General features: G+C 72.4%; 51 protein-coding genes (2 of these 51 only partly in view). 22 read left to right on the top strand and 29 right to left on the bottom strand.

The annotated features are described in order from the left end of the window. Positions 1 to 1,013 carry the 3' portion of a carboxylate-amine ligase gene (locus ACZ5GP_RS02500; protein WP_468748995.1) on the top strand. It extends 151 nt beyond the left edge of the window, so only the last 1,013 of its 1,164 coding nucleotides appear in the window; the start codon falls outside the window, past its left edge; it ends in the stop codon at positions 1,011 to 1,013. Here the strand turns inward: ACZ5GP_RS02500 and ACZ5GP_RS02505 are convergent. From ACZ5GP_RS02505 to ACZ5GP_RS02535, 7 genes are all read right to left on the bottom strand, one after another. After that, on the bottom strand, positions 1,006 to 1,935 hold the full coding sequence (locus ACZ5GP_RS02505; RefSeq protein WP_468748996.1) for a nitroreductase/quinone reductase family protein: 930 nt from the start codon (positions 1,933 to 1,935) through the stop codon (positions 1,006 to 1,008). The two genes, ACZ5GP_RS02500 and ACZ5GP_RS02505, sit on opposite strands and share 8 nt — an antisense overlap. Before the next feature lie 324 nt (positions 1,936 to 2,259). Continuing rightward, entirely contained in the window at positions 2,260 to 4,998 is a 2,739-nt protein-coding gene (locus tag ACZ5GP_RS02510) for an ATP-binding protein (protein ID WP_468748997.1), read from the bottom strand. Positions 4,999 to 5,324: 326 nt separating this feature from the next. Continuing rightward, on the bottom strand, positions 5,325 to 5,498 hold the full coding sequence (locus ACZ5GP_RS02515) for a hypothetical protein (protein WP_358585063.1): 174 nt from the start codon (positions 5,496 to 5,498) through the stop codon (positions 5,325 to 5,327). Positions 5,499 to 5,755: 257 nt separating this feature from the next. Next, the gene (locus ACZ5GP_RS02520; protein ID WP_358908831.1) at positions 5,756 to 7,234 is read right to left on the bottom strand and encodes an SDR family NAD(P)-dependent oxidoreductase; all 1,479 of its coding nucleotides are present in this window, start codon (positions 7,232 to 7,234) and stop codon (positions 5,756 to 5,758) included. Positions 7,235 to 7,393: 159 nt separating this feature from the next. Then, on the bottom strand, positions 7,394 to 8,611 hold the full coding sequence (glgC, locus tag ACZ5GP_RS02525) for a glucose-1-phosphate adenylyltransferase (protein WP_468748998.1): 1,218 nt from the start codon (positions 8,609 to 8,611) through the stop codon (positions 7,394 to 7,396). Between the two features lie 9 nt (positions 8,612 to 8,620). Continuing rightward, positions 8,621 to 9,835, bottom strand: coding sequence for a glycogen synthase (glgA, locus tag ACZ5GP_RS02530; protein WP_468748999.1), 1,215 nt, complete (start codon positions 9,833 to 9,835; stop codon positions 8,621 to 8,623). Between the two features lie 62 nt (positions 9,836 to 9,897). Then, the gene (locus ACZ5GP_RS02535) at positions 9,898 to 10,629 is read right to left on the bottom strand and encodes an IucA/IucC family C-terminal-domain containing protein (RefSeq protein WP_468749000.1); all 732 of its coding nucleotides are present in this window, start codon (positions 10,627 to 10,629) and stop codon (positions 9,898 to 9,900) included. 259 nt (positions 10,630 to 10,888) lie between these two features. On the opposite strand from ACZ5GP_RS02535, the gene ACZ5GP_RS02540 reads away from it, so the two are divergent. After that, the gene (locus ACZ5GP_RS02540) at positions 10,889 to 11,986 is read left to right on the top strand and encodes a DMT family transporter (protein WP_468749001.1); all 1,098 of its coding nucleotides are present in this window, start codon (positions 10,889 to 10,891) and stop codon (positions 11,984 to 11,986) included. A gap of 69 nt (positions 11,987 to 12,055) precedes the next feature. On the opposite strand, the gene ACZ5GP_RS02545 is transcribed toward ACZ5GP_RS02540, so the two are convergent. The 4 genes from ACZ5GP_RS02545 to panD form a co-directional block, all read right to left on the bottom strand. Next, the gene (locus ACZ5GP_RS02545; protein WP_468749002.1) at positions 12,056 to 13,351 is read right to left on the bottom strand and encodes a transglycosylase family protein; all 1,296 of its coding nucleotides are present in this window, start codon (positions 13,349 to 13,351) and stop codon (positions 12,056 to 12,058) included. 121 nt (positions 13,352 to 13,472) lie between these two features. Then, on the bottom strand, positions 13,473 to 14,447 hold the full coding sequence (locus tag ACZ5GP_RS02550) for an acetylxylan esterase (protein WP_468749003.1): 975 nt from the start codon (positions 14,445 to 14,447) through the stop codon (positions 13,473 to 13,475). A gap of 132 nt (positions 14,448 to 14,579) precedes the next feature. Beyond that, a complete protein-coding gene (locus ACZ5GP_RS02555; protein WP_468749004.1) occupies positions 14,580 to 14,771 on the bottom strand; it encodes a hypothetical protein in 192 nt (63 codons plus the stop codon). A gap of 210 nt (positions 14,772 to 14,981) precedes the next feature. Further along, positions 14,982 to 15,398: an aspartate 1-decarboxylase gene (gene panD, locus ACZ5GP_RS02560; RefSeq protein WP_468749074.1), complete on the bottom strand. Its 417-nt coding sequence runs from the start codon at positions 15,396 to 15,398 to the stop codon at positions 14,982 to 14,984. A gap of 407 nt (positions 15,399 to 15,805) precedes the next feature. On the opposite strand from panD, the gene ACZ5GP_RS02565 reads away from it, so the two are divergent. Next, complete coding sequence (locus ACZ5GP_RS02565) at positions 15,806 to 17,659, top strand: ATP-binding cassette domain-containing protein (protein WP_468749075.1); 1,854 nt, start codon at positions 15,806 to 15,808, stop codon at positions 17,657 to 17,659. On the opposite strand, the gene ACZ5GP_RS02570 is transcribed toward ACZ5GP_RS02565, so the two are convergent. From ACZ5GP_RS02570 to ACZ5GP_RS02585, 4 genes are all read right to left on the bottom strand, one after another. Next, positions 17,593 to 18,972 (bottom strand): phosphatase PAP2 family protein, encoded by a 1,380-nt coding sequence (locus ACZ5GP_RS02570; RefSeq protein WP_468749076.1) that lies wholly within the window; start codon positions 18,970 to 18,972, stop codon positions 17,593 to 17,595. The two genes, ACZ5GP_RS02565 and ACZ5GP_RS02570, sit on opposite strands and share 67 nt — an antisense overlap. A 235-nt stretch (positions 18,973 to 19,207) precedes the next feature. Next, the gene (xdhC, locus tag ACZ5GP_RS02575) at positions 19,208 to 20,026 is read right to left on the bottom strand and encodes a xanthine dehydrogenase accessory protein XdhC (protein ID WP_468749005.1); all 819 of its coding nucleotides are present in this window, start codon (positions 20,024 to 20,026) and stop codon (positions 19,208 to 19,210) included. A 1-nt stretch (position 20,027) separates the two neighbouring features. Beyond that, on the bottom strand, positions 20,028 to 22,475 hold the full coding sequence (gene xdhB / locus ACZ5GP_RS02580; RefSeq protein WP_468749006.1) for a xanthine dehydrogenase molybdopterin binding subunit: 2,448 nt from the start codon (positions 22,473 to 22,475) through the stop codon (positions 20,028 to 20,030). Then, on the bottom strand, positions 22,472 to 23,947 hold the full coding sequence (locus ACZ5GP_RS02585) for a xanthine dehydrogenase small subunit (RefSeq protein WP_468749007.1): 1,476 nt from the start codon (positions 23,945 to 23,947) through the stop codon (positions 22,472 to 22,474). Before ACZ5GP_RS02585 ends, xdhB begins: the two co-directional genes overlap by 4 nt. 806 nt (positions 23,948 to 24,753) lie before the next feature. Between ACZ5GP_RS02585 and ACZ5GP_RS02590 the strand changes: the two genes are divergently transcribed. From ACZ5GP_RS02590 to ACZ5GP_RS02605, 4 genes are all read left to right on the top strand, one after another. Further along, entirely contained in the window at positions 24,754 to 25,938 is a 1,185-nt protein-coding gene (locus ACZ5GP_RS02590; protein ID WP_468749008.1) for an alcohol dehydrogenase catalytic domain-containing protein, read from the top strand. A 29-nt stretch (positions 25,939 to 25,967) separates the two neighbouring features. Then, positions 25,968 to 26,975 (top strand): SDR family NAD(P)-dependent oxidoreductase, encoded by a 1,008-nt coding sequence (locus tag ACZ5GP_RS02595; protein WP_468749077.1) that lies wholly within the window; start codon positions 25,968 to 25,970, stop codon positions 26,973 to 26,975. 105 nt (positions 26,976 to 27,080) lie between these two features. Continuing rightward, positions 27,081 to 27,407: a plasmid stabilization protein gene (locus ACZ5GP_RS02600; RefSeq protein ID WP_468749009.1), complete on the top strand. Its 327-nt coding sequence runs from the start codon at positions 27,081 to 27,083 to the stop codon at positions 27,405 to 27,407. 184 nt (positions 27,408 to 27,591) lie between these two features. After that, complete coding sequence (locus ACZ5GP_RS02605) at positions 27,592 to 28,641, top strand: glucose 1-dehydrogenase (RefSeq protein WP_468749010.1); 1,050 nt, start codon at positions 27,592 to 27,594, stop codon at positions 28,639 to 28,641. Between the two features lie 4 nt (positions 28,642 to 28,645). Here the strand turns inward: ACZ5GP_RS02605 and ACZ5GP_RS02610 are convergent, their stop codons facing one another. Further along, positions 28,646 to 29,866 carry a metallophosphoesterase gene (locus tag ACZ5GP_RS02610; RefSeq protein ID WP_468749011.1) on the bottom strand — a complete coding sequence of 407 codons (1,221 nt, stop codon included), beginning with the start codon at positions 29,864 to 29,866 and terminating at the stop codon, positions 28,646 to 28,648. A gap of 80 nt (positions 29,867 to 29,946) precedes the next feature. Continuing rightward, positions 29,947 to 31,851: an ABC transporter ATP-binding protein gene (locus ACZ5GP_RS02615; RefSeq protein ID WP_468749012.1), complete on the bottom strand. Its 1,905-nt coding sequence runs from the start codon at positions 31,849 to 31,851 to the stop codon at positions 29,947 to 29,949. 189 nt (positions 31,852 to 32,040) lie between these two features. Between ACZ5GP_RS02615 and ACZ5GP_RS02620 the strand changes: the two genes are divergently transcribed. Both ACZ5GP_RS02620 and ACZ5GP_RS02625 read left to right on the top strand, forming a co-directional pair. Further along, the gene (locus ACZ5GP_RS02620; protein ID WP_468749013.1) at positions 32,041 to 34,374 is read left to right on the top strand and encodes a glycoside hydrolase family 3 N-terminal domain-containing protein; all 2,334 of its coding nucleotides are present in this window, start codon (positions 32,041 to 32,043) and stop codon (positions 34,372 to 34,374) included. A gap of 82 nt (positions 34,375 to 34,456) precedes the next feature. Beyond that, entirely contained in the window at positions 34,457 to 34,648 is a 192-nt protein-coding gene (locus tag ACZ5GP_RS02625; RefSeq protein WP_468749014.1) for an antitoxin, read from the top strand. A gap of 130 nt (positions 34,649 to 34,778) precedes the next feature. Here the strand turns inward: ACZ5GP_RS02625 and ACZ5GP_RS02630 are convergent, their stop codons facing one another. Next, positions 34,779 to 35,252, bottom strand: a complete 474-nt coding sequence (locus ACZ5GP_RS02630) for an ATP-binding protein (RefSeq protein ID WP_468749015.1) — start codon at positions 35,250 to 35,252, stop codon at positions 34,779 to 34,781. Between the two features lie 181 nt (positions 35,253 to 35,433). Between ACZ5GP_RS02630 and ACZ5GP_RS02635 the strand changes: the two genes are divergently transcribed. After that, positions 35,434 to 36,585 (top strand): PP2C family protein-serine/threonine phosphatase, encoded by a 1,152-nt coding sequence (locus ACZ5GP_RS02635; protein ID WP_468749016.1) that lies wholly within the window; start codon positions 35,434 to 35,436, stop codon positions 36,583 to 36,585. A gap of 98 nt (positions 36,586 to 36,683) precedes the next feature. On the opposite strand, the gene ACZ5GP_RS02640 is transcribed toward ACZ5GP_RS02635, so the two are convergent. Next, a complete protein-coding gene (locus tag ACZ5GP_RS02640; protein ID WP_468749017.1) occupies positions 36,684 to 37,541 on the bottom strand; it encodes a GNAT family N-acetyltransferase in 858 nt (285 codons plus the stop codon). Positions 37,542 to 37,731: 190 nt separating this feature from the next. On the opposite strand from ACZ5GP_RS02640, the gene ACZ5GP_RS02645 reads away from it, so the two are divergent. Continuing rightward, positions 37,732 to 38,622, top strand: a complete 891-nt coding sequence (locus ACZ5GP_RS02645) for a glycoside hydrolase family 19 protein (RefSeq protein WP_468749018.1) — start codon at positions 37,732 to 37,734, stop codon at positions 38,620 to 38,622. A gap of 70 nt (positions 38,623 to 38,692) precedes the next feature. On the opposite strand, the gene ACZ5GP_RS02650 is transcribed toward ACZ5GP_RS02645, so the two are convergent. Continuing rightward, complete coding sequence (locus ACZ5GP_RS02650) at positions 38,693 to 39,130, bottom strand: nitroreductase/quinone reductase family protein (RefSeq protein WP_468749019.1); 438 nt, start codon at positions 39,128 to 39,130, stop codon at positions 38,693 to 38,695. A gap of 32 nt (positions 39,131 to 39,162) precedes the next feature. Next, the gene (locus ACZ5GP_RS02655; RefSeq protein ID WP_468749020.1) at positions 39,163 to 39,714 is read right to left on the bottom strand and encodes a TetR/AcrR family transcriptional regulator; all 552 of its coding nucleotides are present in this window, start codon (positions 39,712 to 39,714) and stop codon (positions 39,163 to 39,165) included. Positions 39,715 to 39,876: 162 nt separating this feature from the next. Here ACZ5GP_RS02655 and ACZ5GP_RS02660 point away from each other — a divergent pair, with 162 nt between their 5' ends. From ACZ5GP_RS02660 to ACZ5GP_RS02670, 3 genes are all read left to right on the top strand, one after another. After that, positions 39,877 to 40,350 carry a nuclear transport factor 2 family protein gene (locus ACZ5GP_RS02660; protein WP_468749021.1) on the top strand — a complete coding sequence of 158 codons (474 nt, stop codon included), beginning with the start codon at positions 39,877 to 39,879 and terminating at the stop codon, positions 40,348 to 40,350. A gap of 99 nt (positions 40,351 to 40,449) precedes the next feature. After that, complete coding sequence (locus ACZ5GP_RS02665; RefSeq protein ID WP_468749022.1) at positions 40,450 to 40,866, top strand: CBS domain-containing protein; 417 nt, start codon at positions 40,450 to 40,452, stop codon at positions 40,864 to 40,866. A gap of 174 nt (positions 40,867 to 41,040) precedes the next feature. Continuing rightward, on the top strand, positions 41,041 to 42,438 hold the full coding sequence (locus ACZ5GP_RS02670; protein ID WP_468749023.1) for an NADP-dependent succinic semialdehyde dehydrogenase: 1,398 nt from the start codon (positions 41,041 to 41,043) through the stop codon (positions 42,436 to 42,438). 18 nt (positions 42,439 to 42,456) lie between these two features. Here ACZ5GP_RS02670 and ACZ5GP_RS02675 read toward each other — a convergent pair whose 3' ends face one another. Further along, positions 42,457 to 42,684 carry a DUF5133 domain-containing protein gene (locus ACZ5GP_RS02675; RefSeq protein ID WP_468749024.1) on the bottom strand — a complete coding sequence of 76 codons (228 nt, stop codon included), beginning with the start codon at positions 42,682 to 42,684 and terminating at the stop codon, positions 42,457 to 42,459. Positions 42,685 to 42,834: 150 nt separating this feature from the next. On the opposite strand from ACZ5GP_RS02675, the gene ACZ5GP_RS02680 reads away from it, so the two are divergent. The 4 genes from ACZ5GP_RS02680 (at position 42,835) to ACZ5GP_RS02695 (ending at position 45,519) form a co-directional block, all read left to right on the top strand. Then, positions 42,835 to 43,353, top strand: a complete 519-nt coding sequence (locus tag ACZ5GP_RS02680; protein ID WP_468749025.1) for a DUF6328 family protein — start codon at positions 42,835 to 42,837, stop codon at positions 43,351 to 43,353. 216 nt (positions 43,354 to 43,569) lie between these two features. Then, positions 43,570 to 44,265, top strand: a complete 696-nt coding sequence (locus ACZ5GP_RS02685) for a HemK2/MTQ2 family protein methyltransferase (RefSeq protein WP_468749026.1) — start codon at positions 43,570 to 43,572, stop codon at positions 44,263 to 44,265. Further along, positions 44,249 to 44,500, top strand: coding sequence for a CDGSH iron-sulfur domain-containing protein (locus ACZ5GP_RS02690; RefSeq protein WP_468749027.1), 252 nt, complete (start codon positions 44,249 to 44,251; stop codon positions 44,498 to 44,500). The genes ACZ5GP_RS02685 and ACZ5GP_RS02690 overlap by 17 nt, the downstream gene beginning before the upstream one ends. After that, positions 44,497 to 45,519 carry an iron-containing redox enzyme family protein gene (locus ACZ5GP_RS02695; RefSeq protein ID WP_468749028.1) on the top strand — a complete coding sequence of 341 codons (1,023 nt, stop codon included), beginning with the start codon at positions 44,497 to 44,499 and terminating at the stop codon, positions 45,517 to 45,519. The genes ACZ5GP_RS02690 and ACZ5GP_RS02695 overlap by 4 nt, the downstream gene beginning before the upstream one ends. Positions 45,520 to 45,580: 61 nt before the next feature. On the opposite strand, the gene ACZ5GP_RS02700 is transcribed toward ACZ5GP_RS02695, so the two are convergent. From ACZ5GP_RS02700 to ACZ5GP_RS02710, 3 genes are all read right to left on the bottom strand, one after another. Next, positions 45,581 to 45,982 carry a hypothetical protein gene (locus ACZ5GP_RS02700; protein WP_468749029.1) on the bottom strand — a complete coding sequence of 134 codons (402 nt, stop codon included), beginning with the start codon at positions 45,980 to 45,982 and terminating at the stop codon, positions 45,581 to 45,583. Positions 45,983 to 46,228: 246 nt separating this feature from the next. Next, positions 46,229 to 46,648 (bottom strand): hypothetical protein, encoded by a 420-nt coding sequence (locus ACZ5GP_RS02705; protein ID WP_468749030.1) that lies wholly within the window; start codon positions 46,646 to 46,648, stop codon positions 46,229 to 46,231. A 76-nt stretch (positions 46,649 to 46,724) separates the two neighbouring features. After that, on the bottom strand, positions 46,725 to 47,690 hold the full coding sequence (locus ACZ5GP_RS02710) for an LLM class F420-dependent oxidoreductase (RefSeq protein WP_468749031.1): 966 nt from the start codon (positions 47,688 to 47,690) through the stop codon (positions 46,725 to 46,727). Positions 47,691 to 47,845: 155 nt separating this feature from the next. Here ACZ5GP_RS02710 and ACZ5GP_RS02715 point away from each other — a divergent pair, with 155 nt between their 5' ends. Continuing rightward, positions 47,846 to 48,979, top strand: a complete 1,134-nt coding sequence (locus ACZ5GP_RS02715; RefSeq protein ID WP_468749032.1) for a glutamate--cysteine ligase — start codon at positions 47,846 to 47,848, stop codon at positions 48,977 to 48,979. Positions 48,980 to 49,094: 115 nt separating this feature from the next. Here the strand turns inward: ACZ5GP_RS02715 and ACZ5GP_RS02720 are convergent, their stop codons facing one another. After that, positions 49,095 to 49,574: a MarR family winged helix-turn-helix transcriptional regulator gene (locus ACZ5GP_RS02720; RefSeq protein WP_468749033.1), complete on the bottom strand. Its 480-nt coding sequence runs from the start codon at positions 49,572 to 49,574 to the stop codon at positions 49,095 to 49,097. Between the two features lie 168 nt (positions 49,575 to 49,742). On the opposite strand from ACZ5GP_RS02720, the gene ACZ5GP_RS02725 reads away from it, so the two are divergent. Further along, a complete protein-coding gene (locus tag ACZ5GP_RS02725; protein WP_468749034.1) occupies positions 49,743 to 51,266 on the top strand; it encodes an MFS transporter in 1,524 nt (507 codons plus the stop codon). Positions 51,267 to 51,293: 27 nt separating this feature from the next. Here the strand turns inward: ACZ5GP_RS02725 and ACZ5GP_RS02730 are convergent, their stop codons facing one another. Next, positions 51,294 to 52,499 carry a right-handed parallel beta-helix repeat-containing protein gene (locus tag ACZ5GP_RS02730; protein WP_468749035.1) on the bottom strand — a complete coding sequence of 402 codons (1,206 nt, stop codon included), beginning with the start codon at positions 52,497 to 52,499 and terminating at the stop codon, positions 51,294 to 51,296. Positions 52,500 to 52,763: 264 nt separating this feature from the next. Here ACZ5GP_RS02730 and ACZ5GP_RS02735 point away from each other — a divergent pair, with 264 nt between their 5' ends. Together ACZ5GP_RS02735 and ACZ5GP_RS02740 are read left to right on the top strand one after the other, a co-directional pair. Beyond that, on the top strand, positions 52,764 to 53,357 hold the full coding sequence (locus ACZ5GP_RS02735; RefSeq protein WP_468749036.1) for a TetR/AcrR family transcriptional regulator: 594 nt from the start codon (positions 52,764 to 52,766) through the stop codon (positions 53,355 to 53,357). After that, positions 53,354 to 54,214 (top strand): alpha/beta fold hydrolase, encoded by an 861-nt coding sequence (locus ACZ5GP_RS02740; protein ID WP_468749037.1) that lies wholly within the window; start codon positions 53,354 to 53,356, stop codon positions 54,212 to 54,214. Before ACZ5GP_RS02735 ends, ACZ5GP_RS02740 begins: the two co-directional genes overlap by 4 nt. Positions 54,215 to 54,221: 7 nt before the next feature. On the opposite strand, the gene ACZ5GP_RS02745 is transcribed toward ACZ5GP_RS02740, so the two are convergent. Then, positions 54,222 to 54,662 carry an OsmC family protein gene (locus ACZ5GP_RS02745; protein ID WP_468749038.1) on the bottom strand — a complete coding sequence of 147 codons (441 nt, stop codon included), beginning with the start codon at positions 54,660 to 54,662 and terminating at the stop codon, positions 54,222 to 54,224. Between the two features lie 49 nt (positions 54,663 to 54,711). After that, positions 54,712 to 55,456, bottom strand: partial view of a DUF6777 domain-containing protein gene (locus tag ACZ5GP_RS02750; RefSeq protein ID WP_468749039.1) — the 3' portion only. 545 nt of this gene lie beyond the right edge of the window; the window shows 745 of its 1,290 coding nt (coding positions 546-1,290); its start codon lies beyond the right edge, outside the window; its stop codon occupies positions 54,712 to 54,714.

Consider the following 55,456-nt stretch of genomic DNA (forward strand, 5'->3'; position numbering starts at 1 on the left):
AGGTGGAGGGCAAGACACCCCCCTGCGGGACCCTGGACGGGCTCCGCGACGAGCTGCGACGGGTGCGCGGTGCCCTGGTCGCCGCGGCGGCGCGGGAGGGCCTGCGTCCCGTCGCCTCGGGCACCCCGCTGCTGGGCATGCGCACGCCGGTACCGCTCAACGGTGACCCGCACTACCTCCCCCAGTTCGAGATGTACCGCTCCCTGTACGACACCTTCGCCTTCTGCGGGCTGCACGTGCACGTCCAGGTCCCCGACCGGGAGCACGCCGTCCTGGTCGGCAATCACCTGCGGCCCTGGCTGCCCGTCCTGGTGGCGCTCTCGGCGAACTCGCCCTTCTGGGAGGAACGGGACAGCGGCTACTGCAGCTGGCGCACGCTCGGCTCCGCGCGCTGGCCCGTGGCCGGTCCCCCGCCGTACTTCTCCTCGGCCGCGCATTACGACGCGCTCGCCGTCACGCTCCAGGAGGCCGGCGCGACCCGTGGGGAACGCTCTCTGTACTGGGACGTGCGGCCGTGCGCGCATCTGCCCACCGTGGAGATCAGGGCGATGGACGTGCCCGCGACCGTCGAGGAGGCGGCGGTTTTCGCGGTGCTGGTGCGGGCGCTGGTCGTCCGGGCCCTGGAGCGGGTGCGGGGCGGCGACCCCGGGCCCGCCATGGAGGAGGCGCTGCTGCGGGCCGCGTACTGGCGCTGTGCCCGCGACGGTCTGAGCGGCCAGGGCCTCGACCCTCGGACCAACCGGCTCGTGCCGGTCGCTCACCAGGTCAGACGGCTTGTGGAGCACGTCAGGCCGGTTCTGGAGGAGCATCACGAACTGCCCCGGGTCCGGGCAGTGCTGCGCCACCTCCTCGCGCACGGCGGTGGCGCCGAACGCCAGCGCGCCGTACACGCCCGCGGGGGCAGCCTGCACGACGTCGTCGACGACCTCGCCGCCCGCACCGCCGCGGGCCGGACGCCGGGCGCCTCGCACCGGCCGAGGCTGCCCGGCACCGAACGGACGGCGGCTAGCTGACGTCCCCCGGCGGGCCGGAGGAAGCGGGCGGGCCGGGCGGCCACGGCAGGTGCGCCAGGATCGGCAGGAGCGCCTCCTCCTCGTGGTCGAGATGGCGGTTCAACTCGTCCGACATGCGGGCCAGTTGGGCGCGGAACAGCTCCGGGTCCGCGCCGCCGACGCGGGCGAGGAGCGCCGCCAGTTCACCCTGGAGACGGGCGATCGCACGGTGTTGTGCCGCCAGCCGGTCGAAGGTCTCGCGCAGCTCGGGGTGGTAACCGGCCATGGTCGGGAAGAGGTGTGCGTCCTCGCCGGTGTGGTGGAACTCCAGCGCGTCGCAGAACGCCAGGCAGTGCTGGCGGATCTGGAGTCCGAGCCCCGGTCGCGGCGGAGCTCCCGGCCCCTGGTGGGCGGCGAGCGCCGCGAAGTGGGCCTCGGTCTCCTCGCGTACGTGGCGCAGCTGACCGCGCAGCCAGAGGTGGACCTGCGTCATCTTCTCCGCGAAGTTCCCGGCCCGGTCGGGGATGCCGGCCGCGTGTGCGGGCCGTTCGAGGACGACGACCGGCGGGATCCGGTCCGTCCGCTGGTGGTCGCCGTATCCGGGCGCGGCGGCGAGCACCCGCTCGAAGAGGCGCTCGCGCCGCTCTCCCTCGGCGGGGACGGCGACCGCCTCGAATTCCTCGGTGCCCAGCTCGACGGTCACCATGGGGTGGGCGAGGATGTCGTGGTACCAGTCGGGGTGGCGCGGACCGCCGAGGTGTGAGGCGACGATCAGCAGGAGGCCGTCGGCGCGGACGTGACCGAGCGGGGTCGTGTGCCGCCTGCCGGACTTCGCGCCGGTGGTGGTGAGCAGGAGGAGGTCGCCGCCCGCGAAGGGGCCGCCGACCTTGCCGCCGCCGGCGCGGAACTCCGCGATGACGGACTGGTCGAAGGGTGTGGGCATGACGGTGTCAGGTCTCCGTACAGGGTGTTCGGTGCCGCGTCGTGCGCGGTGCGGGATGAGGGAACGCCACGCATGCGAGGCGTGGCCGGGGTGCTCGGGGAAGGCGTGACCCGGGCGCGCGAGGGCGCGTCGGTCAGGCGAAGGCCCCGGGGTGTGAACTCACGACGTGTCCATCGGCGTCGTCCTTGAGTGAAGGTGCTCGCCCGATCGCCGGCCTGCCCACTGCTCTTTGGTCGGCGCCACGCGGCACGGGCACCATTACAGTCACCCGCTCCCGCCCGTGTCAATGCGTGATCTTCGCTCCCGCCCGACGACCAGGGGGACTCACCCCCCGTCGGGCCGCTCCGCCTCAAGGGCGGCCAGGCGGGTGGCCGCGGCGTCGGCTTCGGCGGCGCCGATCCGCGTATAGATGGTCACCGCGTGCCGCAGATCGGCGAGGGCGGCCTGTCGTCGTCCGTCGAGTTCCCGGCAGTGGGCCGCTCCTTCGAGTGCGTGCGCCTCGTCCAAGGGGCTGCGCACCAGGCGCGCCAGGCGCAACGCCGCCAGGTGTGCATCCAGGGCGGGGCGCGGCCCCGCGGTCTCGGCGAGAAGGGCTCCCCTGCTGTTCATCACCTCCGCCTCGCCCTGCGGATCTCCCATGTCCTTGAACAGGCCGAGAGACAGGTCCAGCAGGTCGAGGGCTTCGCAGAGGCTTCCCATGCGGTGGCGGGCCACACCGATGCCGTGCAGGGTGTGGGCTTCGCCGGGGCGGGCTCCCAACGCGCGGTACAGGGCGAGGGCCTCGGTCAAGTAGGCGGCCGCTTCCTCGTGGTGCCCTGTCCGCAGCCGGACCCGGCCGAGGCTGCGCAGGGTATTGGCCTGACCGTGCCGGGCGCCGAGGGAGCGGAAGAGCCGCAGCGCCTCGTGCAGCACGGCGGAGGCGGACGCGTACTCCCCTGTCAGCAGCCGCACCTGGCCGAGGTTGCGCAGGGCGTGGGCCTCGCCGATGGGAGCGCTCAACTCCCGGTACAGAGCGAGCGCTTCCTCCAGGAGTCCGGCCGCTGAGGCGTAGTCACCGGTCATTTCCCGTACGCGGCTGAGGGCCCACAGCGTATTGGTCTCGCCCAAACGGGTGCCCAGCGCGCGGAAGACGGCGAGGGCCTCTTCCAGCGACTCGGCGGCGGCTTCGTAGTCTCCGGTGGCTCGTCGCAACCGCCCGAGGTCGTGCAGGGTGTTGGCCTCGCCGTTGCGATCACCCAGTGCCCGGTAGAGGCGCAGCGCTCGTGCCAGGACGGCCGTGGCGGTGGCGTAGTCGCCGGTGAGCTGGCCGACCCAGCCCTGCGTCCGCAGCGTGTTCGCCTCGCCGAGGCGGTTGTTCTGCGTGCGGTACAACCGCAGCGCCTGGTCCAACAGGGGCTGTGCGCCCGCGTAGTCCCCGGTGACCTGTCTGACCCACCCGAGGTCGCGCAGCGTGTTGGCTTCGCCCAGAGGGTCGCGCGCGGTGCGGAAGAGTTCCAACGCCTGTGCCAGCGCGGGTTCCGCGGCCGCGTAGTCGCCGGCCAGTTGCAGGGCGCGCCCGAGGTCGCGCAGGGCGTTCGCCTCGTCATGGGGGTCGTGGTCCCGTGCGGCGGCGGCCGCGGCCCGGTGCAGTTCGACTGCTTGCGGCCAAGGGCCTTCGCGGTGCAGAAAGGCAGCCATGAGATGGGTGAGCGACACGGCGTCCGAGGGCAGCGGACCGGTGAGCCCTTTCTTGACGCAGGCCAGCAGGTTGGGGCGTTCGGTGCGCATCCAGGCCAGGGCCTGTTCCCGGCTTTCGAAGGCCGGCGTCTGCGCGCCCGCGTCGGAAGGGCCGCCGTCGCCGGGATGCGGCGTGGTCGTGAGCTTCTGGTCCGCTCGGTGGGCGGCACGCCGGTAGTGGCCGAAGAGGCGCTCCAGCGCCTGGGCCCGGTCGGCGCGGGGCTCGCCCGCGGCCAGCGTCGCGGCGTACGCGCGCAGGAGGTCATGGGTGCGATAGCGGTACGGCGCGGGGGACTCGACCAGGTGATCGACGTAGAGGGCTTCCATCTGCCGGCGTACGACGGTCAGGGGGCGCTCGCCGAGAGCGGCGGCGGCGTACAGGTCCAGGTCGGGCCCCGGGTGCAGGCCCAGGCGGCGGAACAGGTGCTGTCTCTCGGCGGGCAGCACGAGGTAGGACAGGTCGAAGGCGGCGCGCACCGCGCGGTCCCCCGCCTCCAGTTCCCCCAGCCTGTCCTGGGCGGCCGCGAACTCTTCGAGGAAGGCCGTGAGAGCCCAGGCGGGGTGGTGGGCGAGCCGTGCTCCCAGCAGGGTGATGGCCAGGGGAAGGAACCCGCACAGACGCACCGCCTCCGCGACCCCGCCGGCGTTCGTCGCATCGAGTGCGCGGCGGGCCACCCGGGTGAACAGGGCGGCGGCGGTGTCGGGCGGCAGCGGTTCGACGGAGAGCGGCCTGGCCCCGTCCAGAGCCAGTAACCGACGGCGGCTGGTGACCAGGACGAGACAGCCGTCGGACGCCGGCAGGAGCGGTTCGACCTGCGCGACGCCCACGGCGTTGTCCAGCACGAGCAGGACCCGTTTGCCGGCCAGCCGGTCACGCCACAGGGCGGAGCGCGCCTGGAGGCCGTCGGGGAGGTACTGGGGAGCGACACCGACGCTGTACAGCAGCGTCGCGAGGACGTCGGCCGACTCGGCGGCGGGCTGCCCAGGAGTGTGACCGTACAGGTCGACGAAGAGCCGGCCGTCGGGAAAGCGGTCGGCCAGCAGGTGTGCCGCCCGCGTCACCAGGGCGGTCTTGCCGACCCCCGGCATCCCGTCCACCGTGTGAACGGTCACCACTCTCGCCTCGCCCGTGTCCGCGACCCGCAGCAACGAACGCAGTTCCTGATCCCGGCCGGTGAAGGCCGCGACATCCCGGGGCAGGGTGTGGAGCGCGGTCACCGGTGCGGGAGCGGCATACGTGATGTGGTGCAGGTCCCGTCCCGCCATGTACACACGGGACTGGTCGTGGGCGCTCGCTTCGACGCGGACCCGCCGCTCCTCGCCCTCCTCGGCGGCGGACGCGTTCACGAACCCGTGACGTGCTGATCTCTGCCGGCCATGGCGCCCCTGTCGTCTCCGTGGGCGAGCGTTCCCGCACCGTCCGGGACGTCCCATCATCCCCGGCGGGAAGCGGCGGCAACAAGGGGACGTCCGCGGACGAAGGTGGCGTTCGCATGAATCACCCGGTGGCCGCTGGGTACTGACGGGAGATGGCGGCGGGCAGCGGACGGCCGTGGAGGGGACGGCCGTCCGGGCCGGCCGCCGGCCCCGCAGACAGGACCCGCACGCGCCATCGCCCCTCGCCGTGGGGGCGGGGGGCGCAGGGCGAAGCAGACGGACCGGAGCGGTACCGGTCAGTCGATACCAGGGAGGATGTGGGGCTCGGCGAGGTCGTCCTCGTAGCCCGCGAGGCGAATGGGGGCCGCCTTGGACCACGCCTCCAGGTTGCGGAGCTTGTGGGGTCTCACGGCCCGCTCGCCGCCGCGTTCCGCCGGTCGTTTTTCGTGCTTCGTCAGTTCTGGTGTCACCGCGCACTCCTTTGTGTCGCGTAACGGAAGGACAAGGGCAGTACGGTCGCGGTGGCGCCGATGTGTGGCGGGACCGCAGCCGTGGTCGCCGGCCTGTCCCCGGGGCGGCCGAGGGATGCTTGTGGATCCCTCGTGGCCACCCGTTCGACCCAGGTTAACCAAATGAGCGCGCCTGTGCTCGATGGAAGCTCAAGACCAGGCAAATTCCGGACAGCGGAAGGGGCCCGGACCAGGGGTGTCGCGACCTGCTGTGACGGCTACCACTTGCCGGGCGCGTAGTCCTTGAGAAACACCCCGTACAGGTCCTCGCCGGCCTGGCCGCGCACGATCGGGTCGTAGACCCGGGCCGCGCCGTCGATCAGGTCCAGCGGGGCGTGGAAGCCCTCCTCCGCGAGGCGCATCTTGTCGGGGTGCGGGCGCTCGTCGGTGATCCAGCCGGTGTCGACCGCCGTCATCAGGATGCGGTCCTTCTCGAACATCTCCTGCGCGCTGGTGCGCGTCAGCATGTTCAGGGCTGCCTTGGCCATGTTGGTGTGCGGGTGGCCCGCGCCCTTGTAGCCGCGGCCGAAGACGCCCTCCATGGCGGAGACGTTCACGATGTAGGCGCGGCCCTCGTCGTTCGCCGCGGCGGCCGCCGCCATGGCGGGCCGCAGGTGGCTGATGAGGATGAACGGCGCCGTGGAGTTGCACAGCTGGACTTCGAGCAGTTCGACCGGGCCGACCTCGTCGACGGTCTGGACCCAGCTGTTGGTGTCGTGCAGGTCCGGTACCAGGCCGCCCGCGTCGATCGCCGTACCGGCCGCGATGCGCTCCAGGGACGCCGACCCCGTGACCAGGGCGAGTCCGGTGACGTCGTCGGCGGTCAGCGCGCCACCCCCGACGACCGGCAGCGCGGCCACGGCGCCGGAGCCGAAGGTGCCGATCACCTCGGAGGCCGGCAGCTCACCGGCGGGCAGCGGCGCGGACTCGGCGGCGACCAGCTCGCTGTAGGCCTGCGGGGAACGGCGTACGGTCTGCGCGGCGTTGTTGATCAGTACGTCGAGGGGCCCCTCGGCGGCGACCGACTCGGCGAGCGCGACGACCTGGGCCGGGTCGCGCAGGTCGATGCCGACGATCTTCAGCCGGTGGATCCACTCGTCGCTGTCGGGCATCGCCTTGAAGCGGCGGATCGCGTCGCTCGGGAAGCGGGTGGTGATCGTGGTGTGCGCGCCGTCCCGCAGCAGACGCAGCGCGATGTACATGCCGATCTTGGCGCGGCCGCCGGTGAGCAGGGCGCGCTTGCCGCTCAGGTCGGTGCGGGCGTCGCGGCGCGCGCGGTTCTCGGCGGCGCACGCCTGGCAGAGCTGGTGGTAGAACGCGTCGACCTCGACGTACCGCGTCTTGCAGGTGTAGCAGGAACGCGGGCGCTGGAGTATCCCCGCGATCTCGCCCTGCGCCGAGGAGGAGGGCAGCACGCCGGCCGTCTCGTCGTCGATGCGGTCGGCGGAGCCGGTCGCGGTGGCCTCGGTGACCGCCCGGTCGTGGGCGGTCTTGGCGGCACGGCGCTCCTGGCGGCGGCGCTGCTTGACCGTGCGGTAGATCCCGGCCGTCGCCCGGCGCACCGCGATGGCGTCGGGGTGGTCGACGTCCAGCTTGTCCAGCTCGTCGAGCACGCTCAGGCAGACGGCGAGACGGTCCGGGTCGATGCCGGGACCGTACGCGACGGTCTCCTCCTGGCTTTCGTCTGTCACCGTCATCGCCGTTGCCCTCGTGTCATTCCGTGCCGCGGCGCGCCTGGTCGTCCGCGGAAGCTCCAAAAGCGGAACTTTACGTAGCTCCGGGCCCGGTCACCAAACCCGTGCCGCCACGCATGCCGCACACGGCCACCGGAGGCGCTACCGAGGGTCAGCGGACGCTCACTCGACGCGCTGCCCCTTGCCCAGCGCGATCACCCCGGCCTTCGACACCGTGTACAGCTCCTCGTCGCGTTCCGGGTTGACGCCGATGGTCGCGCCCGGCGGCACGTCGATGTTCTTGTCCAGGACGGCGCCGCGGACCACCGCGCCCCGCCCCACCCGTACGTTGTGGTGCAGCACCGAGCCCTGCACGACCGCCCCTTCCTCGATGGTCACACCGGGCGAGAGCACGGAGCGGGTGACCTGGCCGCGGATGACGCACCCCGGGCTGACGATCGACTCCCCGGCGATGCCGCCCGCGCAGAACCTGGCGGGGGGCAGGCCGCTGGAGTGGGTGTAGATGGGCCAGTTCCGGTTGTCGAGGTTGAAGACGGGCTGGTCGGAGATCAGGTCCATGTGGGCGTCGTAGTACGAGTCCAGGGTGCCGACGTCACGCCAGTAACCGTGGTCGCGCAGGGTCTCGCCGGGGACGTGGTTGGCGTCGAAGTCGTACACCTGGGCGAGGCCGCGTTCGGTGAGCAGGGGCAGGATGGAGCCGCCCATGTCGTGGGCCGACTCCTCGTCCTCGGCGTCCTGCTGGAGCGTGTCGACGAGTGTCTTCGTGGTGAACAGGTAGTTGCCCATGGAGGCGAAGACCTGGTGCGGGGCGTCCGGCAGGCCCGGCGGGTCGGCGGGCTTCTCCAGGAAGCGTTCGACGCGTGTCCCGTCGCGCGCGGGCGTGATGATGCCGAAGGAGGGCGCCTCGGCGCGCGGCACCCTGATGCCGGCGACGGTGACCGCCGCGCCGTTGTCGATGTGCTGCTGGAGCATCTGCCGCGGGTCCATGCGGTAGACGTGGTCGGCGCCGAACACCGCTATGTAGTCGGGCTGTTCGTCGTGGACGAGGTTGAGCGACTGCAGGATCGCGTCCGCGCTGCCCAAGTACCAGCGTGGGCCGAGGCGTTGCTGGGCGGGCACGGGGGTGACGTAGTTGCCGAGCAGGCTCGACATGCGCCACGTCGTCGTCACATGCCGGTCCAGGGAGTGCGACTTGTACTGCGTCAGGACGCAGACGCGCAGGATGTCGGCGTTGACGAGATTGGACAGGACGAAGTCCACGAGGCGGTACGTCCCGCCGAACGTGACCGCCGGTTTGGCCCGGTCGACGGTGAGCGGCATCAGCCGCTTCCCCTCCCCGCCCGCGAGCACGATGCCGAGCACCGAAGGACCACCGCGCATCCCAGTCTCCTACCTGTCGACCTGATGGGTCTCGCCGATGATCCGTCGGCCGTCGGGCCGCCCGCCGGCGCGCAGGACCTCCTCGTACACCTCCACCGTGCGCCGGGCCACGGCGCCCCAGCCGAACTCCCCCTCGGCGCGGCGGCGTCCGGCCGCTCCCATCGCCGCGGCCCGCCCTGGGTCACCGGCCAGTTCGTTCAGCAGCGCCCCGAGATCACGTTCGAAGCCTTCGGGGCACTTCGGCTCGTACGGGACGAGCAGCCCTGTCGCCCCGTCCTGCACGACCTCGGGGATGCCGCCGACCCGGGAGGCGACGACGGCTGTGCCGCACGCCATCGCCTCCAGGTTGACGATGCCCAGCGGTTCGTACACCGAGGGGCAGACGAACACGGCGGCGTGCGTGAGGAGTTGGATCACCTGGGGGCGGGGCAGCATCTCGGGGATCCATCGGACGCCGACGCGGGCACGGCTCAACTCCTCGAAGAGGAGCCGGAATTCGGCGTCCGTCTCGGGGGTGTCGGGCGCTCCGGCACACAGGACGAGCTGGATGCCGTCGTCCAGGGCGCGGGCGGCGCGCAGCAGGTGGGGTACGCCCTTCTGCCGGGTGATGCGCCCGACGAACAGCACATAGGGACGCCCGGGGTCGATGCCGAGCCGCTCCAGGACGTCCGTGCGCGGGTCGGGGCGGTACAGCTCGGTGTCGATGCCGTTGTGCACGACGTGGACCTTCGCCGGGTCGAGTGCGGGGTAGCAGGCGAGAATGTCCTCGCGCATGGCACCGGACACCGCGATCACCGCGTCGGCGGACTCGGCGGCGGTCTGCTCGGCCCAGCGGGAAAGGGCGTATCCGCCGCCCAGTTGCTCGGCCTTCCAGGGGCGCAGGGGCTCCAGGGAGTGGGCGGTCAGCACATGCGGGATGTCGTGCAGGAGCTTGCCGACATGGCCCGCGAGGTTGGCGTACCAGGTGTGGGAGTGGACCAGTTCGCGGCCGTCCAGCGCGGCGGCCATCGCGAGGTCCACGGAGAAGGTGCGCAGCGCCTCGTTGGCGTCGCCGAGGGCGGGCCAGGCCCGGTGCCGCAGCACACCGTCGCCCGCGCCGTCGCCCCAGCAGTGCACGTCGAGGTCGACGAGGGAGCGTAACTCCCTTGCCAGGAACTCGACATGGACGCCCGCGCCGCCGTACACATCGGGCGGGTACTCCCGGGTGAGCAGTCCCACTTTCACGGAGAACCCTCCGTCGTCCGCCTGAGGTCGGCCACGCCCCCTCATGGTCACCCAGACACGGCTCAGGGGGAAGACCGCGTCGGCGGCCGTTCGAAGCAGCAGTCGCCGCACACGCCGCCGCCGGGGCAGCGGTAGTAGAGGCAGCAGCTGCGGCGCCGGAAGGCGGCGGGGTCCAGGGTGCCGGTGGTGCGCAGGTCGGGGTGGTCGAACAGCGCCTCGGCGAGGCCGAGGGCCCGCTTGCCCACGCCCTCGTGCCGCTCCCGCACCGCCCAGCCGCGCAGTTCGCGCGCGGCGCCCGCGAGCGCGGAGCCCGCGTTGCCCCACAGCAGCCCCGCGGAGATCCGGTACCGGGCGCGCAACGCCTCGGCGAGCGGCGCGAGATGGGTGTGCTGCACGACGTCCCGTACGGTCGCGGCGGCCGCGTGCGTGTCCGCGCCGACGGGCAGGGCGCGTACGTCACCGAGCCACAGGTCGTCCGGCGAGGTGCCCTGCGCGTCCCAGTGCAGCCGGGCGGGGTCGAGGTCAGGCACCGCGCCGTACAGCGCCGCGCAGCCGAGCCCGATCGACCAGAGCCGGGCGGCGAGCCCCAGGTGCGCCACGGAGACCGCGACGCGCTCCTCGCGGGCGCCGAGGCGCCGCGCGACCTCGGCGACGCGCAGGGACAGCGGGTCCGGGCCCGTCGGCGGCGCGTACACCTGCGAGAGCGCGACGGCGCCCTCGGGCGCGGGCCCTTGCCGCAGGGCGAAGAAGCCGCCGACGGAGCGGAGTTCTGCCAGGTCGATACGGGTGGTCATGACAGCAGTACAGCAAGTCGCGCGCCGCTCGTGGCCGCCGGGGTGGCCGTCCGCGCCGCCCGGCGCCTCCCCCTCGACCCTGAGACGGCTCCCCGCCCTGGGGAGGACGCGGCCGCGGGCGTACTCCATCGGCAGTAGGACCCAGTGCCTGCTCAGGGACGACGACGCGGGCTGATTCACGCGGCATCGTAGTAACCATGGAAGCCGACCGTTCGCCTCGCCGGGACCACCGGACGCACCGCGCGCCGCGGAGCACCTCATGAGTGCCCTCGCGCTGTCCGTGCTGCTCTCCCTCGTCTCCGCCGTGGCGTACGCCGGCGGGGCGATCCTGCAGGAGCGGGTCGCGGCGACGACCCCGGACCAGCGGTACGCGCCGCTGCGCCGCGGCGCCTGGTGGACCGCGATCGCCCTGAACGGCCTGGGCGCGTTGCTGCACGTCGTGGCGCTCGCCTACGGCCCGCTCAGCCTCGTGCAGCCGCTGGGCGCCCTGACCATCGTCTTCGCGCTGCCCATGGCGGCCGTGTTCGTGCGCCGCCGGGCCGGGGCCACCGCGTGGCGCGGCGCGGTCATGGCGACGGTGGGGCTCGCCGGGCTCCTCTCCCTCACCTCGGCGGCGGACTCGCGGTCACTGGGCGGTGCCGACCGCCTGCTGCTGGCCCTGATCACGGGCGGCGGCGTGCTGGCCCTCGCGGTGGCGGCGCACGCCGCCCACCGCCACCCCGTGGTGCGCAGCGTGCTCCTGGCCTGTGCGGCGGGCGCGGCCTTCGGCATCGCCTCGGTCTTCACCAAGACCGTGGCGGTGGACTGGGGCCAGGACGCAGCGCTCGTCCGGCAGCTGCCGAGTCTCGGCGTGATCGCGGTGCTGGCGGCGGCCGGGGTGCTGCTCTCGCAGGCCTCGTACCGGGGTGCGGGCCTCGCGGCGCCGCTGGCGACGGTGACGGTCGTGAACCCGGTGGTCGCGGCGGCGGTCGGCCTGACCCTCTTCGAGGAGACCTTCCGCTACGGCACCCTGGGCGCCGTCCTGGCACTCGGCTGCGGCATCGTCGCCGGGGGCGGCCTGCTCCTGCTGACCACCGAGCGGATCGCCCGGGAGGCCTCGACCGCCTCCGGGACCGTGCCCGAGGGCGAGACCGTGTCCGAGGGCGCGGGACTGCCTGCGGCGCGGGACGAGTCGGCCGCGCCGCGACCGGTGCCCGGGCCCGTGCAGGCCGGACCGCGCCTCGCGTACGAGGCGCTCCCGGCCGTGCCGTCCCAGCCCGCCCCGTCGTCCCGGGCCGCGCAGGTGGCTCGGGTGGAGCGGACGCGTCGCCGGGCCGCGCACCGGCACCCCAGGCACCGCGAACGCATGGTGTCCTGAGGGGCCTGGACCCGGATACGTACGCCCGCGGTCAGCTGCGTACGTCCGTCTCGGGTGCGTACGCCCGCTTCAGATGCGTACGCCGCGGGCCCGCAGGTAGGCCAGCGGGTCGATGTCGGAACCGAAGCCGGGACCCGTCCGCACCTCGAAGTGCAGGTGCGGGCCGGTGCTGTTGCCGGTGGAGCCGGACCGGGCGATGCGCTGCCCCGCGCCGACCTGCTGCCCGGCCCTCACGGAGAGCGCCGACAGATGCCCGTACTGGCTGTACTTCCCGTCGGCGTGCCGGATGACCACCTGGTAGCCGTAGCTGCCGCCCCAGCCCGCCGAGACGACCCGCCCGGCGGCGATCGCCTTCACGGAGGTCCCGGTGGGCACCGGGAAGTCGACGCCGGTGTGGTAGCCCTTCGACCAGGAACCGCCGGCGGCGCGGTACGGCGTGCTGGGCGACGCGGCGACCGGCGCGGAGGCGGCGGACGGCGGGGCGGGCCTGGCCTTCTCGGTGCGGGGCGCGGGGCGGGAGGCCCGCGGCTTCTCCCGCGTCTTCTCGGCGGCCCTCTTCTCGGCGGCCTTCTTCTCCGCCGCTTGCCTCTCGGCGGCCTTCCTGTCGGCGGCCTTCCTGTCGGCGGCCCGCTGCCGGGCCCGGTCGTCGGTGTGCCGCTCGGCCTTGTCCGTCCGCTGGGGCGCGCGAGAACCCTGGACGTGCACGGAGAGCCGCTGTCCCGGCGTGATGAGATCGGGGTCGTCCCCGATGACGCGCCGGTTGGTTTCGTACAGGCGCTGCCAGCCGCCCCGCACCCGGCGTTCGTCGGCGATCCCGGAGAGGGTGTCGCCGCGCACGACGGTGTACATCCGCGCGCTGCCGGCGGTGGACTGCGGGGTCACCTCCGGCTTGACGTCCCTGACGTCGCGCTTGGCCGGTTCGGTCGCCCGCTCGGCCGGTCGCGGCTTGCTCGCGGCGCGGGCCTCGGCGACCTCGGGCGTACCGCCGCCCCTGGTGAGGCCGGCCTTCGCGGAGCACACCGGCCAGGCGCCGGGCCCCTGCGCGTCGAGGACCTTCTCGGCGACGGCGATCTGCTGGCTCTTGGTGGCCCGGTCGGCGCGCGGCGCGTGGACCGTGCCGCCGTACGCCTCCCAGGTGGACTGCTTGAACTGGAGGCCGCCGTAGAAGCCGTTGCCGGTGTTGACGCTCCAGTTGCTGCTGGACTCGCAGGCCGCCACCTTGTCCCAGGTGTCGACGCCGGCGGCGCCGGCCCCGCCCGCGACGGTCAGCGGGAGCGCCATGCCGGCGCCGCCCGCGGTGACCGTGAGGGACGCGCGGTTGATGCGGTTCGGTTGATACCGGCGATGCCGGCCCCGTACGGCCATGGCGAGCCCCCTCGGACACACGTCATCACGGATTGCGCACAGCGGACACACGACAAGCCCGCAAGCTAGCCGGTCGGACCAATCCATGACAAGAGCCGGTCATCGAAAGGGAGTTGCGGGTTCAGGGCCTCAAATGCCCCGCGAGCCACCGGAGTTGGACTTGCTGCTGGTAGGGGCCGCCACCCTCGTGGTCGTTGAAGCCGTAGACCTCCATCGAACGCTCGCTGCCCGCATAGGCGTTGTGGGCGGCGAACACCGTGGAGGGCGGGCAGGTCTGGTCCTCCAGGGCCGTGGAGAACAGGGCGGGCGCCCGGCCCCGCGCGGCGAAGTGCACGCCGTCGAAGTAGGAGAGCGTCCGCAGGACGCGCTCCTCCCCGCCCCGCCGGGCCTTCAGGTACAGGCCGATCTCCCGGTAGGGCATCCGGTCGGTGAGCGTCGTCGCCCGCGGGAAGTCGCACAGGAACGGCACGTCGGAGGCGATGGCGGCCAGGTCGGGCACGAGACCGCCGGCCGCGAGGGCGAGGCCGCCGCCCTGGCTGACGCCGAGAGCGGCGACCCGCGAGGCGTCCACGAGCGGATGGGCGCGCGCCGCCTCGACTGCGCGTACCGCGTCGACGTACAGGCGCCGGTAGTAGTACTCGTGCGGGTCCTCGATGCCGCGCGTCATGTACCCGGGGTGGGCGGGCCCGCTGCCCACCGGGTCCGGCGTGTCGCCCTGCGCCCAGCCTCCGCTGCCCTGGCCCCGGGTGTCCATGACGAAGTGCGCGTAGCCGGCCGCGGCCCACAGCAGGTGCATGTGCGGCAGACCGCGTCCGCCGCCGTATCCGATGTACTCGACGACGGCGGGCAGCGGCTCCTCGGCGCCGGCCGGCAGGACCAGCCAGCCCTTCACGGGGTGCCCGCCGAATCCGGCGTATGTGACGTCGAGGACCCGCACGCCCTTCAACGGCAGCTCCACCGCGTCGAACCGTACGCCGAGATCGTGCTGCCGGGCCTCCAACAGCGTCTTCTCCCAAAAGGCGTCGAAGTCCTCGGGCTCGGGCAACTCCGGTCGGTAACGGCGCAGTTCGTCGAGGGGCAGGTCGAACTGGGGCACGGGCGGCTCCTCCTCAGGACAAGGTGTCGGAGCCTCACGCTATGCCAGTCGTACGGTGTCCGGCAGTGCCATATCCCTGCCGCACGGGGAGGGGCGGGGCCCGGTGGCCCCGCCCCTGGACACGCGGAGGTGTCAGGACAGCGGCCCCGGCTGGGGTTGGGGCTCGGGCACCGGGTCGGGGCCGGGCGGCGTGGGGACCGGCGAGGGCGAGGGCTGCGGGGTGGGCCGCGGCTCGGGGTGCGGGACGGGGTCCGGGTCCGGGAAGGGCCTCTCCGGTTCGGGGAGCGGTCCCGGCGGAACGGGGTCAGGGAACGGATGGGTCATGTGCGATCCTCCAGCCAGTGGTTCGTCGGCTTCTCCCCCGCCTACCCGGGTCCCCCGGCCCCAAGCCTGACATCATTCGGCCCCAGGCGCCCCGGCGACATCGCCCCACGGGCCACGGCGGCGGACGAACGGGTGACTCCACGGCTGCCGCGCCGCACCACCGCCGGGCCCGTCGGGCGTGGAGCAGCCGACGCGTCCTACCGCGTCCGATCAGAGGCTCAACGGGCTGCGTGTCATCCCCGGGTCCCCCGGCACCGCCTCGGCCGGATCGTCGCCGAGGGCCACCATGCGGTTGGCCTCGTCGACGTGCACGACGCGCGGCCGCAGCGCCCGCGCCTCGGCGTCCTCGACCTGGGCGTAGCTGATGATGATCACCTTGTCACCGGGGTGGACGAGGTGCGCGGCCGCGCCGTTGATGCCGATGACACCGCTGCCGCGCTCGCCCTCGATCGTGTAGGTCTCCAACCGGGCGCCATTGGTGACGTCGACGATGTGGACGAGCTCGCCGGGCAGCAGATCGGCGGCATCGAGAAGGTCCGCGTCGATGGTGACCGAACCCACGTAGTGCAGGTCGGCCTGGGTCACTGTGGCGCGATGGATCTTGGACTTGAACATGGTGCGCAGCATCGAGGTACTCCTCGTCATCAGGCTCCCTGCCTACGTTCTTGCAGGTCAAGGGCGGTTTGACCACTTTACAACGTGCCGCGTGCCCCAGTCAGCCCTTTCCGGCTGCGCGAAAACTCACCCGGCTCCGGTGAAGCGCACGACACGGTGCTCCGCCGTGGAACCCACCCGCCCCACCCGTATCAACCCCGGCGTTTCAGCCAGCCCCCGCGCCTGCGTGAGGCCCGCGTAGGCGGTGTTCGCGGGTTCACGGGCCCGGGGTTGCAAGGGCCGAGGGACGTCCGGAATCGAGCGCGTTCGATTCGGTGGGGGCGTCGTTGGTCCGGTCAGCGCCGAGCCGTCCCGGTCGGCACCGTCCTTCAGGAGGGATACGGGTGACTGTGACCGACACGTCGAACGCCAACGCGGAGATGCCACCCCCGCCACCGCCCGCCGTCATCACCTTCGAGGGCAAGGCCGGCCAGAACCCCCTGGCCGAGGCCGGTTTCGGCGCCCTGTGCCGGCGTCTTCCGTCCGTCCTCGGCCACACCGCGCGCATGGCGTGGGCCGTCGACCGGCCGAGCGTCGTACTGCTCCTGGTGTGCCAGGCCCTGACCGGCATCGCGGCCGCCGTCGTCCTCACGTTCACCGCCGGGGCGATGACGCACGTCCTGGGGACCGGCACGGTGTCCGAACGCCTGCACGCCGCCCTGCCCGCCCTGATCGTCGTGGCCGTCGCCTCGGGCGTCGGCCGCACCAGTGGCGCCCTGGCCTCCTACGCCGACGGCCGGATCACTCCCCTGCTGACGACGGAGGCCGACGTCGCCCTCGTCGCGGCCGTGTGCCGGGTGGAGTCCTCCGCGTACGGCGAGGACGGGTTCGCCGACCGGCAGGAGGCCGCCGAGGTCGGCGTCACCCGGACCCGGCTGATGGTGCAGGACGCCCAGCGGTTCATGTCCGCGCTGATCCGCATGGTCGCCGCGGGCGGGGTGATCACGGCGCTGCATCCCCTGATGCTGCCCCTGCTCCTGCTGGCCGTGCTCCCGGCCGGCGCCGGGGCCGTGCTGTCCGCCCGCGTCGACTACGAGACCCACTATCTCAACGTGGGCGACCGCAACGTCCGCTCCATGATGCGCTGGTGGGCCACCTACTCCCGCTTCGGCGACGAGGTCCGCGCGAACGGCATGACCGGCTACCTCCTGTACTGGTACAGCGCCCTGTCCGACCGGATCGACCGCCGCACCCTGACCGCGGCGCCCCGCATGCTGCGCATCGTCCTCGCCACCAGCGCCCTCGGCGGGCTCTTCCTGCTGGCCACCTGGGCCACCCTCGCGTGGCTGGCCGCGACCGGCAAGGTGGCCCTGCCCGTCGCCGCGACGGCCGTCGTCGCCGTCCAGACGACCCTGGCCGCGCTCTCCCAGTTCGTCATCCACGGCGCCGCCATGTTCCACACCTCGCTGTACCTGGCGGACATGCGGTCCTTCCTCGACATGGCGGGCGAGCGCGCCCCCAAGCGCGGGGACGCCACCATCCCCGAGCACGTGGACGAGATCCGGCTCGACGAGGTCGTCTACCGCTACCCCGACAAGGAGGAACCGGCCGTCGCCGGCGTCTCGCTCACCCTGCGCCGCGGCGAGATCCTGGCCGTCGTCGGGGAGAACGGCTCGGGCAAGTCGACGCTGGCCAAACTGATCACCGGCATCCTCCTCGCCGACAAGGGCCGCGTCCTGTGGGACGGCGTCGACCTCGCCGAGGCCTCGCCGGACGCCGTGTGGAAGCGCACCGCGCTCGTCCCGCAGAACTTCGCGTGCTGGCCGCTGCGCGCCCGCGAGAACATCACCCTGGGTCAGCCGAAGACGTACGACGACGGGCCCGTGTGGGAGGTGATCGACGCCGTCGGCATGCGGGAGGCGATCGAGAAGCTGCCCAAGCAGCTCGACACCCTGCTCGCCAAGGAGCTGTGGGGCGGCGCCGAGCTGTCCGGCGGGCAATGGCAGCGCCTCGTGTGCGGCCGGGCGCTGTACCGGCGGACGCCGCTGCTCATCCTGGACGAGCCGACCTCGCAGATGGACGCCCGCGGCGAACACGCCATCTTCCTGGAGATCAAGCGCATCGCCGCCGAACGCATGACGATCGTGGTCACCCACCAACTGGAGAACACCCGCCTCGCCGACCGCATCCTCGTCATGGACCAGGGCCGCGTCATCGAGGACGGCGACTACGAGACCCTGGTCGGCGCCGGAGGCCTGTTCGCCGAACTCGTCGCCCTGGCCAAGGACCGCTGACGTCCCGGCCGGCCGGGCGGCACGTCCTTCCGTTCCCACCGGCCGGTGGTACGGACGTAGGCGTGGATCACGGAGAGCATCGCCAGCACGAGGAGGGGCCCGGCCACCCAGGGGTGCCGGGCCATGTCCGTCGGCAGCCAGCGGTAGGAGACCAGGAGCGCGGCGAAGACCGCCGTGCCGTGGGCGACCAGCCGCAGCCCCGACCGGTCCCAGCCGTGGTCGAACGTGCGCAGCGCCGCCTCGATCGTGAGCGCGAACACCACGCCCGCGATGAGGTCCACTCCGTAGTGGTAGCCGAAGCCCAGCGTCGCGCTGAGCGTGGCGATCAGCCAGAACGTGCCCGCGTGGCGCAGCAGCCTCGGTCCCTTGCGGGAGTGGATGAAGATCGCCGTCGCCCACGCCGTGTGCAGGCTGGGCACGCAGTTGCGGGGAGTGAGCCCGTCGTACGGGACCGGGTGCGGGGAAGTGAACGGCGGCGGCGTGTTCGGCCACAGGTCGGCCACCGCCCACTGCACGCCGCCGGTGCCCGAGGTGCCCGGGCCGTAGGCGAAGATCGGCCCGACCACCGGGAAGATCATGTAGATGGCGGGGCCGACGAGCCCGATGACCAGGAAGGTGCGTACGAGGTGATGCCTCGGGAACCGGCGCTCGACCGCCACATTGCGCAGCTGGTGGAAGGCGACCACGATCGCGGCCACCGCGAGTTGGGCGTAGACCAGGTCGAGGAGGTGAGTGGGGACGGGACCGGAGGCCCTCAGGAGCCGGCCGGCCAGCCAGGAGGGGTTGCCGAGCGCGTGATCGGCGGCGGCCACGTACGGGTCGAGCACCGTCGGGCGGGTCTTCGCCGTGATGAGCAGCCAGGTGTCGCCGGTCTTGCGGCCGGCCACCAGGAGGAGGCCGAGGCCGACGCCCTTCAGCAGCAGGGCGCGTTCGCCTCCGGTGCGGCGGGTGAGGGCGATGACGCCGCAGCCGAGCATCACCCACAGCGCGCCGTTGCCGAAGAACTGGTCCTCGGGTGTCTCGGCGCCGACCGCCCAGCGCACCAGGACGAAGACGACGTCGATGCCGATCGCGGCACCGGCCGCGATGAACCGCTCCCGCCAGGTGAGCACCACCATCATCAGGACCAGGCCGCCGTACAGCGGTCCCGGCTTGGGCGGGAACACCACCTCGCGCACCTGGTTGGTGAGCGGCCCCGGCTCGCCGCCGTAGCGACGCGCGGCGATCTCCAGCGCGACGAGGAACCCGAGGGCCACCGCGCCTGCCGCGGCCCACAGGACCACCCGTGGCTGGCGGCACGCGGCGAGGAGGATTCTGCGGTCTATTCGGGGCAACACGGTACGGCTTCCTGGCGGTGGCGGGGAGGGCGATGAGGGTGCTCATCAGCACCGATCATGCCACCGGCCCGATGCGGCGATTCGGGCGGCTTCGCACCGATCGCGGCGGGGCGGGAATCGGGCGGGACAGCGCCCCGGGCGGGATGCCGTCGCGGGACGCCGTGGAGCCCCCGCTGCCAGGGCATCGGAGGCACCACGAGGGGGCGCGCCGTCAGGCGGCGGTCGCCGCCTCCGTCTCGAAGGCGCGCAGCAGATCCGCGGCGACGCTCACGGCGATGGTCGCCGGCTCCTTGCCGGTGATGTCGGCGATCCCGATCGGGGTCTTGATCCGGTCGATGGTGGCGTCGTCGTGCCCTCCCTCGGTGGCGAGGCGCTTGCGGAACCTCGCCCACTTGGCCGCCGACCCGATCAGCCCGATGGAGCCGAGGTGGTCCGTGCGCAGGGCCGCGTCGCACAGAGCGGCGTCCTCGGCGTGGTCGTGGGTCATGATCAGGACGTGGGTGCCGGGCGGCAGCCGCTCCAGCACCTCCTCGGGCAGCAGCGGCGTGTGGTGCGTGTACACCTGCGCCACCGCGTCCGCCAGGACGTCGAGCCGTTCCTCGGTGAGCATGTCGGAGCGGGAGTCGATCAGGTGCAGGTCGAGGTCCTGGCGCGCGAGGATACGCGCCAGTTCCAGGCCGACGTGCCCGACCCCGAAGATCGCCACGGCCCGTACCACCGGCAGCGGTTCGAGCAGCACCGAGACCGCGCCACCGCAGCACTGCACACCGTGCTGGTTGGTGACCTTGTCGTTCAGCGCGACATCGATCAGCTCCGGCTCCCGCACGGACGCGGCGATCATCTCCCGGGCCCGGTCGATGGCGACGGCCTCGACGTTGCCTCCCCCGATCGAGCCCCAGGTCCGGGTGTGCCCCACGACGAGTTTGGCGCCGGCGTCGCGCGGGGCGTGGCCGCGCACGGTCGCGACGGTCACGAGCACGCCGGACTCGCGGCGTGCCCGCAACCGCGCGACCGCGGCGACCCAGGTCATGTCAGGCACCGCTCAGCGCTTCCGCGTCGGCACGGACATCCGCCACGACCCGGTCGCTCCCGGCCTGTCCGGTGCCGTCCCCCGCCTCGGCGCCGACCTGCTCCTTCGGCCGGGCCCCGCCCTGACGCGCCTCCTGGATCGCCCAGTACACCGCCTCCGGCGTCGCGGGCGAGGCCAGCTCGACGCTGACGCCGCTCGGCCCGAACGCGGCGGCGGCCTGCCGCAGCGCCTCGCGCACCGAGAACGCCAGCATCAGCGGCGGCTCACCGACCGCCTTGGAGCCGTAGACCGCGCCCTCCTCGGTGGCGTTCTCCAGCAGCCGGACGTTGAACTCCTCGGGCATCTCCGAGAAGCTCGGCAGCTTGTACGTGCTGGCCGCCTGGGTCTGGAGCCGGCCGCGGTTCGGGCCGTCGCTGGTGTCCCAACGCAGGTCCTCCAGCGTCAGCCAGCCCGCGCCCTGCACGAACCCGCCCTCGACCTGACCGATGTCGATCAGCGGGGAGAGGCTGTCGCCGACGTCGTGCACGATGTCCACGCGCCGGATGCGGTACGCGCCGGTGAAGCCGTCCACCTCCACCTCGGTCGCGGCGGCGCCGAGGGCGAAGTACTTGAACGGCGAGCCCCGGAACGTCGTGACGTCCCAGTGCAGGCCCTCGGTCCGGTAGAAGCCCGCCGCCGAGAGCTGGACCCGCTGGATGTACGCGGTGCGCACCAGGTCGTCCCAGGCCAGCTCCTTGTCGCTGCCGAGGCTGCGGGCGATGCCCTCGACGATGCGTACGTCCGAGGCGTTCGCGCCGAGCTGGGAGCCGGCGACCTGGAGCAGCCTGTCGCGCAGCTGCTCGCAGGCGTTCTTGATCGCGCCGCCGTTCAGGTCGGCGCCGGAACTGGCCGCGGTGGCCGAGGTGTTGGGCACCTTGTCGGTCCGCGTCGGGGCGAGCCGGACCTTGTGCAGCGGGATGCCCAGCGTGGTCGCGGCGACCTGCATCATCTTGGTGTGCAGGCCCTGGCCCATCTCGGTGCCGCCGTGGTTGATCAGGACCGAGCCGTCCTTGTAGATCAGCACCAGCGCGCCGCCCTGGTTGAAGGCGGTGAGGTTGAAGGAGATGCCGAACTTGATGCCGGTGACGGCGAGCGCCCGCTTGGTGTGCGGGTGCGCGGCGTTGAAGGCGGCGATCTCGCGCTTGCGTGCGGCGACGCCGCCGTCCTCCTGCACCTGCCGCCAGACGGTGGAGATCCGTTCGGCCTGCGTGACCGGCTGGCCGTACGGCGTGGTCTGGCCCTGGCCCGGCCGGTAGAAGTTGCGCTCGCGCAGCTCCATGGGGTCGAGGCCCAGCAGCGGTGCGACGCGGCCGAGGATGTCCTCGATCACCAGCATGCCCTGGGGGCCGCCGAAGCCGCGGAAGGCGGTGTTGGAGACCGTGTTGGTCTTGGCGATGCGGCCGGCGACGCGGGCGTTGGGGATCCAGTACGTGTTGTCGATGTGGCACAGCGCGCGGGCGAGGACCGGCTCGGACAGGTCCAGGCTCCAGCCACCGTCGGCGGTCAGGGTGGCGTCCAGGGCCTGGATGCGGCCCTCGGCGTCGAAGCCGACCTTCCACGTGGAGTGGAAGCCGTGCCGCTTGCCGGACATCGTCAGGTCCTGGGTGCGGTTGAGCCGGAACCGCACCGGGCGGCCGGTCAGCTTGGCGCCGAGCGCGGCGACGGCCGCGAAGCCGTGCGGCTGCATCTCCTTGCCGCCGAAGCCGCCGCCCATCCGCAGGCACTGCACGGTCACCTCGTGCGAGGGCACGCCGAGCACGTGCGAGACGATCTCCTGCGTCTCGGAGGGGTGCTGGGTGCTGCTCTGGATGAACAGCTGCCCGTTCTCGTCGACCTGGGCGAGCGCGGCGTGCGTCTCCAGGTAGAAGTGCTCCTGCCCGGCGAACTGGAACTCGCCGGTGAACACGTGCGCGGACTCGGCGAAGCCCGCGTCGATGTCGCCGCTCTCCATCAGGGGCGTGGCCCCGTGGAAGCTGCCGGCCTCGATGGCCTCCTGGAGCGTGACCAGGGAGGGCAGCTCCTCCAGCTCCACCTCGACGGCCGCCGCGCCGAGCCGGGCCGCCTCCAGGCTCTCGCCGAGCACCCAGGCGACCGCGTGGCCGTGGAACATGACCTCGTCGGGGAAGAGCGGCTCGTCGTGCTTCATGCCGGCGTCGTTGACGCCGGGCACGTCGGCGCCGGTCAGGACGCGGACCACGCCGGGCACGGCCAGCGCGGGCTCGGTGCGCAGCGCGGTGATGCGGCCGCGGGCCTTCATGACCTGCACCGGGTAGGCGTGCAGGACGTCCTTGGTCCGCTGGACCAGGTCGTCGGTGTACAGCGCGGTGCCGGTGACGTGCTGGAAGGCGCTTTCGTGCGGCAGGGAGACGCCGACCAGGGGCTTCTCGGGACGCTCGGACAAATGGCTCATGACTTCGCCGCCTCGGGGGTCTGTGCGTGCAGCTTCAGCAGGCTCTGGCCGAGCATCGCGGAACGGTAGAGGGAGCTGGCCCGGTGGTCGTCCATCGGCGTTCCCTCACCCCGCAGTACGCGCGCGGCGGCCTCGACGGTCGACGGCGACCACGGCTCGCCCTCCAGGGCCGCCTCGGTGGCGAGCGCGCGGATCGGGGTGGCGGCCACGCCGCCCAGGCCGATGCGGGCCTTGCGGACGACGCCGTCCTCGATGTCGAGCGCGAAGGCGACCGCCACGCTGGAGATGTCGTCGAAGCGCCGCTTGGCGATCTTGTGGAAGGCCGTGACGGGTGCCAGCGGCCGGGGGACGCGCACCGCGCGGATCAGCTCGCCGGGGCGGCGCACGCTCTGCCGGTAGCCGGTGAAGTAGTCCGCCAGCGGCACCTCGCGCTCGCCGTCGGCGTCGGTGAGGACCACCGACGCCTCCAGCGCGAGCAGCACCGGCGGGCTGTCGCCGATGGGCGAGCCGGTGCCGAGGTTGCCGCCGAGGGTCGCTCCGTTGCGGATGAGGCGGGAGGCGAACTGCGGGAACAGGTCGGCGAGGAGCGGGACTTCACCGTCCAGACGGCGCTCGATCTCGGTGAGCGTGAGCGCCGCGCCGATCTCGATGGAGTCGGCTTCGACGCGCAGTTCCCGCATCTCGGGCAGCCGGTCGATCGCGATCACGCAATGCGCGCGCCGGGCGCGGATGTTGACCTCGACGCCCCAGTCGGTGGAGCCGGCGACGACGACCGCGTCCGGCCGCTCGCGCAGCAACTCCAGTGTCTCGGCCAGGGTGTCGCGCCGCAGGAACGTGCTGTCGTCGCGGGTGTACTCGGTGGCGACCGGGGCGGGCGGTGCCTGCTCGCGGCGCTGGGCCAGCGGGTCCTCGTCGGTGGGCTCACCGACGGCGAACGCGGCGTCGCGGATGGGGCGGTAGCCGGTGCAGCGGCACAGGTTTCCGCTCAGCGCGTGCAGGTCGAAGCCGTTGGGGCCGTGCTCGGCGTCGACGCCGTCGGGCGCGCCGTCGGCCGGTTCCGGGTGGGCGCAGCGGTCGGGCCGGTAGTACTCGGAGGCCATGCTGCAGATGAATCCCGGTGTGCAGTAGCCGCATTGGGAGCCGCCGCGGACCGCCATCTCCTCCTGCACCGGGTGCAGGGCCGAGAAGGCGCCGGGGGCGCCACCGGTGGCGAGGCCCTCGGCGGTGACGACCTCCTGGCCGTCGAGCGCCGCGGCCGGGATCAGGCAGGCGTTGACCGCCACCCAGTCGGTGGGCTTGTTCACCCCGGGCCGGGCCACGAGGACCGAACAGGCGCCGCACTCGCCCTCGGCGCAGCCCTCCTTGGTGCCGGTGAGGCCGCGCTCGCGCAGGACGTCCAGCGCCGTGGTGTGCGGCGCGGCCGGTGAGATCGGTGCTTCTTTCCCGTTGACCGTGATCCGCGCCTCTACCATGACAGGCCACCCATTCGGTGCGTGATCGGTCGGTTCATGATGTTCGCCAATTTTCAGGCAGCTTTCTGTGTTCAGACGCGCCACGCGAAAGGGGTGGGCGCCGGGCGGCACGCGGGAGCGGCGTGCCGGAAAGGGCGTGACGGGAGGAACCGGGGATGCGCCGCGAAGGGGCTGCATCAGGCCCTGGACTGCATCAGGTGGGACGTGCCGCGGAAGGGCACGTCAGGACGGCGCGTTCAGCAGCCGTGCGCGATCCGACCCGGGACCCAGGCGGTGCACTGGGCGAGGCGACCGAGATCAGAGCTGGTGTACATCCGCCGATCGCCTCCTTCGGGTGTCATGGGTCGACGTTGACCGCAACCTAGTGGCCACGGGCGCGCAGGTCAACGGGTTGACAAATCTCACAGTACTCTCTTCGCGCCCGGAGCGCCCGAGGGGCGGACCCCCTCTGTTGACCCGTGTGGGCAGGTCAGAAGCCTGTGACTCCGCGTACCCGGGCGGCGGTCGCGGTCCGCGCGAGTACGGCGACAGCGCGGGAGCGGGTGCGGTGGCCAGGCGACGACCGCGGTGACCTTCGGCGCGCTCGGGGCCGGCCACGCGTACAGCCGAGGGCGATGAGCCGGGCGGTGACCCGAACGCCTCGCTGCTGTTGGCAGGGGCGCGCCGGTGTGGGTTTGCTGGCCGTCCGGGCGCGTGTGGCGTCGTGACCGGTTTCGCATGACGCCGACGGCGCGGGGAACCCGCGTGCCACAAGCCGCTGCAACTCCAACCCCAGCTACCCCACCAGTTGCCTCGAGGAGAGAGCCATGCGCGCACTGACGTGGCACGGAAGGCGCGACGTACGGGTCGAGACCGTGCCGGACCCCGTGCTGAAGGAACCGACCGACATCATCGTCCGCGTGACGTCGACGGGCATCTGCGGTTCGGATCTGCACCTGTACGAGGTGATGGGTCCCTACCTCGACGCCGGCGACATCCTGGGACACGAGCCCATGGGGATCGTCGAGGAGATCGGCGCCGGCGTGACCGAGGTGGCGGTCGGTGACCGGGTCGTCGTGCCGTTCAACGTCTCGTGCGGCGACTGCTTCATGTGCGACGCCGGACTGCACTCGCAGTGCGAGACGACACAGAACCGCGACCAGGGCACGGGCGCCTCGCTCTTCGGCTACACCAAGCTGTACGGACAGGTGCCCGGCGGGCAGGCGGAGCTGATGCGCGTGCCCTTCGGCAACACCCTCCCCATCAAGGTCCCCAAGGGCCCGCCCGACGACCGGTTCGTCTACCTCTCCGACGTGCTGCCCACCGCGTGGCAGGCCGTGGAGTACGCCGCCATCCCGCCCGGGGGCACCGTGACCGTGCTCGGTCTCGGTCCGATCGGCGCGATGGCCGCCCGGATCGCCCTGCACCGTGGGGCGAGCCTGGTGGTGGGCGTCGATCTGGTCCCCGAACGGCTGAGCCGGGCGTCCCGGGACGGCGTCAAGGCGCTGGACCTGCGCCGTCACGGCAAGGACATCGGCGAGGCGGTGCGCGAGCTGACCAAGGGCCGCGGCACGGACGCCGTCATCGACGCCGTCGGCATGGAGGCCCACGGCGCGCCGCTGGTCAAGGCCGCGCAGTGGGGCGTGGGCATGCTGCCCGACGCGGTCGGCGCCAAGGTGATGGAGAAGGTGGGTGTCGACCGCCTGGGCGCGCTGTACGCGGCGATCGACATCGTCCGCCGTGGCGGCACGATCTCCCTCTCCGGCGTGTACGGCGGGGCGGCCGACCCGCTGCCGCTCCTGACGATGTTCGACAAGCAGCTCCAGCTGCGCATGGGTCAGGCCAACGTGAAGCGCTGGGTCGACGACCTCCTCCCGCTGCTGACCGACGACGATCCGCTCGGCGTCGACGGTTTCGCCACGCACCACGTCTCCCTGGAGGAGGGCCCGAAGGCGTACGAGACCTTCCAGGCGAAGGAAGACAGCATGATCAAGACCCTGCTGCGACCGTGACCGGGCCGAGCGAGGAGTCCGAAGTGCGCCTGTCGTCCGCGCGTCCCCGCCGGGGCGCCGACGACCTCAGCGGGCGGTCGGCCGTCGTGACGGGCGGGTCGCGCGGCCTCGGTCTGCTCATGGCGGACCGGCTGGCCGCCCGGGGCTGCGCCGTCACGCTCGCCGCGCGCGACGGCGGGGAACTGGGCCGGGCCCGCGCCAAGCTGCTGCACCGGCGCCCTGGGGCGCGGGTGCGTACGGCGGTCTGCGACGTGCGCGAGCGGGCCGAGGTACGCGAACTGTTCGCCGATACCGGCAAGGCCTGCGGCGGCGTGGACCTCGTGATCGCGAACGCCGGAATCATTCAGGTCGCCCCGCTGGAGTCGTTGCGGGCCGAGGACTTCGAGGACGCGATGCGCTCGATGTTCCACGGAGCCCTGCACACGTCGCTGGAGGCCCTCCCCCATCTCAGGGACAGCCCGGGCGGCGGGCGCCTCGCGCTGATCTCCTCCGTCGGGGGACTGCTCGGCGTGCCGCACCTGCTGCCCTACGCGTGCGCCAAGTCCGCGGTCGGCACCCTCGCGGAGGGGCTGCGGGCGGAGACGGCGGGGCGCGGGGTGAGCGTGACGGCCGTATACCCCGGTCTGATGCGCACCGGCTCCCACCTGCGCGCCCGGTTCGACGGCGAGCAGCGCGCGGAGTACGGGTGGTTCTCGACGCTGGCGGGCACTCCGCTGGTGTCCATGAACGCGCCCCGTGCCGCCGAGCGGATCGTGCGGGCCACCGTGCGGCGCCGGGCGCGCCTCGTGCTCACCCCGGCGGCGCGCGCCGCCGACCTGGCGCACGGGATCGCCCCGGCGGCGACCACGCGGCTGAGCGGTGTCGCCGCGCGTCTGTTGCCCGCCGCGCCCGCCCACCGCCGCGGGCAGCGCGAGGGCGAGGACATCGACCCGCCCGAAGGACTGGTGTCCCGCGCCGTCCAGCGCCTCGGCAGCGCGCTGAACGAACGTGCCGCCGACGCCTACAACGAACGGGGCGGGGGCACACGCGGGGGGTGAGCCCGGCGTACGGGCACAAGGGGGGCCGGAACCGGGCGATGCGCCCGAAACAAGGTCATCGGTGCGGCGAGCGCCTCCGATTGGCCACGAGAAAGTGAGGTCACCATGCCGGCTGGATCCAGCAACAAGCGTGAACGTCAGTACGAACACATCAAGGAGAGCGCCGAGGAACGCGGCGCGTCCAAGAGCCGGGCCAAGGAGATGGCGGCCCGTACGGTCAACAAGGAGCGGGCCCGCTCCGGTGAGGCCAAGACCGCGAGCAGGACGTCGACGAAGGACCCGAAGTCCGCCTCGCAGCGCGGCGGGGAGCGGTCGCACAGCGGCGCTCAGGGTCCCACCAAGGACCAGCTCTACGAAGAGGCCAAGAAGAAGAACATCGACGGCCGTTCCTCGATGAACAAGCAGGAGCTGAAGAAGGCGCTCGGACGCTGAGAAGCGCGGCGCGGGCGTCGAGCGGGCGCTGAGGGACGGTGGGCCCACAGGATGCTGTGGGCCCACCGCCGCTCGCGGCGCGCCTCGGCGCGCGGGGTCGCCGGCCCTTTCCGGATCGGATGCTTGTGTGGTCATCGCGCGGGCACTCAGCAGTGGCCGCCGTCCAGCGAATGGGAGATTGCCGATGCGTGCCGTGACCGTCCGCCCCTCGACCGCCGATTCCCTCGAGGTGCGCGACATGCCGGACCCGGTGCCCGGCGAGGGCGAGCTGCTGGTGGACGGTCTCGCGGCCGGGGTCTGCGGCACCGACAAGGAGATCGTCGCCGGGGAGTACGGTGCGGCGCCGCCCGGTGAGGACCGGCTGATCCTCGGCCATGAGTCGCTCGGCCGGGTGCGCGAGGCGCCGGCGGGCAGTGGGTTCACGGCCGGTGACCTGGTGGTCGGGGTGGTGCGCCGCCCGGACCCGCAGCCCTGCGGAGCCTGCGCGCGCGGCGAGTTCGACATGTGCCGCAACGGCCGCTACACCGAGCGCGGCATCAAGGAGCGCCACGGCTACGCCAGTCGGTCCTGGACCGTGGAGTGCGACTACGCCGTCAGGCTCGACCCCGGTCTGGAGACGGTCGGAGTGCTGCTGGAGCCGACCACCGTGGTGGCCAAGGCGTGGGAGCAGGTGGAGCGGGTCGGTGGCCGGTCCTGGTTCCAGCCGCGGCGGGCGCTGATCACCGGGGCTGGGCCGGTCGGCCTGCTGGCCGCGCTGCTCGGCGTGCAACGCGGCCTGGACGTGCACGTGCTCGACCAGGTCACCGAGGGGCCGAAGCCGGAGCTGGTCGCCGACCTCGGCGCGACGTACCACAGCGAGGACATCGGGCGGGTGACCGACGCGATCCGTCCCGACGTGGTGATCGAGGCGACCGGCGTGGGTTCGCTGGTCTTCGAGGCGATGGCGGGCACGGCGACGTACGGCGTGGTGTGTCTGACCGGCGTCTCCCCCACGGGGCGGCGGCTTTCGGTGGACGCCGGATCGCTCAACCGCGACCTGGTGCTGGAGAACGACGTGGTCGTGGGCTCGGTCAACGCCAACCTCCGCCACTACCACCAAGGGGCCGAGGCCCTGGCCAAGGCGGACCGCGGCTGGCTGGAACGGATGATCACCCGGCGCGTGCCCCTGGAGCGCGCCGCCGAGGCGTTCACCGCCCAGGACGACGACATCAAGGTCGTCCTCACCCTCGACTGAATGTTCAGCTGAGGACGGCGTGCCCCGCGGCCCCGCTCCCGACCGGCGTGCGGGTGGTGTGGGCGAGACGGGCTGTGCGGGTGGCGACGTCGACCGTGTACGCGTCGACGGTCATCGCCCGCTCGGACACCTTCAGCACCATGAAGCCGTGGTCGGAGAAGTTCTGCCAGGCGGCGGGGTGGGCGAAGTAGGCCTTGCCGTCACCGGCCTTGCCCGCGGCTCCGCACACGATCTGCCGCGTGCCGCCGGTGCGGGCGGTGGGCTCCAGGACCTGCAGCGTGTGGTCGTGCCCGGACAGGATGAGGTCGGCGCGCCCGCACACCACCTCCTCGTACAGCTCCTTGAGGTGGATGCCGCTGGTGTAGTGGCCGATCACGAAGCCGTCGTACGAACCGGCGCTGCCGTGCTTGCCGTTGTTGAGGTACGGGTGGTGGCCGAGGACGATCTTCCAGCGCGCCCGGGACGCCGTGAGCGCGCCGTCCAGCCAGCTGCGCTGGGCCCGCATGTAGGGGCCGTTCCAGTGGTAGTGCGGGTCGAGTTGGGCGACGTAGGAGGAGACGGGGTTGGTGTCGAGGGCGAAGAACTCCACCAGCGGATCGCCCGCGCCCGCCGCGGGCAGCGCCACGTTGTAGTAGCGGCTCGGCATGTACCAGCGGGGCGAGCCCTTGGCGTAGGAGACCTCGCGGTCACCGCGTGCGGGGTCGCCGCCGCTGCCGGGTATCAGGCCCGAGCAGTCGTGGTTGCCGAGGACCATCAGCCACGGCACGTCGAGGCCGGAGTTGGGGTCCTCGAACTTGGTGCGGAACTCCCTGTCGTGGTCGGACTCGGGGCCGTTCTCGTAGATGTTGTCGCCGAGACCGACCGCGAGGCCGACCCCTTCGGCGCGGCAGACCTCACGCGCCGCGGCGGCCACCGCGTGCTGCGCCTCCTCGCCCGTTCCGGCGTCGCCGGTCAGGAGCACCGCGTACTCCCCCGAGCGGCCGGGACCGGTCGGCAGCGGGAACTTCCCGGTGCCCGCCGCGGCGGCGGCGGCCCGCGTCCCACCCGGCAAGGCCGCGAGCGCCGCGGCGCCCGCCACCACCGAGCCGAGCACGGTCCGCCGCCGCAGCGCCCGCATCTCGCGGACCCGCTCCCCCACCGGCCCCTGGGCGAGCGCCGGGTCGGCCCGCAGCCACTGGTCCTCCGTCATGTCCGCGCTCGGCGGTATCAACTCGTCGTCGCACATGGGGGGTTTCTCTCACGGGAGAGCATGGGGGTGGTGGGGAATCGATGAACTCCTGGTGGACGTCCGGACACGAGCGGAGGTCAGAGCGCCGCCTCCACGACGCCCGCCCCCGCCGCCGGCTCGCCGCCCTTGGCGAACTGCGTGCGGTACAGCTCCGCGTAGCGCCCCTCCAGGGCCAGCAGTTCCTCGTGCGTGCCCCGTTCGACGACGCGGCCCGCCTCGACGACGAGGATGAGGTCGGCGGAGCGGACCGTGGACAGACGGTGGGCGATCACCACGGCGGTGCGTCCTTCGAGGGCCTCGGCGAGGGCCTCCTGGACGGCGGCCTCGGAGGTGTTGTCGAGGTGGGCCGTCGCCTCGTCGAGGATGACGACCCGCTGCCGGGCCAGCAGGAGCCGCGCGATGGTCATGCGCTGCCGTTCGCCGCCGGAGAGCCGGTAGCCGCGCTCGCCGACCACGGTGTCGAGCCCGTCCGGCAGGGAGCGCACGAGGTCCTCCAGCCGGGAGCGGCGCAGCACGTCCCACAGCTCGTCCTCGCTCGCCCCGGGCCGGGCGAGCAGCAGGTTGTCGCGCACCGACTCGTGGAAGAGGTGCCCGTCCTGGGTGACCATGCCGAGGGTGGCTTGCAGGGACTCGGCGGTCAGCTCCCGTACGTCGACGCCGCCGATGCGCACGGTTCCCTCGTCCGTGTCGTACAGCCGCGGGAGCAGTTGCGCGATGGTCGACTTGCCCGCGCCGGAGGAGCCGACGAGGGCGACCGTCTGGCCGGGTTCGGCGCGGAACGACACTCCGTGCAGGACCTCGTCGCCGCCGCGGTTGTCGAGCGAGGCGACCTCTTCGAGGGAGGCGAGGGAGACCTTGTCGGCCGCGGGGTAGCCGAAACGGACGTCGTCGAACTCGACGGACACGGGGCCCTCGGGGACCGGCACGGCGTCCTTCTTCTCCGTGATGAGCGGCTTCAGGTCGAGGATCTCGAAGACCCTCTCGAAACTGACGAGGGCGCTCATCACCTCGACGCGGGCGCCGGCCAGCGAGGTCAGCGGCGCGTAGAGCCGGGTGAGCAGCAGCGCGAGCGAGACGACGGCGCCGGCGTCGAGGGAGCCCTCCAGCGTGTAGTACCCGCCGAGGCCGTAGACCAGGGCGAGCGCGAGCGCCGAGACGAGCGTGAGCGCCGTGATGAACGTGGACTGCGCCATCGCGGTGCGTACGCCGATGTCCCGCACCCGGCGGGCCCGCGCGGCGAACTCGGCTGACTCGTCGCCGGGCCTGCCGAAGAGCTTGATCAGGGTGGCGCCGGGCGCCGAGAAGCGCTCGGTCATCCGGGTGCCCATGGCGGCGTTGTGGTGGGCGGCCTCCCGCTGGAGGCCCGCCATCCTGGCTCCCATGCGGCGGGCGGGCACGACGAACACCGGGAGCAGGAGCAGCGCCAGCAGGGTGATCTGCCACGAGAGAGTGAGCATGACGGCGAGCGTCAGCACCAGGGTGACGATGTTGCCGACGACTCCGGAGAGCGTGTTGCTGAAGGCCCGCTGCGCGCCGATGACGTCGTTGTTGAGGCGGCTGACCAGGGCGCCCGTGCGGGTGCGGGTGAAGAAGGCGACGGGCATGCGCTGGACGTGGTCGAAGACGGCGGTCCGCAGGTCCAGGATGAGCCCTTCGCCGAGGTTCGCCGACAGCCAGCGGCTCACCAGCCCGAGGCCCGCCTCCGCGAGCGCGATGGCCGCGATCAGCAGGGCGTACCGCACGACGGTCGAGGAGTCCGAGCCGCGGACGATGGCGTCGACCACCTTCCCCGCGAGGACGGGCGTCGCCACGGCCAGCAGCGCGGTGACGACGCTCAGCAGCACGAACTGCCGGATGCGCCTGCGGTGGGGCCGCGCGAAGGCGCCGATGCGGCGCAGCGTGGCACGGGCGAAGGGTCGGCGGTCCTGCTGCGCGTTCATCACGCTGTGCAGCTGGACCCAGGCGGTGGTTTCCATGCTCATGAAGAGAACGTTAAGACCTCAAGTAAACTTGAGGTCAAGGGTTCGGCCGGATTCACCCGCCCGCCGCACTTTCCCCGGCGCTTCCCCTGCCGCGTCTGTTGACCCGCATGTAACGGGAACGTACTTTTCGCTTCAACTCTTGTGTTCTCCACAGGAGTTATCCCCCTCCTGAGGTGAGAAGGCGAACGCATGCGTGACGTACGAAGGCGTACTCTGCTGTCCGCGATCGGCGGCACGGCGGCCGCGGGAGGCGCGCTGAGTGCCGTCGGGACGGCCGGGGCCGGCACCGCGCAGGCCGCGCCCGGCCGCCGGGGCCCCCACGAGCGGCGGATCCGGGAACTCCTCGGCCGGATGACGGTGGAGGAGAAGTTCGGACAGCTCCAGCAGCTGCCGTGGGCGTGGGACACCGGCCCCGGCGGCGGGGCGACCAAGGACGTGGAGGACGCGGCCCGCGCCGGCCGGCTCGGCTCCGTGCTGAGCATCTTCGGCGCCAGGACCACCAACGCGCTCCAGCGCCTGGCCGTCGAGGAGTCCCGGCTCGGCATTCCGCTCGTGTTCGGGCTCGACGTCATCCACGGCTTCTGGACGACGTTCCCGATCCCGCTGGCGCAGGCCGCGAGCTTCGACCCGGAGGTGGCGCGGACGGACGGCGAGGTGTCGGCCAAGGAGGCCCGTTCGAACGGCGTGCACTGGACGTTCGCACCGATGATGGACGTCACGCGCGAGCCGCGCTGGGGCCGGATCGCCGAGGGCAACGGCGAGGACCCGTACCTGACGGCGGCGTTCGCCGCGGCGAAGGTGCGGGGCTACCAGGGCGAGCCGGATGCGCGGGACAAGGACGGCGGCGACGACCACGGCGGTTCGGCGGCGCCCTACCGCGCGAAGGACCGCATCGCCGCCTGCGCCAAGCACTTCGTCGCGTACGGCGGCGCGGAGGGTGGCCGCGACTACAACACGGTGGACGTCTCCGAGTCCCGGCTGCGCAACCTCTACCTCCCGCCGTTCAAGGCGGCTTCGGACGCCGGGGTGGCCACGGTGATGGCGTCCTTCAACACCGTCAGCGGCGTCCCGGCGCACGGCAACACGCACACCCTGACCGACATCCTGAAGAAGGAGTGGGGCTTCGGCGGTGTCGTCGTCAGCGACTGGACCGGCGTCCAGGAGCTGATCCCGCACGGCTTCGCCGAGGACGGCGCGGCGGCCGCCCGGCTGTCCCTCGGCGCGGGCGTGGACATGGAGATGACCAGCACCCATTTCGTCACGCACGGCAAGAAGCTGCTCCACGAGGGAAAGATCGACGCGAGGCGGCTGGACGACGCGGTCGCCCGTGTCCTGCGCCTCAAGTTCGACCTCGGGCTCTTCGAGCACCCCTACGTCGACGAGAGCGACGCCGTCGACGGGCCGAGCCCGGCCGCCCGGCGGGCCGCGCGCGAGAGTGCCGCCCGTTCGATGGTCCTGCTGAAGAACGACCGCGCGGCGCTCCCCCTGAAGCGGTCCCTCAGGTCCGTCGCGGTCGTCGGCCCGTTCGGAGACTCCGACGACCTGCTCGGCACGTGGTCGCTCCCGGCCGCCGTGCGCAGATATCCGTCGGTGAAGATCCTGGACGCCATCCGGCGGGCCGCGCCGGACGCCGAGGTGACGTACGCCAGGGGCGTGGACCCCGACGGCAAGGAGACCGGTGGCATCCCGAAGGCGGTGGCCGCCGCGAGGGCCGCCGAGGTCACCGTCGTCGTGGTCGGCGAGCCACCCGCGATGAGCGGCGAGGCGGCCGCGCGCAGCGACATCGGGCTGCCCGGCACCCAGGAGAAGCTGGTGGCCGCCGTCGCCGCCACCGGCAAGCCGTTCGTGGTCGTCCTCGTGAACGGCCGCCCGCTGACCATGGGCGACTGGCTCGGCGCCGCGCCCGCCGTCCTGGAGGCGTGGCACCCGGGCCTGGAGGCGGGCAACGCCGTCGCCGACGTCCTGTTCGGCCGGGTCGTGCCCGGCGGGAAGCTGCCGGTGTCGTTCCCGCGTACGGTCGGCCAGCTCCCGGTGCACTACAACCACGAGTCGACGGGCCGCCCCTACGACGCGGACAACAAGTACACGTCGAAGTACCTGGATCTGCCCCCGGGCCCGCAGTTCGCGTTCGGCCACGGGCTGAGCTACACGACGTTCGAGATCGGCGAGCCGCGGCTGAGCCGCGAGCGGATCTCCGCGGCCGCGCTGCGCCGGGGCGACACCCTGGAGGTGGCGGTGGACGTCACGAACACCGGCGACCGCGCGGGCGACGAGGTCGTCCAGCTGTACGTCCACGACATCACGGCGAGCCTCACGCGGCCCGTACGCGAACTGCGCGGTTTCCGCAGGGTGACGCTGGAGCCCGGCAGGTCCAGGACGGTCCGGTTCGAGATCGGCGCCGACGACCTCGGTTTCTGGACGAACGACCCGCGCGGGGAGTTCCTCGTCGAGGAGGGCGCGGTGGACCTCTACGTGGGCAACAGCTCCGAGGCCAAGGCCAAGCGGCGGCTGACGATCACATGAGCGGGCGGCTCCGGTCCCCGGATGCGGCGCCCCGGATCAGCCCCCATCCTGGGAGCAACGGCTCACACCCAGGAGGCCGACCATGTCGGTGATGGACAAGCTCAAGCAGATGCTCAAGGGCCACGAGGACAAGGCGGGCCAGGGCGTCGACAAGGCCGGTGACTTCGTCGACGGCCGGACCCAGAACAAGTACAGCGGGCAGGTCGACACCGCCCAGGACAAGCTCAAGGGACAGCTGGGCGGGGACCGCGGCCAGGAGCCCCCGCCCCAGTAGCGACCATGGGTGGCCGCGCCGGAGCGGCCGGATACGGGTAAGCCCCCAGCGCGACGGGCCAGGGAGAGTGCCCCTGGCCCGTCGCGCCGCGGCGGCGCCGCGCCTTGTCCCGACTCGCGCCGCGCACGTCTCACGGTTGCCGTCCGGCGGTGGCCCCTCCCGGGTCGTCGGCAAGCATGATCGCAGCAGTCGTGCATTTGCCGTCCGGTTCGCGGTGGACCTCGAAGCTCTGGGAGACCGCCATCACGATCTCCAGGCCGTGCTGGCCGACCCGGCCCGGTTCGGCTGCCCTGGCCACCGGCAGGACCGGGGCGCTGTCCCGCACCGATACCTCCACCCGGCCGCCTGTCAACCCGAGGCCGAGCGAGCAGGGCCCGGGGGCGTACTTGAGGGCGTTCGTCAACAGCTCGCTGACCACCAGTTGCACCATGCCCATCGCACGCTCGGACACCGGGACCCCGTGGACCGCCTGCAGGCGTGCCAGGAAGTCGCGGGCCAGCGCACGCGCCTCGGCGATGTCATCGGTCTTGCCCTCGTACGTCTGCGACACCTCGACCAGGCCGCCGCCCAACAGCCGCCCCTCGCTCCGTGCAGCCCCGTCCATGCCGATCCGCCCACTTCCTGAACTCGATTGTCAGGCTTCTACCCCCACGTCCAGCATGTAACAAAAAGATCACCTCGGCGCGCGGTATCTCCCCCTGTGCAATGTGTCTCGGCTGTGATGCCCGGGGCATCGCGGGGAAGGAGGTGCACAACTCAGGGAGGCTGTTGTGCAGCGTGATCGAATGGGACTGGCCGAGGTACTGGCAGCGGCTGAAGAAGCCGCCCCGGTGCGTTCTCTCGATGTCGTGGCGCACAATCTGCGCAGGCGGTTCGGCGCGCGTTACGTCTCCTTCCTGTTCGTCGACGTCGTCGGCCGGCGCCTGCTGCGGGTCAACGAGGGGAAGACGACACGCGAGAAACGCGGCACGGACCAGGTCCCTTTGGACGGCAGCGTCTACGACGAGGTCCTGCGCACCCAGGAGGTGCTGCTGGCACCAGAGGGTGCTCAGGGGCAGCGTGTGCTCGCTCCGGTCACCAATCGCGGCGACGTCATCGGCGTTCTGGAGCTCTACCTCACCCACGTCACGCAGGATGTGCTGGAGCAGGTCGAAGAGGTCGCGCACGCGCTCGCGTACATCATCGTCACCGACCGCCGCTTCACCGACCTCTACCACTGGGGCAACCGCACCGCCACGGTCACCCTGGCCGCGGAGATCCAGCGCCAGCTCCTGCCCTCGGCGCCCTCGTGCGAGGCAGACGAGTTCGCTCTCGCCGGAGCCCTGGTGCCGGCCTCCGACATCGCCGGTGACACCTACGACTACAGCCTCGACGAGGACACCCTGCACCTGTCGATCACCGACGCCATGGGCCATGACGTCGATGCCTCCTTGATGGCCACCCTCGTGGTCAACGCCTCCCGCGGCGCCCGCCGCGCCGGTGCCGACCTCGCCGAACAGGCCCGCCAGACGCATCAGGCCCTCCTCGATCACGGCCATCGGACCTTCGCCACCGGCCTCCTCCTGCGCATCGCCCTGGACGGATCCGGCGCCCAGCTCGTCAACGCGGGACACATGTGGCCCCTACGGCTGCGCGAGGGCGCGGTCGAGGAGATCCAGCCGCACATCAACCTCCCCTTCGGAGTTCCCGGACAGGGCCCCTATCAGGTGCAGGACATCGACCTGCGCCCCGGTGACCGTCTCGTGCTGTACACCGACGGCATGCAGGATCGCGAGGCGGGCGACGTCGACCTGCCCGGCCTCATCTGTGACACCGCGGGCGAGCACCCCCGGGAGGCCGTGCGGGCCATGGTCGCCGCGGTCACCGACGCCTGTGCCGGCGATGTGAAGGACGACGCCACCGTGCTGTGCCTGGACTGGCGCGGCCCCTGCCCGTAAGGCTGCCCCGCGATGACCCGGCGGCCCGCGCGCGGACCCGGAAGGGTGTGATGCCGTGCGCGCGGCGGGGGTCCGGTGCCGGGGCGCTCGGACAAGCCTCAGCCCAGTTCGAGCGAGGTGACCCCGAAGACCCGCTCGTGGGCGAAGTCCCGGACCGGGCCGGTGTACATGCGGGCCGTGTCGAAGCTCGGTTTCATCCCGCGTGCCTCGGCGAGCGCGACGGCCTCCTTGTTGTACTCGGGCACGTCCATGGCCACGGGCGTGCCGTCCGCGTCGGCGGCCAGCGCGTCCAGGACGGCCTCGGCGTCGGCACGGGTGTCGGCGAACAGCGGTCCGACGCGCAGGGCGTCGGGGCCCGGCCGCAGCACGCCGTACCCGGTCAGCCTCCCGTCGACGATCCGGGCGAGGGCGCGGTGGCCGGGAGCGGTGAGCCAGGCCTCCAGGAAGCGCGGCCGGTCGGCCGGCAGGCACGAGCCGTCGTACGCGAGGAGCGCCTTCAGGCCCGCGGCCTCGACGGGACGCACCTGCCGGTCGGCGCTGCCGGGCGCGATCAGCGGGCCGACGTAGCGCAGCGTGCCGTACGCGCGGACGAAGCCCGAGCGGCGGTAGTTGTCCTGCTGGTCGGGCACGCCGTCCAGGCCCACGGTCCGGTCCCCGGCGTGCGCGAGTCCCGCCCGCCAGGTGGCGAGGCCGAAGCCGCGGCCCCGGTGCTCGGGGCGGCAGAGGTAGAAGCCGAGGAAGGCGTAGCCCTGCCCGTAGTTGACCACGGAGACCGCGGAGACGGGCTCGCCGTCCAGGCGGCCCAGGAAGAATCCCTCGGGGTCCTGCGCGAAGAACGGGGCGGCGTCGCCGTGCCCGGGGTTCCAGCCCTCCTCCGCCGCCCATCCGCGCACCACGCGCCAGTCGTCGAGCGTCGCCCGTGAGATCGTGAGCCGCCCGGAGGCCGAGTCCGTCATCGCTGCACCCTTCTCGATCCACCCGGTGTGCCGGGAAGGCGACACACCGGGTGGATCCTGCCCGGGGCCCGCCAAGTTTTACCTTCGCAGTTTGGTCTAGACCTTGACAGGTTCAGACCATTTCGCTTGAGTCACGACACCCCCATGGCGGCACGCCTCCTCCCCCGTGCCGCCCGTTAGGAGATGTCGCATGCTCAAACGCCTCACCAGCCTCGCGGCCGCCCTCGCCGCGACCGGCGCGCTGCTCGTCCTCGGACCCGCCGCCACCACGGCGTCCGCCGCCACGTGCACCTCCCCCTGGAGCTCCTCGACGGTCTACACCGGTGGCAAGTCCGCCTCGTACAACGGGCACAACTGGACCGCCAAGTGGTGGACCCAGAACGAGACCCCCGGGCGCTCCGACGTCTGGGCGGACCAGGGCACCTGCGGTGGCGGCACGGACCCGGGCAACCCCGACCCGTCCGGATTCGTGGTCAGCGAGGCCCAGTTCAACCAGATGTTCCCGAACCGGAACTCCTTCTACACCTACAAGGGCCTGACCGACGCGCTCAAGGCCTATCCGGGCTTCGCCAACACCGGCAGCGACACCGTCCGGCGCCAGGAGGCCGCGGCCTTCCTCGCCAACGTCAGCCACGAGACGGGCGGACTGGTCCACGTGGTCGAGCAGAACCAGAGCAACTACCCCCACTACTGCGACAAGACCCAGCCCTACGGCTGCCCCGCGGGACAGGCCGCCTACTACGGCCGCGGCCCGATCCAGCTCAGCTGGAACTTCAACTACAAGGCCGCGGGCGACGCCCTCGGCATCGACCTCCTGAACAACCCCTACCTGGTGGAGCAGAACCCGTCCATCGCCTGGCAGACGGGCCTTTGGTACTGGAACACCCAGAGCGGCCCCGGCACCATGACCCCGCACAACGCCATGGTCAACGGCGCCGGGTTCGGTGAGACCATCCGCGCGATCAACGGCACCCTGGAGTGCAACGGCGCCAACCCCGCCCAGGTGCAGAGCCGCGTCGACCGCTACAAGGCGTTCACGCAGATCCTCGGGACCACCCCGGGCTCGAACCTGAGCTGCTGAGTCCGCGCCACCCGGCGGCCCACCCCACCGGCCGGGCGGGCCCGATCCCAGGTCGGGCCCGCCCGGCGCGTCAGTCCAGGGGCACCAGGCGGAACACCGGATGACGGGCCGCCTCGGCGGCGAACTCCTCGTCCGACGACTCGGCGGTCACCTCGAAGTAGGCCCGGGTGACGGGCACTTCACGCCAGTACTGGCGCAGCACCGGCACGCTCTCCCGCGCGTCCAGCTCGACCACTCCGTGCGTGCGCGACCTGCCGCCCCGGCTGAGCCCGACCTGCCCCGCGGCGCGCGCGTTGCGCACCCATTCGCTCACCCCGTAGGCGGCGACGAGCCAGCGCTCGTCACCGGACGCCATCACGTCGACCGGCGTGGAGTACGAACGTCCGGTCTTCCTGCCGCGCACCGTCAGGTTGTACCGGTAGCCCTTGCCGACGCCGAGCCGGGTCATCGTGTGGAACACGCGGTTGATCACCCGCGTACCGGCGTTCATGCGGTACGTCTTCGCCATTGCTGCCCCTCCTCATGTCAAGAGGTCGGAGCTTACGGCGCCGCCAGCAACTGCCGCGCACCGCACCGCGCTTGCCGTGCCGGTTCGGGCGAGCCGGAGATCGCGGCGGCCGTCATGGCGCCTTCCGCGAGCAGCACCAGCGGGCCGACCGCCCGTTCGGGGCCGCCCGCGCCGGCCACCAGGCCGGCGAGGTAGTCGTGGAAGGCGCGCTTGTGCGCCCGCACGGCGTCGGCGACCGCGGGGTCGACGGCCCCCAGTTCTCCGTAGGCGTTGACGAAGGCGCAGCCCCTGAACTCCGGTTCGGCGAACCACTCGTACAGCCAGTCGTAGACCGCGAGGATCCGCGCCACACCTTCCGGGCGCTCGTCCACATGGGCGGCGAGCCGGGCCCGCCAGCGCCGGTCGCGGCGGTCGAGGCAGGCGCGGACGAGTCGCGACTTCGAGGGGAACACCTGATAGAGCCGCTTGAGGGAGACACCGGAGGCCGCACGCACCTGATCCATGCCGACCGCCTGGATCCCGCGCTCGTAGAACAGCCGCTCCGCCGCGTCGAGGACCCGCGCCTCGGCCTCCGCCTGATCCATCGGACCCCCCTGCGAGAACGTACGTTCTCCGACCTTACTACGCGCTCGCCGACGACCCGCGTCATTGCGCGAGAACGAGCGTTCTCCTAGGGTGGCGGAGCCGACGAGAACGAGCGTTCTCCCCCTCGGCGCCCTCCCGTTCGTCCACCCGTGGAGCAGATGATGACCACATCCGCCCGTCCGCCGCTGCCGCCGTTCACCCGCCGGACGGCCGCCGAGAAGGTCCGCCTCGCCGAGGACGGCTGGAACAGCCGCGACCCCGAGAAGGTGGCCCTCGCCTACACCGAGCACTCGCGCTGGCGCAATCGCGCGGAGTTCGTCACCGGACGCGGGGCCATCGTCGCGTTCCTGTCCCGCAAGTGGGCCCGCGAGCTGGACTACCGGCTCATCAAGGAGCTCTGGGCCCACGACGAGCGCCGTATCGCGGTGCGCTTCGCCTACGAGTGGCACGACGACGCGGGGCAGTGGTACCGCTCCTACGGCAACGAGAACTGGGAGTTCGACGACGACGGCCTGATGCGGGCCCGGCACGCGAGCATCAACGACCTGCCCATCGAGGAGTCGGCCCGCCTGTACCACTGGCCGCTCGGGCGCCGGCCCGACGAGCACCCGGGACTCACCGCACTCGGGTTGTGAGCGGAAGGGTGTTGTGCCCCTGTGTGCGGGGCACCCGACCGGGGACAGCGGCCTGGAGCGGCCAGGCCGAACCGTCCATCGACCGCGAAGGAGGTCCACGTGACCACCGCACGCGACATCATGACTCCGGGCGCCGAATGCGCCGGGGCCGAAAAGACCGTCGCCCAGGCAGCCACGAAGCTCACCGAGCTGGACGTCGGCGCCCTGCCGATCTGCGGCACCGACAACCGCCTCAAGGGCGTCATCACCGACCGGGACATCGTGGTGAAGGTCCTCGGCAAGGGCAAGGACCCGGCGAAGGTCCTCGTGGGCGAGCTGGCCCAGAGCGAGGCCGTGACGATCGGCGCGGACGACAACGTCGACGAGGTCTTCGCGACCATGACCGGCCACAAGGTGCGCCGGCTGCCCGTCGTCGACGGACACTCGTTGGTGGGCATGGTGGCGCTCGCCGACGCGGCCCGCGCCCTGTCCGACCCCAAGGCCGGACAGCTCCTGGAGGCCCTCTCCACCGATTGACGGCCCACCACGGGACGGAGCGCGCCGCCCCCGAATAAGGGACGCCCGGGGCGCGCGCCCCGTCCCTCCGCATGCCCTCGCGCATGCGCCGACCTAGGGTGGAACGGCGGCGGGCCACCGCCCCAGTCCCACCCCGTGATCCCCGCCCCGCCGGGCGCCCCGAGGAGGAACGGCATGCCCATCGCCACGGTCAACCCCGCCACCGGTGAGACGCTCGAGGAGTTCGAGCCGCTGGCGCCCGCGGAGGTCGAGCGCCGACTGACGGCGGCCGCCGCCGCGTACGACCGGTACCGCACCACCACCTTCGCCGAACGCGCCCGCCTCCTCGGCCGCGCCGCCGACCTGCTGGAAGCGGACACCGACAGCGTGGCCCGCACCATGACCACGGAGATGGGCAAGCCCGTCAAGGCGGCCAGGGCCGAGGCGGCGAAGTGCGTCAAGGCCATGCGCTGGTACGCCGAGAACGCCGAGGAACTCCTCGCCGACGAGCACCCGGCGCAGGCCGACGTGACGGACTCCGGCGCGTCGCGTGCCGTCGTCCACTACCGCCCCCTCGGCGTCGTGCTCGCCGTGATGCCGTGGAACTTCCCGCTCTGGCAGGTGGTGCGCTTCGCCGCCCCCGCCCTCATGGCCGGCAACGTCGGCCTGCTCAAGCACGCGTCGAACGTACCGAGGACGGCCCTGTACCTGGCGGACCTCTTCCGCCGGGCCGGATATCCAGAGGGCTGCTTCCAGACGCTCCTCGTCGGTTCGGACGCCATCGAGGGCATCCTGCGCGACGAGCGGGTGGCCGCCGCGACCCTGACCGGCAGCGAGCCCGCGGGCCGCTCGGTGGCGTCCATCGCGGGCGACGAGATCAAGAAGACGGTGCTCGAACTGGGCGGCAGCGACCCGTACGTGGTGCTGCCGAGCGCCGACGTCGAGCGCGCCGCCCGGACGGCGGTGACCGCCCGGGTGCAGAACAACGGCCAGTCGTGCATCGCCGCCAAGCGCTTCATCGTGCACGCCGACGTCTACGACGACTTCCGGGAGATGTTCGTCGCCGGAATGCGGGAGCTGACCGTGGGCGACCCGCTCGCCGAGGAGACCGACGTGGGGCCGCTCGCCAGCGAGCAGGGCCGCGCCGACCTGGAGGAGCTCGTCGACGACGCGCTCGGCCACGGCGCGAGCGCGCTCTGCGGAGGACAGCGCCCCAAGGAGCTGGAGCGGGGCTGGTTCTACTCCCCCACCGTCCTCGCGGACATCACCCCGAAGATGCGGATCCACCGCGAGGAGACGTTCGGCCCGGTGGCCACGCTCTACCGCGTGGCGGACCTGGACGAGGCGGTGGCGCTCGCCAACGACACGCCGTTCGGGCTCAGTTCCAACGTCTGGACCCGCGACGAGGGCGACATCACACGCTGCGTCCGGGATCTCCAGGCCGGCGGTGTCTTCTTCAACGGCATGACCGCGTCCCACCCCGGCCTGCCCTTCGGCGGCGTGAAGCGCTCCGGTTACGGGCGGGAACTGTCGGGCCACGGCATCCGGGAGTTCTGCAACGCCACGACCGTCTGGCACGGGCCGACCGGGTAGGCGGAGTCAGGGCCGGGGTCAGGTGGACAGCAGCGAGTCGTCCGTGACCCTGGCCCCCGGCAGCCGGTGGCTGGCGGCCACGAGCGCCGCGTCGACGTCGCTGGTGCCGGTGGCCACGCACAGGCTGTAGGAGACGTCCTCGAACTCCTGGCGCCCTGCGGCGCCGCCCTGATCGGCGCGCAGCACCGCCAAGGCCTTGTAGCGCTCCACCAGGTCCTTCAGCACGGCGGGGTGGGCCAGCAGCACGAGGATCCTCCTCAGGATTCGGGTCAGACGTGCACTCGGCGCCCGTCTGCCCGGCCTCTGCCGGACGAATCACGGTCAGGCGGAGAATTTCCCGACGAGGCGGATCGTCCCGGATTGTCGTTTCCGCGGTTCGTGGGCACACTCGGTGGCATGGACGCGCCGAACACCAGGCAGGCCGGCGGGGCCGGGGCGTGGCGCGACGAGGGCCGCCGTGAGACGGAGTCCGAGCGCGCCGACCGCCGCTGGACCGAGCTGATCCAAGAGGTGCGGGTCGCCCAGACCGGCGTACAGATCCTGTTCGGCTTCCTCCTCACCGTGGCCTTCACGCCGCGGTACGCGCAGCTGGACCACGTCGAGCACACGATCTACGTGGTGACGGTCGTCCTCGGCTCGACCGCGACCGGCACCCTCATCGCCCCGGTCTCCTTCCACCGCATCGTCTCCGGGCGCCGCATCAAACCGCAGGCGGTGGTGTGGGCCTCGCGCATGACCTTCGTCGGTCTCGTCCTGCTCCTCGGCACGCTGACCTCCGCGCTGCTGCTGGTGCTGCGGGTCGCCACCGACGACACCCTGGTGCCGTGGTTGGTCGGTGTCGTCGTCGGCTGGTACCTGCTGTGCTGGTTCGTGCTGCCCGCCTGGGCCCGGCACCGGCACACGTCGGAGGACTGACCGGCGTACCCGCCGCGAGGAGGCGACGTCACAGATCACGCAGGTGTGGATCACGGCCGCGCGGGCACCCAAGGTGCCTGACAGACGCATGAAGCGATCCGCGCTGTTCGTGACACGTCACTGCCGGTGAGGTCTCCGGTGGTGTCGGGGAGCGAACCGTCGGACTGTGGAAGGAGGAGCGCCCCTCGTGGAGCTCGCTCGGACGGGAGAAGCCGCATGACCACACAGACGCGGATCACGATGCCGCCGCCGGTCCGGCCGGCACGCCTGATCGCCCCGCCCGGGGTGTACGCCCCGCAGTACGACACCGAACTGCTGACGCGCGCCCTGCACCGCGAGGGCATCGGCGAGGGCAGCTCGGTCCTCGACCTGGGGACCGGCACCGGGGCGCTCGCGGTCGCCGCGGCGCGCCGGGGAGCCCGGGTGGCGGCCGTCGACATCTCCTGGCGAGCGGTGCTGACGGCGCGGTTCAACGCGCGCACGGCCGGCCAGAAGGTCACCGTGCGGCACGGCGATCTGACGGCCGCGGCACCGGAGGGCCCCTACGACCTCGTGCTGAGCAATCCGCCCTACGTGCCCTCCCCCTCCCCTTTCCTGCCCCGGCGCGGCGCGGCGCGGGCCTGGGACGGCGGCCCCGCCGGACGGGCGGTCGTGGACCGCGTCTGTGACGCGGCGCCCCGCGCGCTGCGCCCGGGCGGTGTCCTGCTGATGGTGCACTCGGGGCTGTGCGGCGTGGACGCCACGCTCGACCGCCTCGCCGGTCTGGGCCTGGACGCCAAGGTCACCGACCGGGAGTTCATCCCGCTCGGGCCCGTACTGCGCTCGCGCCGGGCGTGGCTGCGCCGACGCAACCTCCTCGGTGACGACGAGAGCCTCGAAGAACTGGTGGTCATCCGTGCCGAACTCCGCTGAACGCCCCCGCCGCGTCACGGTCGACCCGGAGGGGCCGCTCCTGGTGGAGGGCCCGGTCGAGGTCGTCGGCGACGACGGAACCGTCTCCACCTCCGACCGCTTCGCCGTCGCGATCTGCACGTGCCGCCGCAGCCGCAGCTACCCGTGGTGCGACACCAGCCACCGCCGTCGTGTGAAGCCCGACGGCGGACGGGCGGGCGCGGCGCACCCCAAGGAATCGGACCCCACATCATGACGACCGCGGTCGAGTCACGTCTGCACAGCCCTCACCTCCCCGCTGCCCGCGGCGCCCTGTCCGAGGGCGTCGTCGCCGCGCTGTCGCACGAGCGGCCCGTCGCGGACCTCCGCGGGCGGGCGGCCGACGCCGATCCGTACGGCGACGACCTCCAGCTCGCTCTCCACGTCCTGTACGAACTCCACTACCAGGGCTTTCGGGGCGTGGCGGACGAGCGGGAGTGGGACCCGGAGCTGTTGGCCCTGCGGCAGGTGCTGGAGGGGCGCTTCCTCGACGCGCTGCGGGCCGACGTGCCGTCCGGCGTGAGTGCCGAACAGGCGCTGGCCGAGCTGCTCGTGGAGCCCGTCGGGCACGACGAGTCGAGCGTCAGCCACCACCTCCAGCGCGACGGGGAGCTGTGGCAGCTGCGGGAGTACGCGGCGCTGCGCTCGCTCTACCACCTCAAGGAGGCCGACCCGCACGCCTGGGTCATCCCGCGGCTGCACGGCCGGGCCAAGGCGGCGATGGTGGCCATCGAGTACGACGAGTTCGGCGCCGGCCGGGCCGAGGAGATCCACGCCCGCCTCTTCGCCGACCTGATGGCCGACCTGGGGCTGGAGACGGCCTACGGCCACTACACCGACGCGGCGCCCGCCGAGGCCCTCACCGTCGTGAACCTCATGTCCCTGTTCGGTCTGCACCGCGCGCTGCGGGGCGCTCTGGTCGGCCACTTCGCGGCCGTCGAGGTGACGTCGTCGCCCGGTTCGCGGCGGCTGGCAGCGGCCCTGCGCCGGGCCGGGGCGGGGCCCGCCGCCCAGCGGTTCTACGACGAGCACGTGGAGGCGGACGCCGTGCACGAGCAGGTGGTGCGCCGGGACGTCGTCGGCGGACTGCTCGCAGCGGAGCCGGCGCTGGATGCCGATGTGGCCTTCGGTGTGCGGGCCACCGGGTTCGTCGAGGACCGCCTCGGCGCCCGGCTGCTGGCCCGCTGGCGCCAGGGGAGCAGCGCGCTGCTCGCGCCGTTGCCCGACGCGCCGTGAAGCCGTCAGCCCTCGACGCCGGTCGAAGCCAGGAGGTACGCCGCGCAGAGCGTCCGCATCGTCACCCGCCCTTGATCAGACACCGGTACGGCGTCTCGGGGCGGGCGGTGCAGCCCGCCGCCGTCACCTTCCAGCCGCCGGGGAAGGACGACAGGAAGAGGGTGTCCTGGTCGGTCACGACGCGTGCCTGGCGTCCGTAGACGTCCACGGCCCGCACCTCCCCCGCCAGGGGCAGACCGGCCTCGGGCAGGGCCCGTACGCAGGACTTTTCGGTGGACTGCTCCAGTTCGTCGCGGGTCCCGGGGGCGAGCGCCGCGCAGCCCTTCGCGGTGTCCGTCGCGCGCAGACTCGCCTCGAAGCGGGACGCCGCCTCGACGGCGGCGTCCTCCCGTGCGTCGACGCCGCAGCCGGTGAGCGCGCCGAGCAGCGCCGCCGCGAGCAGACCCGAGCTCTTCGCGCGCACCAGTCCTGGTCTCCCTCACGGTCCGCCGGTCGCCTGGGCTGCGGCGCCCGCCGGTGATCCGCGCCGGGGTGGGGGGGGGGGGGGGGGGGGGGGGGGGGGGGGGGGGGGGGGGGGGGGGGGGGGGGGGGGGGGGGGGGGGGGGGGGGGGGGGGGGGGCAGCGTGCGCCACGCTGCCCGCACCCCGGCGCGGTGGGCGCGAGCCGCCCGGCCGACACGCGGAAGTGCGCCCGATCGGTCGAGGGCCGTTCAGCCGTCCGCGGGGGGCCGGCCGTGTTCGGCGCCGGTCAGGCGCAGCTGCACCTGGACCTCCTGGTCACCGGAGACGGTGCCGGTGGTCTGCGCCTCGAAGGCCGAGGCGAGCGCGGCGCGCAGCCGGTCCACCGCGACGGGGCCGCCCTGCAGATCGGCGGTGACGGAGCCGGCGAGCAGGACGCCGTGGACGGAATCGGGGGTGCGGGAGGCGACGAAGGCGCCGGTCCAGACGGCGGGGTCGGGGCGGCGCGTCTGGCCGGGCGCGTCGTCCCCCCGGTCGGAGGGGAAGTGGTCGCGCAGCACCTTGAAGACGGTGTCCGCGTCGGCCGCCGAGCAGTCGCCGAGGACGACCTCCACCAGATCCGGGGAGTCGGGCTGCTGGTCGGTGGGGGCCGGGTTCGATGTGTCGTTCACGCTGACTCTCTCCAGAGGTGTCGCTGGTGCTTGTACGGGTCACGGGTACCCGGTGGTGCCGCGAGTACCCGGCGGGTCACAGATCGCGCAGGGCGGGCAGCAGGTTCTTCCCGGCCCAGTCGATGAAGGTGCGCTGGTGGTCGCCGCCCACCTGGACGAGGGCGATCTCCGTGAAGCCCGCCTCGGCGAAGGGCCGTACGGCCGCCACGAAGTCGTCGACGTCGTCGCCGCAGGGGATCTGCCGGGCGATGTCCTCGGGGGTGACGTGCTGGGTGGCGCCGGCGAATCCGGAGGGCCCGGGCAGCTCGGAGTTGACCGGCCAGCCGCCGACGGACCAGCGGAACTGGTCGTGGGCGCGGGCGATCGCGGCGTCCTTGTCGGTGTCGTGGCAGACGGGCAGCTGACCGACGCGGGGCTTGCCGCTGCCGCCGTGCCGGTCGAAGGAGTCGAGCAGCTCGGCCTTGGGTTCGGTCGCGATGACGAGGTCGGCCAGGCGCCCGGCCAGGGAGCAGGACCGTTCGCCGGAGACGGCGACACCGAGGGGCGGCAGCTCGTCGGGCAGGTCCCACAGGCGGGCGTTCGCCACGTCGAAGTGGGTGCCCTGGTGGTTGACGTTGTCACCGGTGAAGAGCGCGCGGATGATGTCGATCGCTTCTTCGAGCATCTCCAGACGGACCGGCGGGGAGGGCCAGCCGGCGCCGACCACGTGCTCGTTGAGGTTCTCGCCGGAGCCGAGGCCGAGCCGGAAGCGGCCCTCGGAGAGCAGCTGCATGGTCGCGGCCTTCTGCGCGATCACGGCGGGGTGGTAGCGGACCGTCGGGCAGGTCACGTACGTCATGAGCGGGATGCGGGAGGTGGCCTGCGCGGCGGCGCCGAGAACGCTCCAGGCGTACGGCGAGTGCCCCTGTGATGTGAGCCACGGGAAGTAGTGGTCGGAGGTGACGGAGAAGTCGAAGCCGGCTTGCTCCGCCGCGACCAGATCCTCGACCAGGGCGCGCGGTCCGGCCTGCTCGGTCATCATTGTGTAGCCGATTTGCACCATGATGCATCGATTTGCCGAAATGCTTCCACTGAAACCTTCGGCAGCCTTCGCGCCACTGAGGGCGGTGGGCGGCCGACATGCGGGTACGTGGACCATGGCGGCGCCCCGCCGCCCGACGAAGGTCGAAGAAGGTCACGGAGAAAGGCAGCGTCGATTTGCGCACCGTAGGAGTGGAGGAGGAGCTTCTCCTCATCGATCGCGAGAGCGGCGAGCCCAAGGCCCTGTCCTCGGCCGTCCTGGCGCGAGCCGCCAAGGACGCGGCCGAGTCGACGGGCGCCGAGCGGCACGCCGACGACTACCGCGACCCCGAGGAAGAGACGTTCGAGAAGGAGCTGACGGGACAGCAGCTGGAGTTCGCCACGCAGCCGCGGACGGACATGGCCAGCCTCACGGAGGAGGTCGTCCGGTGGCGTACGGCGGCGGCCAAGCACGCGGGTGACGTGGGCGCGGCGGTAGCCGCCCTGGCCACCTCTCCTCTGCCGGTCAGCCCCTCGATCAACGTGGGCAGCCGCTACCAGTGGATGGAGCAGCAGTTCGGGCTCACCACCCAGGAACAGCTCACGTGCGGCTGCCACGTCCACGTCTCGGTCGAGTCGGACGAGGAGGGGGTGGCCGTCATCGACCGGATCCGCCCCTGGCTCCCGGTCCTGGTGGCGCTGAGCTCCAACTCTCCGTACTGGCACGGGAACGACAGTCTGTACAGCAGCTACCGCAACAGGGTGTGGGGGCGCTGGCCGATGGCGGGCCCCACCGAGATCTTCGGTTCCGCCGAGGCGTACGAGGAGCAGGTCCGCGCCATGGTGGACACCGGGGTGCTGCGCGACCGGGGCATGGTCTATTTCGACGCCCGGCTCTCGCACCGCTACCCCACCGTCGAGATCCGGGTCGCGGACGTGTGCCTGGAGTCCTCGACGACGGTCCTGATCGCGGCCCTGTCGCGGGCCCTGGTCGAGACGGCCGCGCGGGACTGGCGCGCGGGGCGGCCCCCGCTGGGGCACGGCGTCAGTCTGCTGCGCCTCGCCACGTGGCGGGCCGCACGGTCCGGCCTGGAGGACGACCTCCTGCACCCGGTGACGATGCGGCCCGCGCCCTGCGGCGAGGTGGTGTCGGCGCTGCTGGACCACGTGCGGGACGCCCTGGAGGAGGCGGGCGACCTGGAGCTGGCCCGCAAGACGGCGAGCGGCTTGCTGGACGCCGGCACCGGCGCCCGCATCCAGCGGGACCTGCTGGAGCGGACGGGCAGCCTGAGCGCCATGGTCGCGGAGTGCGCCCGCCGCACCCAGGCCTGAGCGAGGGCCGCGCCCCCGTAACCGTCGGACGCGTCGCCGCGACGGGGCCTCCCGGTAGGTGGAGGTCGCGACCGGCGGCCGACGGGGGCGAGTGAGCGGCCGTCCCCGGTGGGCTTCAGCCCGCCGGGGACGCGAGGCGGGTGAGCAGGCTCTGGAGGGTGGCCCGGTCCTCGCCGCTCAGCGCGTCCAGCGCCTGATGGGTGGCGTGCATACCGGCTCGGATGTTCTCGACCGCGGCCACCCCTTCCTCGGAGAGCGCGACATTCTTCACACGGCGGTCGGTGGGGCTCGGTTCGCGTCGGACGAGGCCACGACTTTCCAGCCGGTCGACGATCCCCGTCATGTTCGAGGCGTCGCAGCGGAACGAGGCGGCCAGCGCGCGCATGGAGGCGGGGCCGCCACGCCGCAGGACGTTCAGCGCCTTGGCCTGGCTGTAGGTGAGGCCGTGCGCGGCGGCGGCCGCGGTCAGATCCGAGTAGAGACCGGCCATGGACGCCCACAGCGCGTCGAGCAGCAGGGCGTTGGACACCTCGGCCCGCGCGCCCGGGGGCGGCGTCTGGGCGGCGGAGCGACTGGTTCCAGGGGTCTCGGGCATGGGTCAACCCTAACGCGAAACTTGACTACCTCAACTTTCGATGTTTACCTCTACCTCATTGCTTGAAGACATCAACCTTCTAGGTCCTGTACCTTCACAGGCTTCAGGTTCCGCCCTCGGCCAGGCCGGGGCCTCATTCCCCTCGCGTTCGACCTACGGAAGTAACCCGTGACACCCACAGCTCGCGCGGCGCGCACACGCTCCGCCGGAGACACCTCGCTCGTCCTGGTCCTCGGCCTCTCCGCCATGATCGTCTCGATGATGCAGACCCTCGTCGTGCCGATCATGAGCATCATCCAGAGCGACCTCGGCACCTCCACCGCGAACGTCAGCTGGGTCACCACCGCGACCCTGCTGTCCGCCGCGGTGTTCACCCCGCTGCTCGGCCGTTTCGGCGACATGCACGGCAAGAAGCCCACCCTGGTGGGCGTCCTGCTGTTGATGATCGCCGGCTCGGTGCTCGCCGCCACGACCAGTTCCCTGCTGTGGCTCATCGTGGGCCGGGTGCTCCAGGGCGCGGCGACCGCGATCTTCCCGATCGCCCTCTCGGTGCTGCGCGAGGAGATGCCGCCGGCAAAGCTGCACGGCGCGATGGCCATGGTCAGTGGCACGCTCGCGGTCGGCAGCGGCCTCGCCCTCGTGGCGGCCGGCCTGCTCACCCAGGGTTCGGACCCGGACTACCACCGGGTCTTCTGGCTCGCGGCCGCTCTCGCCGTCGTGGCTCTCCTCGGCGTCCTGGTGCGCGTACCCACCTCGCGGTCCACGACGGGCGGCCGGACCGACTGGCTCGGGGCGGCGACCCTGGCGGCGCTGCTCGTCCTGCTCCTGCTGCCGATCTCGCAGGGCCACGAGTGGGGCTGGACCTCGGCCCGCACGCTCGGCCTGTTCGCCGGGGCCCTCGTGATGGCGGCCGTCTGGACGCTGGTGGAGCGCACGGTCCGCGCGCCCATGGTGGACATGCGGATGTTCGCCCACCGGCCGGTCCTGTTCACCAACCTCGCCGGACTGTTCCTCGGCTTCGCGATGTTCTCGCAGTTCATCGGTGTCGCCTACCTGGTGCAGATGCCCGAGGAGCTGACCGGGTACGGCTTCGGGGCCTCGGTCCTGCGCTCCTCCGTGGAGTACCTGCTGCCGACCACGGTGATCTCGCTGCTCGCCTCGCAGTTCGGCGGCATGCTGGTCGGGCGGATCGGTGCCCGGTTCACGCTGGCCTTGGGCGCCCTGTTCGGCGTGGCCGGCTTCACCTGGCTGACCCTCGCGCACGACACGTCCGCGTCGATCATCCTCGCCGGCCTGCTGATCGGTGTGGCGATCAGCTTCGGCTACGCCGCCATGCCCGCCCTCATCGTGGCGAGCGTCCCGCACCACCAGACCGGCATCGCCAACGGCCTCAACTCCATCTCCCGGTCGGTCGGCAGCGCGGTCGCCAGCGCGATCATCACCTCCTTGCTGGCGTCCAAGACGCTCGACAACCTGCCGGCCGGGGCGCCCGCGCTGCCCGCCGAGAGCCAGTTCACGCTGAGCTTCGCCATCGCCGGTGTCGCGTTCGTCCTGATCGTCGTGGTGGCGCTGGTCGGCCTCACCAAGCACAAGCCGCAGGTGCGCAAGCTCGCGCAGGCGGAGACGGCGGAGACGGCGGAGACGGCGGAAGCCACCAAGAAGTCGGAGCCGACGGACACCGTCATCGCCTGACCCGGCCCCAGGGCGTCCTTCGAGCGGTTACGGCGTCACCCGGGTGCCGCCGAAGGACACGACCAGCCGCCCGTCCGACGCGAAGGACCACTTCAGCGCGCCGGAGTAGGCGGAGCACCGGGAGCCGTTGGAGCCGGACCAGAACTGGTTCGTGCCGTCGGCGTCCCCGACCACCTTGTCGTTCGACCCGCTCGCGGCGCGGCACGAGACGTTGTCCCGGAACACCGTCGTGCCGGCGTCGAACGAGAAGTTGCGCTGGGCGTTGTCGACGGCGACATTGCCCGTCATCGCCATCTTGCCGGGGTTGCGGTTGTAGGTGAACCCGTGCTTGCCGTTGGCGTAGGCGATGCTGCGCCGGATGACGTGGTTCACCGCGATGTCCTCGCCGCCGAGCTTGTAGCCGTTGCGGTCGCCGTTGGAGTTCACGGTGCCGTCGGAGAGCGTGCCGTTGCCGTACGCGAGGGAGTCCTCGATGGTCACCGGGCCGATGGGCCCGGTGTCCTTCTTGGTGTAGAGGTCCCAGCCGTCGTCGATGTTGTTGCGGGACACGGCGTAGCGGAAGACGTTGCCCGGGCCGGTGGTGAGCTTCGAGGCGAAGCCGTCGGCGTCCTCGCCGTCGGAGTCGGCGTTGTCGTGGGAGAGCGCGCTGAGGATGAGGTTGTCGGAGGGCCACTGGTCGCGCGGGGTGCCGGAGGCCATCCGGGAGAGCTGGAGCCCCGAGTCGCGGTTGAAGCGGGTCACGGTGCGCTCGATGATGTTGCCGCTGCCGCCGACGAAGATGCCGTTGTCGCCGGCGCGCTCCACGACGAGTCCCTTGACGTGCCAGAACCTGCCGTTGACGGCGAGACCGCGGTTCGCCGGGTCCTCGGCCATGGCCGAGAAGTTCAGGACGGGGGTCTCCCCCGGATACGCGGTCAGCTTCGTGCGGGCGGCCGAGGTGCCGTTGTTGCCCGCGGGGATCGTGACGGTCTTCGCGTAGCGGTAGGTGCCACCGCGCACATAGATCGTCCCGCCGGGAGTGACGCGGGTGATCGCCGCGGCGAGCGTGGTCGGGTTCGCCTGGGTGCCGGCGGCGGCGTCGGTGCCGTTCGGCGCGACGTACAGGGTGTCGGCCGCCAGGGGCGGGGTGGGCGCGGCCTGGGCCGCGGGACCGGGCAGCGCGACGAGCGCGCCGACCAGGAGGGCGGCGGACGCGGCGAGCGGGGTCAGGTGCACCGTGCGAGTCAGCTTCACCGTTTGTCTCCAGACACGTTCGTGTTCGGATACGTGAACGAGCGGCTTGACGACACCGCTGTCAACGCAGGGGAAAGCGCTTGCAGAGGACCTTAGGAATTTGAGGGGAACGCGTCAATAGTCACGTACATGTTTCTGATTCTTATAAATGAACAGCGTTCAAGGGGCGGAACGGTCGGCGGAACGACCCCGTGAAGGTCAACCCCATTGCTTTCCTAGGGCCCCTAGTTTATAACTAGGGGCCCTAGGTACAAGGGAGGCTGTATGGCGCGGGCAGGGCTGACGGCGGAGCGGGTGACGCTCGCGGCTGCCGAGTTGGCGGACGAGGCCGGTTTCGGGCAGGTGAGCATGGTGCGGGTCGCGCGACGGCTCGGCGTGAAGGACGCGAGTCTGTACGCGCACGTCCGCGGTCTGGAGGACCTGCGGGGGCGCATCGCGTTGCTCGCCGCGGACGAGAAGACCCTCCGGATCGCGGAGGCGACCGCCGGACGGGCGGGCAAGGACGCGCTCGTCGCGTTCGCCGACGCCTGGCGCGACTACGCCCACGAGCACCCCGGCCGCTATCTGGCGACGCAGACCTCGATCGCCATCGACCCCGAGCTGGCCGCCCGGGCGCCCGGACCCCGGCGGGCCGTCGAGCTGACGTACAGCATGCTCCGCGGCTACGGCCTCGCCGAACCCGATCTCACCGACGCGGTACGGCTGTTGCGCAGCACGTTCCACGGGTTCGTCGCCCTGGAGGCGGCGGAGGGCTTCGGGCACACGCGGCCGGTGCGGCAGTCCTGGATCCGCGCCCTCGACGCCCTCCACACCCTCCTGGAGCACTGGCCCACGTCCGACGAAGGAGCATCCTCATGAGCGGCCCCACCCACGGCAGGCTGCGCGTAAGCGGCGCGAGTCTGCACTACGAAGTGCGCGGGCGAGGTCCGCTTCTGCTGCTGATCCCGGGGGGAACCGGCGGTGCGGCCGCCTTCGATCCCGTCGCCGACGAGCTGGCAGCCGAGTACACCGTCGCGACCTACGACCCGCGCGGCATGTCCCGCAGTCCGCTGGACGATCGCGATGCCGAGCAGCAGGTCGCCGAGCACGCGGACGACGCCTCGCGCATCCTCGACCTGCTGTCACCCGGCGAACCCGCACGGGTCTTCGGCGCCAGCTCGGGGGCGATCGCCGCGGTGCACCTGCTGACCGCCCGCCCCGAGCGCGTCGAACGCGTCGTGGCCCACGAGCCGCCACTGGTGGAGGTTCTGCCGGACGCGCGCGAGCACCGGGCGCTGCTCGCGCGCGTGCGGGAGACGTTCCGTGCGGAGGGGGTCATGCCGGCGATGTCCGTTTTCGCAGCCGGACTGGCCGGGGGGCGGGGGGAGGTCGCGGGCACGGCAGGCTCCGCCCGGCGGGAGGAGACCGAACTCACCCTCCCGCCCCAGGCGGCGGCCCGGGCCGAGCGGACGATGGCCGACCTGCCGTACTTCGTGAGCCGCATCGTGCCCGCGTTCATGGCCCATGTTCCCGACATGAGCCGCCTTGAGGCGCTGTCCGACCGGCTCGTGCTCGCCGGCGGCGAGGACTCCCGCGGCGAACTCCCCTACCGGACGGCCGCGTTCCTGGCCGAACGTCTCGGCACGGACTTGCTGCACTTCCCCGGCGGACACACCGGCCTGACCACGCACCCGGCAGCCTTCGTCGAGCACATGGCGAAGGCGCTGCGCACCTGACGGTGCATCAGGCCTCGCCGGTGCCGTCGGAGACGCTCACGGTGACCGGGGTGCCCGCCTCGACCGTGCGGCTGACCGTGCACAGCCGGTCGTGCGACGTCTTCACGGCCCGGGGCAGGATGGTGCGGGCGCGCTCCCCCGACGGACCGTCCGGGAACGTGACGTGGAAGGTGACCCCGAGGTCCGACAGCCGGTTGCCGCCCTCGTCCTCGACCTTGGTGCCGGTCACGGCGACGGTGAACGCGGTCGGTTCCTCGTGGCGGCTCGTGGCGACCTCCACGTCGGCCGCGCTGCAACCGCCGATCGCCGCGAGGAACAACTCGACCGGCGTGAAGTCGGCACCCCCGCCGGTGCCGAAGGTCAGCCTGCTCCCCCGGGCGTTGGTCACGGTGAACCGGCCGGGGCCCGCCCGCTCGATGGTGACGGAACGCAGCGCATTGTCAGTCATGCGAGGAGAGTACTGTCCCGCCGTCGCCGTACCAGCGACATCCGCTCGCTCACGGGCTCCCGTCCACCTCGGGGGACGACGGCGGCGGCGCGGGCTCGGACGCGGGCGATTCCTCCTCGCCCGAGGAGGGCGGCTGCGTGGCGGGCGAGGAGGGCGGCGCCGATGAGGAGGGCGGCAGCACCGACGAGGGCGGGCACGAGCTTGCCGGGGGCGCCCCCGGGGACCGCGCGTCGCACGGCGGCGTACTGGCCGTCGAGGTCGACTCGTCGGGGGACGGGGTGTCCGGGTGCCGCGAGGGAGGTCTGGTCACCGGAGGCTTCGTCTTCTTGTCACCGGTGCCCGTGTCGCCCTTGCCCCGGGTGAACCAGTCACCGCCGTCCGGGTCGTACACGACGAACTGGTTCACGACCTGGGTGGCGGGCGCCACGACCACGACGTTCGAGGGCCGGTACCCGGGCCACGCGTCGCCCGTCTGCCGCGGTGTGCTCTTCTGCGCGACGGGCGGCAGCAGCGGGTTGCCGCAGGCGCAGCGCACCCGCGGCACGCCGTGGTCGTCGACCAGTACCGCGGTGCCGGTCTGCAGCACGGCCTGGTAGCCGGTGGCACGGCCGTCGCGGTAGCCGTGGTTGGTCACGCGGGTGTCCAGCCGCAGGTGTACGGGCGTGAGCGAGCGCAGGTAGCGGGGGACGCCGGACGGTTCGATGTCGAGGACGGAGGCGAACGCCTTGTTCTTCGCCGGGTCCTTCTGGAGTGCGCCGACCTGCTTCTCCACGTCGCAGCTGCCGACCTTCCGC

Source organism: Streptomyces sp. NPDC031466, assembly GCF_055581265.1.

Coding starts and splice junctions, on each gene's coding strand:
- ACZ5GP_RS02620 (WP_468749013.1), top strand. CDS start 32,041: ATGCGTGACGTACGAAGGCGTACTCTGCTGTCCGCGATCGGCGGCACG.
- ACZ5GP_RS02720 (WP_468749033.1), bottom strand. CDS start 49,574: ATGCCCGAGACCCCTGGAACCAGTCGCTCCGCCGCCCAGACGCCGCCC.
- ACZ5GP_RS02610 (WP_468749011.1), bottom strand. CDS start 29,866: ATGTGCGACGACGAGTTGATACCGCCGAGCGCGGACATGACGGAGGAC.
- xdhB (WP_468749006.1), bottom strand. CDS start 22,475: ATGAGCCATTTGTCCGAGCGTCCCGAGAAGCCCCTGGTCGGCGTCTCC.
- ACZ5GP_RS02605 (WP_468749010.1), top strand. CDS start 27,592: ATGCGTGCCGTGACCGTCCGCCCCTCGACCGCCGATTCCCTCGAGGTG.
- panD (WP_468749074.1), bottom strand. CDS start 15,398: ATGCTGCGCACCATGTTCAAGTCCAAGATCCATCGCGCCACAGTGACC.
- ACZ5GP_RS02680 (WP_468749025.1), top strand. CDS start 42,835: ATGGACGCGCCGAACACCAGGCAGGCCGGCGGGGCCGGGGCGTGGCGC.
- ACZ5GP_RS02695 (WP_468749028.1), top strand. CDS start 44,497: ATGACGACCGCGGTCGAGTCACGTCTGCACAGCCCTCACCTCCCCGCT.
- ACZ5GP_RS02585 (WP_468749007.1), bottom strand. CDS start 23,947: ATGGTAGAGGCGCGGATCACGGTCAACGGGAAAGAAGCACCGATCTCA.
- ACZ5GP_RS02745 (WP_468749038.1), bottom strand. CDS start 54,662: ATGACTGACAATGCGCTGCGTTCCGTCACCATCGAGCGGGCGGGCCCC.
- ACZ5GP_RS02615 (WP_468749012.1), bottom strand. CDS start 31,851: ATGAGCATGGAAACCACCGCCTGGGTCCAGCTGCACAGCGTGATGAAC.
- ACZ5GP_RS02650 (WP_468749019.1), bottom strand. CDS start 39,130: ATGGCGAAGACGTACCGCATGAACGCCGGTACGCGGGTGATCAACCGC.
- ACZ5GP_RS02625 (WP_468749014.1), top strand. CDS start 34,457: ATGTCGGTGATGGACAAGCTCAAGCAGATGCTCAAGGGCCACGAGGAC.
- ACZ5GP_RS02535 (WP_468749000.1), bottom strand. CDS start 10,629: ATGACCACCCGTATCGACCTGGCAGAACTCCGCTCCGTCGGCGGCTTC.
- ACZ5GP_RS02600 (WP_468749009.1), top strand. CDS start 27,081: ATGCCGGCTGGATCCAGCAACAAGCGTGAACGTCAGTACGAACACATC.
- ACZ5GP_RS02640 (WP_468749017.1), bottom strand. CDS start 37,541: ATGACGGACTCGGCCTCCGGGCGGCTCACGATCTCACGGGCGACGCTC.
- ACZ5GP_RS02545 (WP_468749002.1), bottom strand. CDS start 13,351: ATGGCCGTACGGGGCCGGCATCGCCGGTATCAACCGAACCGCATCAAC.
- ACZ5GP_RS02670 (WP_468749023.1), top strand. CDS start 41,041: ATGCCCATCGCCACGGTCAACCCCGCCACCGGTGAGACGCTCGAGGAG.
- ACZ5GP_RS02655 (WP_468749020.1), bottom strand. CDS start 39,714: ATGGATCAGGCGGAGGCCGAGGCGCGGGTCCTCGACGCGGCGGAGCGG.
- ACZ5GP_RS02735 (WP_468749036.1), top strand. CDS start 52,764: ATGGCGCGGGCAGGGCTGACGGCGGAGCGGGTGACGCTCGCGGCTGCC.
- ACZ5GP_RS02565 (WP_468749075.1), top strand. CDS start 15,806: ATGCCACCCCCGCCACCGCCCGCCGTCATCACCTTCGAGGGCAAGGCC.
- ACZ5GP_RS02635 (WP_468749016.1), top strand. CDS start 35,434: ATGGGACTGGCCGAGGTACTGGCAGCGGCTGAAGAAGCCGCCCCGGTG.
- ACZ5GP_RS02540 (WP_468749001.1), top strand. CDS start 10,889: ATGAGTGCCCTCGCGCTGTCCGTGCTGCTCTCCCTCGTCTCCGCCGTG.
- ACZ5GP_RS02520 (WP_358908831.1), bottom strand. CDS start 7,234: ATGACGGTGACAGACGAAAGCCAGGAGGAGACCGTCGCGTACGGTCCC.
- ACZ5GP_RS02630 (WP_468749015.1), bottom strand. CDS start 35,252: ATGGACGGGGCTGCACGGAGCGAGGGGCGGCTGTTGGGCGGCGGCCTG.
- ACZ5GP_RS02740 (WP_468749037.1), top strand. CDS start 53,354: ATGAGCGGCCCCACCCACGGCAGGCTGCGCGTAAGCGGCGCGAGTCTG.
- xdhC (WP_468749005.1), bottom strand. CDS start 20,026: ATGACCTGGGTCGCCGCGGTCGCGCGGTTGCGGGCACGCCGCGAGTCC.
- ACZ5GP_RS02505 (WP_468748996.1), bottom strand. CDS start 1,935: ATGCCCACACCCTTCGACCAGTCCGTCATCGCGGAGTTCCGCGCCGGC.
- ACZ5GP_RS02685 (WP_468749026.1), top strand. CDS start 43,570: ATGACCACACAGACGCGGATCACGATGCCGCCGCCGGTCCGGCCGGCA.
- ACZ5GP_RS02590 (WP_468749008.1), top strand. CDS start 24,754: ATGCGCGCACTGACGTGGCACGGAAGGCGCGACGTACGGGTCGAGACC.
- ACZ5GP_RS02555 (WP_468749004.1), bottom strand. CDS start 14,771: ATGACCCATCCGTTCCCTGACCCCGTTCCGCCGGGACCGCTCCCCGAA.
- glgC (WP_468748998.1), bottom strand. CDS start 8,611: ATGCGCGGTGGTCCTTCGGTGCTCGGCATCGTGCTCGCGGGCGGGGAG.
- ACZ5GP_RS02660 (WP_468749021.1), top strand. CDS start 39,877: ATGACCACATCCGCCCGTCCGCCGCTGCCGCCGTTCACCCGCCGGACG.
- ACZ5GP_RS02710 (WP_468749031.1), bottom strand. CDS start 47,690: ATGGTGCAAATCGGCTACACAATGATGACCGAGCAGGCCGGACCGCGC.
- ACZ5GP_RS02645 (WP_468749018.1), top strand. CDS start 37,732: ATGCTCAAACGCCTCACCAGCCTCGCGGCCGCCCTCGCCGCGACCGGC.